Origin of the sequence: Hyphomicrobium sp. DY-1 (assembly GCF_047497105.1) — a bacterium.
In the GTDB taxonomy this organism is placed as follows: Bacteria; Pseudomonadota; Alphaproteobacteria; order Rhizobiales; family Hyphomicrobiaceae; genus Hyphomicrobium_B.
In genome coordinates this window covers 2232912-2289710 of record NZ_CP134870.1, presented here as the reverse complement: position 1 = coordinate 2289710, position 56799 = coordinate 2232912, and the positions used below count along the sequence as shown (strand labels likewise).

The window sequence follows — 56799 nt, the reverse complement described above, 5'->3', positions numbered from 1 at the left end:
GATCGAAACGCCTGAAGGCGCCGTCGTCGAACCGCTCGCCGTCGCCAAGCTGTTGAAAGCGCTGGTCGAAGCCGAAAAGCCCGATCTCGTCATCCTGGGCAAGCAGGCGATTGACGACGACAGCAATCAGACGGGCCAGATGCTCGCAAGCTTGCTCGACTGGCCGCAAGGCACGTTTGCCTCGAAAGTCGTGCCGGAAGCAGGCTCCATCACTGTCACGCGCGAAGTCGATGGCGGCTTGGAAACGATCAAGCTCAACCTGCCGGCGATCGTCACGACTGATCTGCGGCTCAACGAGCCGCGTTATCCGTCGCTGCCGAATATCATGAAGGCCAAGAAGAAGCCGCTCGATGTCAAGAAGCCGGAAGACTTCGGCGTCGACATCGCACCGCGGCTCAAAGTTTTGAAGACTGCCGAACCGGCGACGCGCAAAGCAGGCGTCAAGGTCGGCAGCGTTGCAGAGCTGGTCGAGAAGCTGAAAAGCGAAGCGGGAGTTCTCTAATCATGACGACACTTCTCCTCGCCGAACTTTCCGGCAAGACACTCGCACCTGCCACTGCCAAAGCGCTTTCCGCGGCGAAGGACCTTGGCGGAGACGTCCACATCCTGGTTGCTGGCTCCGACGTTGGTAGCGCCGCCGAGACCGCAACCAAGCTCGCAGGCGTTTCGAAGGTTCTCGTCGCGGACGCCCCTCAGCTCGCCAATGGATTGGCGGAAGAGGTGGCCGCGGTCATCCTGTCGATTGCGAAGGATTATTCCGCCATCGTCGCCGCCGCGACGGCGTTCGGCAAAAACGTTTTGCCGCGCGTCGCAGCCAAACTCGACGTGATGCAGATCTCCGACATCACCAAGGTCGTCTCGCCCGACACGTTCGAGCGTCCGATCTATGCCGGCAACGCCATCCAGACCGTGCAGTCGGCCGAACCGGTGAAAGTCATCACCGTCCGCACCGCTGCGTTCGCGGCCGCGCCCGAAAGTGGCTCTGCCGCCGTCGAGACGATTTCGGCCCCGGCTGCCGTGGGCATCTCGACCTTCGAGAAGGCCGAGTTGTCGAAGTCGGATCGCCCGGAGTTGACGTCCGCCAAGATCATTATTTCCGGCGGCCGCGGCATGGGCAACGGCGAGAACTTCACGAAGTATATCGAGCCGATTGCCGATAAGCTCGGCGCCGCGATGGGTGCTTCGCGTGCTGCCGTCGATGCCGGTTTCGTGCCGAACGATTGGCAGGTCGGCCAGACCGGCAAGGTTGTCGCTCCCGATCTCTATATTGCGGTCGGCATCTCCGGCGCCATCCAGCATCTCGCCGGCATGAAAGACTCCAAAGTCATCGTTGCGATCAACAAGGACGGCGATGCGCCGATCTTCCAGGTCGCCGACTACGGGCTCGTCGCGGACCTGTTCCAGGCGCTGCCCGAGCTTGATGCCGAACTGCAGAAAGCCAAGGCCTGAGATAAACGCGCTAGACAACATCGAAACCCGCGAGGACCCGACTTCATGTCGCAAGCTCAGAAGCTGATGGAAAAAGGCAAGGTCAGCGTCCAGCCTGCCCGGACGATCAGCAAGGTCGGCGTCATCGGCGCCGGCCAGATGGGCAGCGGCATCGCCCACGTCGTGGCCCTCTCGGGGTATTCGGTCGCGATCAACGACCTCAAGAAAGAGTCCTACGACAAGGGCATTGAGGTCGTCACAAAGAACATGGCGCGCCAGGTCTCCAAGGGCCTTATCAGCGAGGAAGCCCGCGATCAGGCGCTTGAACGCATCTCGTTTGCGCCGACGCTCGAAGCCTTCGGCGACTGCGATCTCGTCATCGAAGCGGCCACCGAAGACGAAAGCCTGAAACACAAGATCTTCGCCGCGCTCTGTCCGCACCTGAAGCCGACGGCGATGCTGGCGTCCAACACGTCGTCGATTTCGATTACGCGTCTGGCGTCCGGCACCGACCGCCCGGAAGACTTCATCGGCATGCACTTCATGAACCCAGTGCCGCTGATGGAACTCGTCGAATTGATCCGCGGCATCGCGACGGAAGACGAGACGTTTGCTACAGCCAAGACCTTCGTCGAAAGCCTCGGCAAGAAGACGGCCGTATCGGAAGATTTTCCGGCCTTCATCGTCAACCGCATTCTGCTGCCGATGATCAACGAGGCCGTCTACACGCTATATGAAGGCGTGGGCACCGTCGAAGCCATCGACAAGGCGATGAAGCTTGGCGCCCACCATCCAATGGGCCCGCTCGAACTCGCCGACTTTATCGGCCTCGACACCTGCCTGAGCGTCATGCAGGTGCTTTATGAAGGCCTGTCGGATTCGAAATACCGCCCCTGCCCGCTTCTCGTGAAATACGTTGAAGCCGGCTGGCTCGGTCGCAAGACCAAGCGCGGCTTCTACGATTACCGCGGCGAGAAGCCCGTCCCGACGCGCTAAAACATCAACTTCCGAAAAGCCCGCTGACTGCGCCAGCAACGCCGCCGCGTTCGATCAGCGCCCCCAGCCCCGGATAGACGACCAGCCACGACAGCGCCGCGATCGAAATCGTAACGGCAATCGCGATCGGCCATGCCATCCCCCAGAACCGCCGATGGCTTTCGGTGACGAACACCAGGATGGCAATCAGCGTCAGCACCGCCAACCCTTGCCATAGCGTTCCGAGATCGACGGCAGTTCCATTTTTCAGCAAGCCGACCGCGAGCAAAAAGAAAAAGATCGCGACAAAGCTCGACAGCAGCGCGCCATAGCTGACGCTCAAAACGCAAAGCTTCACATATGACATCGGCGACCGTTTCCGCGTCCCGAGCCACCGGCAAACGTAATATTGGATCGGCGTCAGGATCGCCATGCCGACGTATTGCACGATCTCGTTCGTGATGACCGCCGAACTGTTCGCCGTGTTGGGCACATGAAACAGCGCCGCAAAGGCGCGCGGCAGCAACACATAGATGAGGGTCATCTGCGCACCGACCGTGGCCGTCAGAAAACCCCACTGCGAGCGATAGGTCGGATCGTCCGTCAACCGGATGATGGTATCGACAGGATGGCGCAGAAACGACAGCGCGACGGAGAGAATACCGTTGCGACCATGCGAGCTGAAAAATTCCGATGACAGGCTGCCCCAGCCTTCGGAGCTTGGCGCCGGCGCTGACGCCGCGGCCGCTTGCGTCCCGCAGGAAGTGCAGAATTTTCCCTGCAGAGCCGTCCCGCAATTGGCGCAAAAACGCACGCTTGCCATTCCCGCCTCGGTCATGATCGTGCCCCCACGCACCGCTCAGGTCCGGCGCACCTTTAGCATGGCCGCCCGACGCCAGAAACTGGCGCCCGTGAACATTCCACGCTATGCAGCGCCAACGCCGTCGGGATGGAATGAAAACATGGTTCATACGAAGCGCGTCGCTTTGGTGACGGGGGCCGGCTCCGGCATTGGCCGCGCGGTGGCCCTGAAACTTCAGGCCAACGGCTTCGACGTCGCGCTGCTTGGCCGTCGCGTCGATGAGCTGCAAAAAACTGCAGACCTCGCAACGCCCGCTGGTGCCGAATGCCTCATCGCGCCTGCTGACGTCGCGGATGAAACGGCGGTTGCAAAAGCCTTCAACGCAACCCGCGAAACGTTCGGCCGCCTCGATCTTCTCTTCAACAACGCCGGCACCTTCACCCAAGGCGTCCCGATCGACGAACTGCAGCTCAGCGAATGGAAACGCGTCGTCGATGTGAATTTGACGGGATGTTTCCTCTGCGCGCGCGAAGCCGTTCGCATTATGAAGGCGCAAGATCCCAAAGGCGGCCGCATCATCAACAACGGCTCGATTTCGGCTCAAGTCCCGCGTCCGTTATCGCTCGCGTACACGGCAACCAAGCATGCCATCACTGGGCTGACGAAATCGCTGTCTCTCGATGGCCGCGCCGACAACATCGCCTGCTCGCAGATCGATATCGGCAACGCCGCAACTGACCTGACCTCAAAGATGGGCAGCGGCATTTTGCAAGCAACCGGCGCAACCATGGTCGAGCCGCGCATGGACGTTTCGCATGTGGCGGATGCCGTGCTCTACATCGCCAATCTGCCCCTCGACGCCAACGTTCAGTCCATGACGCTGATGGCGACCAACATGCCCTTCATCGGCCGCGGTTGAGTAACCATTGCCGCTTCAGCGAGAGAGCTTCGGCTTCGCTTCCGTCGTCAAAAACCCCGTCAAATCCCGCGTCAGGTAATGCACGTGCTCGGGAAGCTCTCGCCACTCGCGCACTTTCAATTGCGCCGGATGGTCGATGTAGTCGGAATGGACGAGCACCGTCGTCATGCCGAGACTCGACGCCGGTTCCAGATTGTGCGGCATGTCTTCAAACATCGCAGCACGCGCGCCGGAAACGGCGTGAAGCTTCAGCATTCTGTCGAACGCTTCGCGCTCCGGCTTCGGAACATAATCCAGCGCCGCGATATCGCAGATATCCTCAAACAGATGCAGCACGCCGAGCTTCTGCGCCACGTTCTCGGCATGCCGCCGTGAGCCGTTGGTGAAAATCAACCGCCGCCCCGGCAGCGCAGCGATCGCCGCGGCAAGATCAGGCAACTCCGGCACCACCGACAAATCGATGTCGTGCACATATTCGAGAAACGGGCCCGGCTGTAGTTTATGCACCTTCATCAGCCCGGCGAGTGTCGTGCCGAACTGCCGGTAATACGCCTTCTGCAAATGCCGTGCATGCTCGCGCGGAACGCCGAGTGTCTTTGCGATAAACGCGCTCATGCGCTGATCGACTTGCGCGAACAGATCGCACGACGCCGGATAGAGCGTGTTGTCGAGATCGAAGATCCACGTCTCGACGTGATCGAAACCAGGTCGCGTCATGGCTGCAGCCGGCAAGCCTGCCTGTCCTGCCGGAGCTGCCATTAGCTGCGGCCCTTCTTGCGCTCGGCCCGTTTGACGAGTGTGCCGACGCCATGCTCGGTGAAGAGTTCGAGCAGCACGCAATGCGGCACCCGCCCGTCGATCACGACGACGCCCTCGACGCCCGCTTCGACGACTTCGATGCAGCCTTCGATCTTCGGGATCATGCCGCCGGAGATCGCGCCTTTCTTGATCATCGCTTTCGCTTCGTCGATCGTCAGGCTCGGAATGAGCTGCTTGTTCTCGTCGAGGACACCCGTGACGTCGGTCAGCAGCAAGAGGCGCTTGGCTTGCATGCGCGCCGCAAGCGCCGAAGCGAACGTATCGGCGTTGACGTTCAGCGTCTCGCCTTCGCGGCTGATCGCAACCGGCGCGATGACCGGAATGAGATCGGACTTCGAAATCACTTCAACGATATGCGGATTAACTTCCAGCGGATCACCGACGTACCCGATATCGACATGCTTCATGATGTTCGACTGCGGATCGGGCATCTCCGTGATCTTTTTCGCGATCATCAGATTGGCATCTTTGCCCGAGATGCCGACGGCCTTGCCGCCCTGCCGGTTGATCGCCGACACGATCTCTTTGTTGATCTTGCCCGCGAGCACCATCTCGACGACTTCGACGGTCGGCTTGTCGGTCACCCGTAGCCCGTGGACGAAATCGGATTTGATCGCGAGCTTCTGCAGCATATTGCCGATCTGCGGCCCGCCGCCGTGCACGACGATCGGGTTGATGCCCGATTGCTTCAGATAGACGATATCCTGCGCGAACGCCTTGAACAGCGCCTCATCGCCCATGGCGTTACCGCCGAATTTGATGACGACGTTCTTTTCGTCGTAATCAATGAGATGCGGAATCGCTTCCGCGAGAATGCGCGCCTGCTGATGCGCTGTCAGCGGACTTTCGGCCGACGACGCGGCTTGAGTTGCGGCAACTTTTTCCGAGAGAGGTTTCGCTGACGTCACGAGTTTCCCCCTATGGCCAAAATGCACCGCCTGGCGGGGAGCCGGGCGCGTTGTCGCGGTCTTATAGCGGCTCGGTGGCGGGTCTCAATGGATTTCCAGGCGTTGCTGCCCTGCGGGCGGTCCTGACGCAGGTAAACGCCCGCCATCTGGGGACGAAAACCATTCTCGGCCTGCCAACGCGCGTGCCATTGCTATAACCTTGCCATCAGCGTGTGTTTTCGACACGCTATCGCAACGAGTCTTGGCCAGTCTGCCCGTCTTGGCCTTCGTTTCAGGAGATGTCGTGGGCGTGACGGCACCAGATATTACCCAAATCCCGATGTCGTCTGAACTGGCGGCAACGCTGGCGCGCGGCGCCGAGTTTGCCGGCGCGACGGGGGCGTCAGAGGTGTCGCTTGAGCATTTGCTCGCGGCCCTTTGTGACGATCCCGATGCCGTTGCGGTGCTCGACGCGAGCCATATCAGCGGTGAACGGATCAAAGGCGACGTCATTTCCCGCGTGCTCGAAGGCACTCCGAGCGGCGCTCCGCCGCAGGATTCGCTCGGCGTCTCGGCCGAGGTTCGCCGCATTCTCGAAGCCGCGGCGGCCGCCGCGCGTGGCAGCCGCAGGCGTGACATCAACGGCGCCATCGTGCTTGCAGCCATCGTCGGCGATGCCCGAAGCGTCGCCGCTGAAATCCTCGAAGCGCACGGTTTGACCTTCGAAAACGCCATTCGTGCGCTTCAAGCTGCGCTCAATCCGCCGCGTGAAGCACCGGCGCCGCCACAACCGCCCCAGCCGCCCGTCGCCGACGACGTCCTGGCCCGCGCCCGCGAACGCGTGCAGTCGCGCTCCGCGCCGTCTCTGCGCGACATCATGAAGGACATGCCGCGGCATCCGTTATCCGAGCGCTCCGATCCGCTGCCCGCCGCTCCGCCGTCGGCGCACGATCCCTCTCCGCAAGCGGCGTTTCCGGAGCAGTCCCAACACCCAGATCCCATCCCAGCGCCGCCATTTCCTCAGACCCCCGCATTCGACGGGCCATTTGGCCGGGAAGCGTCCAGCGGGGAGCAGGACGAGCCGATCGGTCCGCCGGCACCGCATTCGTTCGACGCCGGCCCCGGTGCAGAGCCGCACCAAGCCGAACCTTTGAGGCCGTCTCCGGCTGCAGCCGAGCCTGCGCCCATGCCGTCGCGGCCGTTTTCCGCACCGTCACCCGCCTCTCAGGAACCGCGTCTGCCGACCGGCATCAGCGAGCCGAGGCCAGAACCGCGGCATGAACCATCGTTCGGGGGGCCCACTCCTGCCTCGGATCATGGCCCCGGCCAGGGTGCGGGACCACGCCCGGGTCCCGGCATGACGCCGTCCGGGCCAGGCCAAATTACTGCCCCGGCGCCGTATCCGCGCGAGCCATCCCTACCGCTGCCCTCACGGCAACAACCTGGTTCCGGTGCGCCGCCGCAGGGCCCACAAGCTTTTCCGTCGCCCTATCAGCCGGCCGGAGGCCAGCAATCGGCAACTCCTGGACCGACTGGAAATCCAGGCGCCGCCCCTCCACACCAGCGCGGCATGTTCGATCTGCCGCCGCGCCCACAGCCCTCGTCCGTCCAGCCGCCGCCCATTCCAGCGCCGGGCTTAGGTGGTCCGGCATCGGGCCGGACGCGTCCGGAAGGACCAGCCCCAATGCAAGGCGGATCGCCGCAATTCGGGCCGCCCGGACCGAGCCTGTCGCCAACAGGCCCGATGGGCGCGCATCCAATGAGCGCTCCGGGCGCCGCGCCTGCACCCATCCAGGGTCAGCGACCGAATCTCGGGCAGGACACAGTCTTTCGTCCCGGCGCACCGATCGGCGCGCCTACAGCGCCGCAGTCGCCGGCACCGCCGCAAGCCCAGCGCCGCGCTCCCGCACCGAAGCGTGGCAAAGGCGCGAACGTCGAAACCGGTCAGCTTGCTGAAAACATTCCGCGCTCGATGCGCGTCGGCAAAACCGTTCGCGCCGAGATCCGCATCGCGAAATCGTCCGTGAAGGCGCTCACGGAAGGTCTCGACGGCGGCGGTCAGGTCTGGCAGCACACCGTCGCCGTGACGAAGGCGATGTCGGTCCGCATCCGCGCGCCCGATGGCGGCTTCTATATCGAATCGACCTCGCCTGAGACGCAGTGGATCGAGAGCAATCTCGGCTATTCGAGCGATGATTTCGCGAGTTGGCGCTTCAACATCACGCCGCAGTATCGCGGCTGGTCGGATCTCCAGATCATCGTCTCGGCACGCTCGATCGGCGCTGACGGCGTTGCCGCTGAAACGGCGCTTCCCGATCAGATCGTCGAAGTGAAAGTTCGCGCCAACATCGGCCGCACCGTCGTTCGCATTTTCAGCTGGACGGTCGCAGCCGTGATCGGCGGCGCGCTCGCGACGTTCGGCGAGTCAGGCATGGCGATCGTGACGACGTTAATGAAGAAGTTCGGCCACTGAGCCTTAGCTGCCGTGGGATGCAAGCAGCTGCGCGATCGTTCCGCGCAGCTCTTCGAAGCCGAGAGCTTTTTCCGACGACGTCAGAATGAGCTGAGGAAACGCCGCCGGGTGTTTCGCGAGCGCCTTCTGCGTCCGCTCGGCGACTTTTTCGAGATCGGTCTTGCTGATCTTGTCGACCTTCGTCAGCACCACCTGATAGGACACCGCGGCGCCATCAAGCAGCGCCATGATCTCATCATCGACCGGCTTCAGCCCGTGCCGCGCATCGACCAGCAGGAACACGCGCAGAAGCGTCCGCCGCCCAGCGAGATAGGCGCGCAGCACCTTATTCCACGCCGCAACCTTGTCCTTTGGCGCTTCCGCGAAGCCATAGCCCGGCATATCGACGAGATAGAGCTCGTCATTGGGCTCGGTGAAAAAGTTGAGGTCCTGCGTGCGGCCCGGGGTGTTCGAGGCGCGCGCCAATCGAAGCTGTCCGACAAGCGCATTAATCAAGCTCGACTTGCCGACATTCGACCGGCCTGCGAACGCGATTTCCGGCCGGTCGTCGGGCGGGAGATGATCGAGATCGGGCGTGCCGCGCGAGAACGTCCACGCGCGCGTGAAAAGCCGCCGTCCATTCTCGATCTCATCTGCCGATAGGGTATCTGTTTCAGCCATGACCAGGCTCCAATTGCAAAGGCCCGGAACGAGCCGGGCCTTTGAGAAAAGCTACTTGCCGGAGCCGCCGGTACCACTGCCGCTCGCCCCGAATAGTCGTAACAATGGTGCGAACGCGCGCTTAAGATTCCCGAACAAATGAATCTCCGCGCCGCTCCTCTTGTTGATCAGGAGCTGCTGGCAGATCGACAGCGTGTTGCTCCACGCCCAGTAAATCACCAGACCGGCCGGGAAACTTGCCAGCAGGAAGGTGAACATCACCGGCATGAACTGGAAGATCTGCTGCTGGATCGGATCGGGCTGCGGCGGGTTGAGCTGCATCTGAACCCACATCGTGATGCCCATGACGAGCGGCCACGCACCAATGTGCAGGAACGTCGGCACATCATATGGCAGCAGACCGAAGAGGTTGAACACGGTCGTCGGATCCGGCGCCGACAGATCGTGAATCCACCCGAAGAACGGCGCGTGACGCATGTCGATGGTGACGAACAGCACCTTATAGAGCGCGAAGAACACCGGGATCTGCAAGAGGATCGGCCAGCATCCCGCCAGCGGATTGATCTTCTGCGTGCGGTAGAGATCGAAGATCTCTTTCTGCTGACGCTGCGTATCGTCTTTATACTGCTCTTTGATCCGCTGCATTTCCGGCTGCATCTTCTTCATGCGCGCCATGCTCTCGTACTGCTTGCTCGCGAGCGGATAGAACGCCGCCTTCACGATCACGGTCAGCACGAGAATGGTGATGCCGAAGTTGTGCACCACACCGTTGATCATCTCCATCAGGCTGAAGAGCGGCCGCGTGATGAAATAGAACCAGCCCCAGTCGATCAGCCGGTCGAAGCGCAGAATGTTGAGCGCCTTTTCGTACCCGTCGATCAGCGACACTTGTTTGGCGCCGGCAAAAAGATGGCCTTCGACGCCCTTGCGCTCGCCGGGCGGAACCGTTACCGCGCCGAGCAGATAGTCGGTCTGGAAAGCATCGCGGCCTGCCGGATCGCGCGCCGGAAGCGCTGAATACATGGCGCGATAGGGCGCCGTTTGATTGGGAACGAGCGCCGTCGCCCAATACTTGTCGGTGATGCCGAGCCAACCACCGACGACGTTTTCGAACGTGCGCGGCACGCCTTCCTTGACGGCGTTGGCGTAGGTGTCCTCGATCAGGCCGTGATCGCCCGAAACGCCGACAAGACCTTCGTGCAGAACATAATAAGCGTGATCGGGCGGATGGCCGCTACGATGCACGCGCGCATACGGCAGCAGAGAAATATCGCTGCTCGTCTTGTTCTCGACCTCGTCGACGATCTTGAACATGTAGTCTTTGTCGATCGAAATCGTGCGATGGAAGATGACGCCCTGGCCGTTGTCCCATTCGAGGGTAACGGGCGTCTCCGGCGTCAGCTTCGCGCCGCTTTCGACTTTCCAGACGGTATCGCGATCCGGCACCCTGATCGTCGAACCGACCTGCGGCACCCAGCCGAACTCCGCAAAATAGGGATCGAACGACCCCGCAGGCGACAGCAGCGTTACCATCGGGCTGTTGGGATCGACCGTCTCGTGATATTTCCGGAGCACGAGGTCATCGATGCGGCCGGTCTTGAGATCGATCGAGCCTTCAAGCGACGGCGTCGAGATCGGTACGCGCGGCGTTTCCTTCAAAATTTCTTCGCGTGATTTAACCGGCAGACCAGTCGTCGGCTGGCCGTTCGCCGGTACGCTCGCAGACGGTCCCGCGATCGGAGCGTTCGCAACGTTCGGCGGGCTTTCCGATGTCGCCGTGCCTTTGTTCTGCGCGTCGAGCTGCTTGTTATAGGCCTGCTTCGCCTGCTCGTGCTTGATCTGCGGAGCTGCAAAAAAATACTGCCAACCGATCAACACAAGGATCGACAGCACTACGGCGATGATCAGGTTGTTCTGGTCTTTTGGATCGCTAGGCGTGCTCATCAAATCCTCGAACTGGAGCGGGCTTCTTCAGGCCTTTTGTTGCCCGGAAGCGATGGAGGAAACTGGTCATAAAGGGAAGAAGACACCCAGTCACGCTGACCCTTTTTTGTCAGTTCGGTCGGCGTGGCGCGACTTAACACTGTGCAATGCGGCGAGCGCCCGATTGACGTCGCCGAGCAGTAGATCGAACGGCCGGTCAAGCGCGGCATGCCGAGCGACCACGACATAATCGCAGGCGCCCAGGCTCTTCGCCTTGGTTTCAGCGGCGAATGCCGCTTTGAGACGCCTGCGGATACGGTTCCGCGTAACGGCATTACCGATTTTCTTGGTGATCGTGAAACCGAAGCGCGGCCCCGCAGAATCGCCAAAGCCGCCGCCACGCGTGGTGGCAGCGGAGCGTTCGCGCATTTCGATCAGGAATGCCGGCGTAGACTGACGCCGACCGCCGCGGACAGCGAGAAATTCGGATCGCGCCTTGAGCGTTGGCAAAATAGGAATGACAGCCTCCAGAGCCGCAAGACGCGGGCAGCGGGGCCTAGGCGTTAGACCCGATTAGGCCGAAAGACGCTTGCGGCCTTTCGCGCGACGGCGTGCCAGAACCTTCTGACCGCCTGCCGTCAGCATGCGTTTGCGAAATCCGTGGCGGCGCTTGCGGACAAGGCGGCTCGGTTGATATGTGCGCTTCACGGAAGTCTCCGTCCAAGTCTCTCAAAGCCACCGGTCCAGGCGCTTACCGCGCCGGCCCAAGCAGCATAATTGCTATTATTTTTCCGATGTTTACAAAAACGCGTCGCCTGGGCAAAAACCCCAGCCGATTGCGCATGTCTCCGGAATTCGGGCTCTTATAGTGGGGCTGCGCGGGCAAGTCAACGCAGGCCGTGCGCGCGCAAACGATAGAAAACGCCGCCCGCTTGCATTTGCACATCGTCGAAATTGGCCGACATCTGCTCGTATCCCCCATTTCCGGCAGGGGATAGGCCCGATCTCCAGCGTGAAAAGTCGCGCCGCCGTATTAATCTAATCGCTATGACCCCGCGATGACCGGATACCTCTCTCCATGCCCAAGGATACTGTCGAACCCAATCCCGAGATGCACACCGTCAATGCTGACTTCTGCGTCATCGGCGCGGGCGCGGGTGGCGTCGCCGTCGCGACGACGGCAGCTGCGTTCGGACAGCGTGTCGTGCTCATTGAAAAACACAAGATGGGCGGAGATGGCCTCAACTACGGCAGCATTCCCGCCAACGCTCTTTTGGCCGCCGCCAAGCGCGCCCAAGATATGCGGACCGCATCGCCCTTCGGTATTCGCGGTGTCGAACCGCTGATCGATCATGCGGCAGTCAACCGCTACGTCACCGACGTCATCGCCCGCATTGCGCCGAACACGACGGTCGAGCGCTTCGGCGGCATGGGCATCCAGGTGATTTCCGCCGCCGCCAAATTCCTGAACCCGACCACAGTTGCCGCCGGTGAATATCGCATCTCCGCGCGCCGCTTCGTCATCGCAACGGGGTCTTCGCCAATCATCCCGCTAATTCCGGGCTTGGCCGACGTTCCCTATTTCACCAACGAGACGATCTTCGATAACAACGCGCCCATTCCGCATCTCATCGTCATAGGCGCCGGGACGACAGGCATCGAACTGGCGCAGGCCCATCGGCGCCTCGGCTCCCGCGTCACCGTCATCGACGCTGCCCACGCGCTTGGCGATGAAGATTCTGAATTGGCCGTCGTGTTGCTGACGCAGCTTGCCGCGGAAGGCATCGTATTCCTCGAAGGCGTCCGCATCACGCGCGTCTCCGGCACGGTCGGCAATGTCGCCGTCGAGATCGCAGGCAACGAAAGCGAAACGGAACGGATCGAAGGCTCAGCCATTCTCGTCGCCGCAGGCCGCAAAGCCAACGTCGCCGACCTCGGCCTCGACAACGCCCGCATCAAAGTCGCCGGCAACGCGATCAAAGTTAACGAAAGCTTGATGACCACAAACAAGCGCGTCTATGCCATAGGCGATGCCGCAGGCGGCCTTCGCTTCGCACACGTTGCCGCCGAGCAGGCCGACGTCGTGCTTCGCCGCTCCCTGTTTCGTCAGTCGGCAAAAACGGTTGGCCGTTCCGCGCCGCGCGTCGTCTTCACCGAACCGCAATTCGCGTGCGTCGGCTTGAGCGAGGAGGAGGCCAGCACTAAATACGGCCGCGTCAATGTTCTGCGCTGGCCCTATCACGAAAATGACCGCGCTCAGATCGAGCGTAAGACAGAGGGCCACATTAAAGTCATCACGACGAAGCGCGGCCAAATTCTCGGCGCGGCCGTCGTCGGCGCCGAAGCCGGAGAAATCATTCAGATGTGGTCGCTCGCCATTTCCCAGCGCCTCAACATCAAAGCGATGACGCAATGGATCTCGCCCTATCCGACGTTTTCCGAGATCAGCAAAAAAGCGGCGATCCGTTACTTTGCAACAGTGCCGAGTAACCCCTTTTTGCGTAAAGTCATCGCGTTGCTCGCGAAGCTCGGTTAATGATCTCCGCGTAGGAGATGCTCGGTCCAGTGCAGCGCGCAATTTTCAACGGCGACGATAAAAACAACAAGGACGCCAAGGGAGCGGCTTCCGTCTTCATGGCGCCGTGGCGTGCCGTGGCGCGCTTCTGGGAAAGCCGTGGCCTCCCGACCAAACTCATTCTGCTGACGGCCATCTTCGTTTTGGTCGCCGAAGCCCTGATCTTCTTGCCATCGATATCGAGCTATCGCGTGACCTGGCTGCAGGAACGCCTGACGGCCGCCCAGCTTGCAGCACTGGCATCGGATGCGTTCCCAGGAGGTCAAATCCCTTCGGCTCTGCGCGCCGACCTTCTCCGAACTGCACAAGTGAAGGCGATCGCCTCGCGCACCGTCAACGAACGCCGTCTTGTCTATCCGCCCGACGGCGACCTTTCGATCGACTACGTTTATTACCTGCCGCCCGAATCCAATTCCTTCTGGCAAAGCCTGTCGACGCACATCGAGCAGGCGCGCGACGCCGTGACGACCCTGCTATCGAACGATCGCACCATCCGCGTCATCGGCCACAGCGGCCCCGACAACAATAGCCTGATCGAGATCGTCATTCCCGAAGCGCCGCTGAAAGCCGCGATGATCCGCTACGGCATGAACATCCTGTGGCTCTCGATTATCCTTTCGCTGCTGACGGCCGTCGTCGTCTATTTCGCGCTGAGCCGCCTGTTCGTGAAGCCGCTGACGCAGATCACGACCAACATGCTGCACTTTTCGGAGAACCCCGAAGACCAAAGCCGCATCATGCCCGACACCGGCCGCCGCGATGAAATCGGGGTTGCCGAGCGCGAACTCGCAAGCATGCAGCGCCAGCTTTCGAGCTTGCTCGTACAAAAGAACCGCCTCGCGCAACTCGGCATGGCCGTCTCGAAGATCAACCACGATCTCCGCAATATGCTGGCAAACGCGCAGCTGATCTCCGATCGCCTCGTCGCCATTCCCGATCCGACCGTGCAGCGCTTCGTGCCGAAGCTGATCGCCTCGCTCGACCGCGCCATTCAGTTCTGCAATTCGTCGCTCAAGTTCGGCGGCGTATCGGAGGCCGCGCCCCGGCGCGAACTGATGCCGCTGAAACCGCTCATCGACGAGGTAGCCGACAGCCAGGGTCTGCCGCGGGAAGGCACCGTCGCTTTCACGACCGATATCGACCCTGCACTCCTGATTGATGCGGACCACGAGCACCTGTTCCGCGTCCTCTCGAACCTCATCCGCAACGCTGTGCAGGCCATCGAGAGCATCGATGGCAAAACGGACGGCGAGGTGCGCGTCATCGCCCACCGCGAGAGCCGCAAGGTCATTATCGATGTGATGGATAACGGCGCAGGCGTGCCGCAGAAGGCACGCGAGAACCTTTTCAAGGCCTTTCAGGCTTCGACGAAGAAGGGCGGCACCGGCCTCGGGCTCGCCATCGCGGCGGAGCTTGTACAGGCCCACGGCGGCAGCCTGACGCTCGTCGACAGCGAAATCGGCGCCCGCTTTCGCATCGAGTTGCCGGACCGACCTGTCGACTGAGCAAGCCGGAGATCAGCCCTTCACGCGCAAGCGCGGCGAGACGTCACGATGCTTGTGAAAGAGGGGTCTTGCGCTCGCCGCCGTGAGCCACTAGAGAGGGTTCCTTCGTCGCCCGGCCTTACGGCCGGATGGGCATCCGGCCCCAATCGCAACGAAAAAAGCGCCCGTAGCTCAGCTGGATAGAGCACCAGACTACGAATCTGGGGGTCAGAGGTTCGAATCCTTTCGGGCGCGCCATTTCAAAAACAAAAAAGATCCGTGCCTTCCATCGTGCCCGGCTGCGGCCAACAATGAAGCGGCTAGCCCCTATAGCGAGCGCGCATTTGTGAACGACACGACAGCCATGAACAATCGATCTTACCTGACGAATTTAAAACCGATATAGCTGTTCCCGTCCCCCCGGTGACGAGGGAGCAAATTTATAGCGCACCGTCACGCCAGCCGGGATGATCTTCCCCTTGAAGTTAACCGCGAGCGGACGAAATTCGTGCAACAACCTCCTGATCATAAAGACGCAGCCTCCCAAGATCATTTGAGCGTCGTTTTAGGCTTTACGGGAATGCTCTCTGGCGGAGGCAGCGCCGACGAAGTGGCACGCTTTGCGACCGATCATGGCTGGCTCGACGCGAACGGCCAGCTCACCGGCGCCGGAGAACAGCTTGCCCACGCGCTCCTGCAACAGAGCGGAACGCGAACGGTATTTCGTATTTAGTGAGCGGATCTCAGGATCCAGGTTCGCGTTCAAGATAGCCGGATCGCTCACTCAGCCCCGAGCCGCCCCTAGGCGTTACAGCGGAGCAGACCACCACTGACATCCGAAATCTCTGCTTAAAATTCCATTGCGCGCGCCAGCCAAGACCCCGCACGCACTTTGGCCATGCTTAGCAGCTTTATCGATGCCGGACTCAAAAATCCGAACGCAGAAGCGCGCGCTACGAGCGACGATCTTGCGCGCGCAACAGATGAACGTCTTGCGTCAACGGGAGTGCCGGAAAGCGTGATCGTCACACGCGCGCGGATCGTCGTGGCCGCCAGCGAGAGCCAAGCTGCCTGCGATCGCGGAAAAGACGACCGATAGGAAAAGGCATCTGAGAAAAGTCGACTTACGGAACCTCCCTGACTGAAATACAGTCTCATGAGCGGCTGCAGGTTTTGCAAACACTCAGAGCCAAACTTCGGAAGGTTCACGCGGGATGTTTCACGCCCGACATAAAATTTCGAGATGACACCAAGCCCTCCCCCACGAGGCAAGCATATCGAAGCCAATCACTCCGCCGGCTTCGGCAGTGTCCTACGGATTTTTTGCTTCGCTCGGTTGCCGCAAGCACTCATGCTGCACCACCGTCTCTTGCCGCCATGTTTCCGATCGAGAAAAAGCAGCGTGCATTCTTTTGCCTCGCACACCTTAACTTTTGCCAAGTCATCTTTACACAGCATGTTGTCGCGCCCACTGCTGATCAGCGTTTCGGCCAGGAGTGACGAGTTCCGCGCGATCATTCGGATCACAATGCGCCAGCTCGCCTCTTGCACGCATCCTATGCGATGGGAAATTCGGCCTGCTTCCAATTAGGCTTAGGCACATAACTGTGCCCGGCCGGTAACTCGTCGGCGGCTATCGCCTCGACAAGGAGTTGAGCCAAACACGCCTGCCAGTTAGGCTAGACGGCGCTGCGAACCAAAGCGGCGATTACTCCTCGCTCAGCAAGGCTGCAAATGAACATCCGAGGGGATGTTAGACGATCGGACACGATGCGCCAATGGCTTAGCCACTTGGTGCTTTTTGTGTTTGTTCTTCGCTCGCTCATCCCCGTCGGCTTCATGCCGGACTTCAGCGGCACTTCGATCGGCGCCTTCCGCATTGTTATTTGCACAGGCTTCGGACAACAAACCGTCGACCTTGACGCCAATGGCCATAAGCTTCCCGCCAAGCCAGGCAGCTCAAAGCATCAGCCTTGTGCATTTTCCATTTCTGCAGTCCCGGACCTGCCGCTGACGGCGATCGCAATTATTCAAAGCGCCCTCGCGACTATCATTTCGCGGGGTCAAATATTCGAGGCCTTGCCGCCCGCGCGGGCAGGACCGGCCCTGGGCTCGCGCGCACCGCCTCAAAGCTCCTGAACCTGTTTGCGACAGCACGCCGTTGATGCCGTGCGCGTCGTAGTCAGCAGGATCAGTCATGCCCATCGCGCCGACATTCGATGTCACCGTGCCTCTGAGACGCCACAATACGTCTCCTCCAACCAAATTCAATGTAACGAAAGTTCATCCCCCATGACTTCGCGCTGGTATAATGCTGTTTGGCGCTGGCACTTTTATGCCGGTCTCTTTTGCATGCCGTTCGTCATCTGGCTCTCCTGCACCGGCGCGCTTTACTTGTGGCGTCCACAGATCGAAGCGTGGCTCGACCGGCCCTACGACAACCTCTCAGTCAACGGCGCACCTGCTTCTCCCGACGCTCGAGTCTCCGCCGCACTTAACGCCGTCCCTGGATCACAGCTGCGAAAATACTATCTTCCGCAATCACCGACTGACGCGACGCGAATTCTCGTCGGCAAACACGGCGCAATGTCTCGCGTCTATGTCGATCCCTATACGCTCCACGTACTCCACGTCGCCGACGAGGAGAGCCGCCCATTCAGAGTGATCTTCCACCTTCACGGCGAACTGCTTGCCGGCGCATTGGGAAGCTATCTGGTCGAGATCGCGGCCTGCTGGACAATCGTGATGCTGATAACCGGCATGTACCTCTGGTGGCCGCGCGGACGCGGGCTGGCCGGCGTCCTCTATCCGCGCCTGTCGCGCGGCGGCCGCGGCTTATGGCGCGATCTGCACGCGACCGCAGGCTTCTGGATTTCGTTCTTCGCTCTCTTCCTGATCGTAACGGGGTTGCCCTGGGCGAAAGGCTGGGGAACCTACCTGACCGAGATTCGCGAACTCACCGGCACCGCGCGTGGTCCGGTCGATTGGACCATTGGCGGCAAGCCCCCCAAAGCCGCCGCAATGACACCCGAGCACCATGGGCACATGTCGGCTGGAAACATGGCATCCGTCGTTCGTCCCGGCGAACTCGAACGGGTCATTGCCACGGTCCGGCCATTGAACCTCGCACAACCCGTATCAATCAAACCGCCTGCGGCGGCGGGAGCACCGTGGCTCGCTGCATCCGAAGCCGCCAATCGGCCGCTGCGAAGTAACTTGACCATCGACGGCGCGACAGGCCGCGTTATCGAGCGAACTGACTTCGCCGAGCGGCACTGGATCGATCAGACGATCGGCTACGGCGTTGCCGCGCACGAAGGCCAGTTGTTCGGTATCGCAAACCAGATCCTCGGAACGCTAACCGCGCTTTTCCTCGTCGGCCTGTCTGTGTCAGGCGTCGTCATGTGGTGGAAGCGGCGTCCGGCTGGAACTTTGGGTGCGCCGATCGCGCTTGCGCGGCCGAAAGTCGGCGCCGCTCTCATCGTGTCGATCCTGCTGCTCGCAGTCTATATGCCGATGTTTGGCCTGACGCTTGCGCTCGTGCTTCTTATCGACGCTCTCGTATTGAGACGATTGGAATCCATCCGAAAATGGCTTGGTTTACGAGGTGACGCGCATCAGTCGGCGTGATTGCAATCGCTCGGCGCGGTTTTGCCCGCGAAGCGGTCTGCCATCCAATCGACTGACGGCTTTGCAGCGTCGCGGCTGATCATTCCATGGCCGACGCCGGGATAGGACAACATCGCGACGCGGCTTCCCGCGGAGCAGAGCGACTTCGCATATGCAGCCGTCACCGGTGGATCGACGACGACATCAGCCGCCCCTTGCGCGATCAGAACAGGGACGCTCGGCGGCAGCGTGCCGATCGTATTTTCAGCCAACAGACGCTTCCAAGGCTCCATGGCGGTCGGATCTTTGACCTTTAAAAACTGTTGCGTCAGCTCCTTGCCGACTATCTGTCGCGGCCGAATATCGATGATGGATTCGAGACAGATGTTCGCCAATCTGTCGACGTCCGGGACTGCTTCCGGAACGACGATCTCGCTTATTGGCGCGCCAAAGACTCTGTCCCACGACCATAATGTCATCGCGAGTAGGTTCTTGCCCCCCGCCGTCGCGATGTCGTCGCGCATCAGTGCGCTGAGTTCCGTTGCCGGTGCCGCCGCGACCACACCTAGAACCGTCAGATCGGGAGAATAGAGAGCCGCCAATTTTGCCGCGAAAAGCACGGCTTGCCCACCTTGCGAATGCCCCCATAGAACAGATCGCATGCTGATATTCGCGCCCGGAACCTCATGCGCCGCCCGGATCGAATCCAGAACCGCGCGCCCCTCGCTGTCTCCAACCAGATAAGGATGCGGACCCGGCGCTCCCAACCCCGGATAATCCGTCGCCGCGATGGCAAAGCCATGCTCCAGCATCATGCGGAGACCTGGAATCTGCTGAAAGAAAAAGATCGCGAGCGTCGGTGCGCAACGCGGAACGATCCCCGTCGTCGGATGTGCCCAACCGACCACAGGCCAACCGCCCGGCGGCGGCGTTCCTCCAGGAACGATCACCGCGCCCGATACGGCGATCGGCTCGCCTTTGAGACCTGTCGAACGATAAAGCACGCGCAGGGTTCGCGCGCCGAACCAGCTGTCGCCCATCGGCTCCGTTCGGATGATCGAACCGGGCTGACCGGCGATCTCAGCCGGCGACGCTTGATAGAAAGCAGACTGAGCCGCCGCCGGATGAGCGCCGCCCACCCTAATGAGCATCGCACCCGTGACAAAGGAAACCAAAATAAGGCTTATGGAACGCATGCTAAAAATTCCGATTGGTCCGCAATATCACACGCGTGCGCACAATCGGACTTACTTTGAAATTGCGCTAGAGCAAAAAAAAAAAAGCGCCGCGTTCCTTCGGACATAAAAAAAGTCCGGGCACAGCAAGCTGTGTCCGGACCAGTCTTGGGGGTCTAGTGATTACTGTGCCGCGTTACCGGTGTCCTTATCGATGTTCGCGCGGTGAATGACGTAGGCTCGAATCGCAGCCGCATCGTCATGATTGAGGACCTTGGCGAATGACGCCATACCCGCATTCTGCAAACCACCCTTGAGCAGGATGTCGAACCAGGCATCATCCTTCAGGAAGCGCGAGGCACGCAGATCGGGATTGACGCGGCCGCTGACCACACCGCCGCCATGGCAAACCGCACAGAACTGATCGAACAGCCCCTCGCCCTTGGCAACCGTTTCCGCGCTTGCGGTTTCCGGCGGCGGGTTAAGGACGAACTTCGATTCCGGTGGAAGCGGAGGCAGTTTCGCCGTGCCACCGACCTTGAACACCATCAGCCGACTGATGTTGCGGAGATTGCCGGACGCATTGGAGTTCACGCCTTCCATCAGCGGATAGGCGCCGCCCCAGCCAACGAGAACCGCAACGTACTGCACTCCATCAACCGCATAAGTCATCGGCGGCGCGATTACGGCCGACTGCGAATCGAACAGCCAGAGCTGCTGCCCGTTGTCGGCGCGATAGGCGTTGATGTCACCCGCCGCGGTGCCTTGGAACACGAGGTTACCCGCGGTCGCCAGAGTGCCGCCATTCCACGGCCCCCTATGCGGAACGCGCCAGGCTTCCTTCTGCTTCACCGGATCCCACGCTTGGAGATAACCCTTCACCGGCTGGTCGGGAGAAGCGCCGGAGGCCGTCGCCAAGTTCCAGCCCTGGACTTGTGTCTTGTAGTTCTTATCCGGACCGTAGAACCAAGGAATTTCCTGCGTCGGGATGTAAACGAAGCCCGTCTTCGGACTGTACGACATCGCCTGCCAGCTATGGCCGCCGAGCGGTCCCGGCAGGATCGTCACCTGCTTGCCGGTTTGATCGTAGCGAACTTCCGGGTTCTCGATCGGACGGCCGGTCCGCATGTCGATCCCCTTCGCCCAAGTCTGGGGAATGAAGTTGTTTGCGGAAATCAGCTTACCGGTCTTGCGGTCCAGAACGTAGAAGAAGCCGTTCTTGTTAGCCTGCATCAGAACCTTGCGAGTCCGGCCATGAATCTTGAGGTCGGCTTGCATCAGCTGCTGGACGGCGTCGTAATCCCATTCCTCGCCGGGCGTCACCTGATAATGCCAAACGTATTCACCCGTGTCGGCTTTCAGAGCGATGATCGAAGACACGAACAGATTGTCGCCTTCGCCGCGACTACGAACGGCATGGTTCCATTCGAGACCATTGCCGGTGCCGAAATAAACATAATTGAGTTCCGGATCGTAAGAGATCGCGTCCCAAACCGAGCCGCCGCCGCCGACTTTCCACCACTCGCCGTCCCAGGTCTTCGCCGCCATTTCCATGGCTTTGTTTTCGAACGGCTTCGAGGGATCGCCGGGGATCGTGTAGAAGCGCCAATCGAGCTTGCCCGTCTCGGCGTCATAAGCCGAGATGTAACCACGGATGTGATATTCCGCGCCGCTCACGCCGAGGAACACGCGACCATTCGCGACGCGCGGAGCCTGTGTCAGCGTCATAGGCGCTTTGGGATCGACCGTCAGCACGCTCCAGACCGGCTTGCCGGTTTTTTCGTCGAGCGCAATCAGACGGCCATCGAAGGTCGCGATATAGATCTTTCCGTTCCAGGCAGCGACACCACGGTTAACGAAATCGCAGCACCCATCGACACCCTTCGCTCGCGGCACCAGTGGATCGTATGACCAGAGCAGTGCACCTGTCTTGCCGTCATAGGCTTTGACGATGCTCCACGCCGTCGAAACGAAAAGCTTGCCGTCGATTGCGAGCGGCGTCCCTTCCTGGCCACGATTGGTCTCAAGGTTCGCGTACCAGGCAAGACCGAGGTCTTTGGCGTTTTTGTCGTTGATGCCCTTGAGCGGGCTGAAGCGCTGCTCACTGTAGGTACGACCATAAGTCAGCCAGTCGCCCGGAGTTTTGTCGGCGTGGACGATGCGCGTCGTATTGACTTCTCCAGCCTGGACGTGTGCCGTCCATGGCAAAACCAGCGCTGACGCGCCGCATGCGGCCAAGACGGCGAGTGAGTGAAGGTTCTTGCGTGGCATCTGAAGCGCAACAGAAGCCGAGGATTGTTTCTCTGGCATTTAAGATCTCTCCTGCGCAGGCGTGAATACCGGCGCGGTAAGTCCCGAATTCTGGGACGATGTGAAATTCCGACTGGGTGTGAAGGATCGGCGTTTACGCGCGATCAAGGCTGGTTCGTGCCCAGATACGCTGCGATGGCGCGAAAATCCTCCGGCGTCATGGAGCCGACGATGCCGCGCATCTGCCCATCGAGATCGTTGTGCCTCATACCGGAGGCGAACTCGACGAGCTGCTGCTGGATGTAGGGGGCCTGCTGGCCTGCGAGCTGCGGAGCGCCCGTCGATTGTCCATCCGGACCGTGACACGACGCGCACGCCGGGATCCCTTTGTCCGCATTGCCCTGATTGTAGAGCTTGGCGCCTGGACTGTTCGCGTCGCCTGATGGCGGCGTACCCAAACCCGGCTGCGCCGACCAATAGAAGGCAAGGTCCGCCATGTCCTGCGTGGAAAGCAGACGCGATATCTGGATCATGTCCCGCCAAGGCCGATCGTCGTTCTTGAAATCCTGAAGCTGCTTGTAGATGGTCAGCGGATTCATGCCGGCAAGCGTCGGCATCAATCCAGCGTTGCTCAGTCCGGCGTGGCCGTGACACGCCTTGCATTGAACCGCGAGAACAGCACCGCGCGTTGCATCCCCGCTCTTGATAATGGCCAGCGTCTTGTCATCGAATGTAACAGTCGATGCCGGTTTATCGGCGGCATACGCCACACTGAAAACGACCGGCGTCGACACCGTAATGACGATCGCCGCCAACGCGGCCAGCCGCCTGAACTTGTGCCGGCCGGCATTGCCGTTCACAGGTTCCTGTTCGCACGTCATGATTGCTCCTACCTGCTCAATATTCGCGGCGCAGATGGATTTCGCTCTTCGAACGCTCCGATTTCGATGCAGCAAACTTTGGGATGACGGCGGCACGAGCAAGCGACCTCAAATGCCAAAATCCCTTCATGGTCAGCTGAACAGAAAACTCGGCACAACTCGCCGCACGAAAGCCCGAAATGCTTCCCTGAGATCCACCAGCGGGCCGAACGGTGCGAAGGTTCTGCCGAAGAACTTTAGAAGGCGGTCTCACAGCCTGGGAGCTTCCGGAATGTCCGCTCCGTGGCCACGAGCTTAAGGTTCACTAGAGCACTGGACACGGATCAATCCGACTAAAGTCCATGACCCACATCCGGTATCGCGAGGGCGTGAACTTGCGGTGCTTAATATCGCCTACACTGTGAGACCCCACATTCCCTGCTGCCTGATTTTCGGCTTCCCGGCCTGTCGTTTCATCAGAACAAGTCGCACAGAAGCACGAGATAGACGACAAAGCTCATCGCTCCGACACGGGGCGAACGATTGCGACGCGCGATCGGATTGCGTTTATCCCAGCGCGATCCGTCTCACAGATAAACTGCGATAGAATATCGATGCAGCATTTCGATCCGGAACTCGAAAGACGCCTCCGGACCTTTGAAACCACGCCCGACAACGACGCGACTTCCAAACCGCGCGATTGGTTTCTGCTCATCGCTCTTGGTATTGTATTTCCCGCAGCACTGCGCATCTGGGGATGGCAGCGGTAACGGCGCCCGCAATTTCACTCTCCTGCCGAGACAGAAATGCGAACTCACTTGAAGAGGCGCATGGCCTCATTCGCCAGCACACCGCCCGCAATATCGATCGGTGCGAACGGCGCTTTCGACGCCACGTATTCTGACGAAATGTCGATCTGTTCGAGCTTGCTCGCAATCTGTTCGACGGATGCCGCGTAGACGAGGCGCCCGATCCCGCACCAGATGATCGCCCCCATGCACATGCAGCACGGTTCGCCCGATGTATAAAGGGTACTGCCCTTCAATTCCTCCGGTCCATGCGTCGTAAGAAAGGTCCGAATGGTAACCATTTCCCCATGCGCCGTCGGATCATGATCGATGCCTGTTCGGTTGTGACCGCGGGCCAGGACCTCTCCATTTTTGACGATGACAGCGCCGAACGGGAAGGCAGCCTCGGCAGCTTCCTGCAGCGCAATCTTCATGAATGTCTCATCCTGCGGCAGGACGGGGGCCATGCGCGCGCCCGCCTCACGCGAGAGCGCGATCGTCGAAGCGACGAGCGTTACCCCGCCTTTGAGAACCGTTCGCCGATGCATCGGACCACCTTCGAGATTTGAAATAGGGATATCGTACCCATTCTGCCCATTGAAGCTTGCGCGTCGATGACCTTCGCAGCGTAGAGCAAACGGAACGTGAACTTCTTACGCCGGAAGAATTCAAGGCTATCTCGGAAATCGGACATATCGAAGCGAACACCAAATTGGTTTTGGCTTCCCGTCTCGATCTCGCTATGCGTCGGCTCCAGACATGGACGAGCACATGGATCGCTAGCGACGATGCTGACCAATCTCAAAATCAACGCACGACGGTTGTGGGACAGCTTGATGGACACCGCCACGTTCGGCGGCACGGAAAAAGGCGGCCTCAAGCGGCTAACGCTCACCGACGAGGACAAGCTTGTCCGTGACTGGTTCAAGACCCAGTGCGAAGCGATAGGTTGTACGGTCAGCATCGACGAGGTCGGCAACATGTTTGCGACCCGCAGCGGACGCGACGACAGCCTTCCCCCGATCGCTATGGGATCGCACCTAGACACCCAACCGACCGGCGGCAAATTCGATGGCATTCTCGGCGTTCTCGCCGCACTCGAAGTCATGCGCACGCTGCACGAGCAGGATTACGAAACGAACGCCCCAATCGAGATCGTCAACTGGACGAACGAGGAAGGCTCGCGCTTTCCGCCAGCCATGCTCGCATCAGGTGTTTTTGCCGGCGTGTTCCCCACCGCGTACGCTTACGAACAAGTCGATCGCAATGGCGTGACGTTCCTGGAAGAGTTGGAGCGGATCGGCTACCGCGGCTCGATGAAAGCCGGCGACCACAAGCTGTCGGCTATGTTCGAGCTTCATATCGAACAGGGCCCGATCCTCGAAGCCGAAAGGAAAATGATCGGCATCGTCACCGGCGTGCAGGGCATGCGCTGGTACGAAGTCAACGTACACGGCCAGGATGCGCACACGGGCGCCACGCCGATGTATCTTCGAAAGAACGCACTGCTCGGGGCCGCCCGTATCGTCGAAGCCGTCGACGCCATCGGCCAGAAGCATCAGCCTGGCGTTGCGACCGTCGGATTGATCGAGAACAAGCCCAACAGTCGCAACGTCGTACCCGGCGAAGTCTTCCTGACAGTCGACATGCGCCACCCCGATGAAAATGCACTCGATGCGATGGAAGCGGATTTTAGAGCCGCACTTGAAACGGCCATTCCGGCGCTCGGACTAACCTACGAAGAAAAGAAGATCTGGTCGTCATCCGCCGTGAAGTTTGCACCTGAGCTGATCGACTGTGTCCGTAGCGCGGCTGCGAAATCGAACTTTGGTATGCGCGACATGGTCTCCGGCGCCGGCCACGACGCCGCCTACATCGCCCGCATCGCGCCAACCACGATGATTTTTGTGCCCTGCGAGGGCGGCATCAGTCACAATGAAGCTGAAGCAACAAGCCCGGAAGAATGCGCGGCAGGCGCCCAGGTTCTACTCGACGCCGTGCTCGCATACGACCAGACGCTCGCAAAATGATCGGACCCTATTTGCCGGCCGAGGGATGGTTGCTCAGATAATCGACGATGGGTGCAACGTCCGCATCAGGGACAGGCGCCTTATACACGTTGATCATCTTCTTCACGATTCCTTCCCACGTCGCCTTCGATAGACGCGGCTGGACCGTGACCATCCCGGCCGAATGACAGGTTAAACAGTTATTGTTGACGGGGTCCGCACCGGGACCTGTAAACATCCGCTCTCCCGTCGGCAAATCGAAGCTCTCTGACTTGAAGTCGAAGCTGTCTTTGGCCTGTGCTGTCGCGCCAAGCATCATGACCGCACAGAGAACACCAAAAGTCTGCGCAAAGCGTTGCATGTCATTCTCCTCAAGCCGCAACGAGATCGACGGTCTCGATGACGTTGCGCATAAAGCCCGACGGATTCCAGTTGGGCTTGTCCGGCTGTACCTCTCCATCGGTGTTGGTGCAGCGAACCATGACGCTCAGCCGCTTACCGGCATCGATTGACGCGATATTGGCGTTCCACTTTCGGAAGCCGTACTTGCCTTCGTCCGCGCCAAGTTGAGCCGCTTGCCAGCTGTGGCCGCCATCGACGGACGTTTCGACTTTGGCAACACCACAATCTCCTCCAAAGGCGATGCCGCGAACAGCATTCGGCGCAGATGCTTTGACGTTGGCGACCGGCGCGACATTGGTGAAAAACGATCGCGGCACCATGCGATTGATCGGAATCATCTTCACGTCCTTCTCACCCGGCTTGATGTTCGCACCGGGCGTATCAGGGATGAGATAGGCTTTCTTCGTCCAAAAATTCTCGTCGGGCGTGTCGAGAATTTCGATGTCCGCCAGCATCTTCATCCAATAGGTCGCATACCATCCGGGCACGATGAGCCTCAGCGGAAATCCGTTGAGGAACGGCAGCGGTTCTCCATTCATGGCATAGGCCACCATGACATCGTCATCACGCGCATGATCGACCGATAGCGACTTCTTGAAATGCGGGCCGCCATCGATAACCGGGGTCTCAAGTCCGGCAAAGCGCACCTGTACGCTCCCAGCCTTCACCCCCGCCGAGTCGAGGAGATCCTTGAGACGGAAACCCGTCCATTTCGCATTGCCCATCGCGCCATTCGCCCATTGGGCGCCCGGCACACGCGGATCGAAGAGGCCGCGGGAGTTTCCGGAACACTGATTGACGGCGGCAAGCTCGACGCGAGGCAGTTTGCGAACGAGTTCGGATAGCGAAAGCGATAACTCGCGCTCGACGTTGCCATGCACTTTAAGACGGAACGTATCGACATCGACGCTTTCGGGGATGCCCGCCCAATGCCAGCGCACATAGAACTGATCGTTGGGAGTGAAGACGCCCTTATCGAATGTTTCCCACGGCGTCTCCAAAAGTGTCGGCCGCGTCCGCTGCAAGATCATCTTTCCCTTCTGCGGAAACGCAGTCGTCATCTCGCGCTCGCCGCCGCCACCGTAAAGCGGCAGATCAATCGCACCGGCCCACGCAGGCGCCGCCATCAAAGCGGCACCTGCCGTGCCAGCGCCGCGCAAAAGCGCCCGCCGCGTCAGCGCGTGTTGATCAAAATCGAAGGACGACATGGACGATCTCCAACAAGAAAAACCGATTGCATTTCTCGTTGCTTGATGAAGACGAGATCGATCGTTTTCGTCCAACAGATCTCTTTGATCGGTTCAATCGCGGTGGCTTTTTGAAGCCGCAAAAGACGGCGCCGATGCCCCCTCTTTGCACGGCACAAAAAGGCCAATTCTGCGCCACATCAGCTCTATTGCGGCCATAGGCTGAAGCTATTGAAGTTGCGACATTTATCCAAATTTTCTATCGCCGGAAGATGCTTATATTGCATCGCGAAAGTTTCGCTTTCGCTGCAACCCACGACCAGGACAACAGATGTCTCTTATCAACACTGCGATCAAACCGTTCAAAGCCCAAGCGTACAAACAGGGCAAATTCATCGAAGTCTCCGATGCCGACACCAAAGGCAAATGGGCTGTCTTCTTCTTCTATCCAGCCGACTTCACCTTCGTTTGCCCAACCGAACTCGGCGACCTCGCCGACCACTACGCCGAGTTGCAGAAGCTGGGCGTCGAAGTCTTCTCGGTTTCGACCGACACGCACTTCACGCATAAGGCTTGGCACGACAGCTCCGACACGATCGGCAAGATCAAGTACGCGATGATCGGCGACCCGACGGGTGCGATCACCCGCAACTTCGAAGTCATGCGCGAAGGCCAAGGCCTCGCCGACCGCGGCACCTTTATCGTCGATCCGAAGGGCATCATCCAGGCGATGGAAGTGACGGCCGAAGGTATCGGCCGCAACGCCGCCGACCTGCTCCGCAAGGTCAAGGCCGCTCAGTACGTCGCTGCGCATCCAGGCGAGGTTTGCCCCGCGAAGTGGGAAGAGGGCCAGAAGACGCTGGCGCCTTCGCTCGAACTCGTCGGCAAGATTTAAGACGACCACGCCTGATGGCCTTCCCACTCCGGGAAGGCCATCGCGGCAGCTCTATGCGCGCACGAACTCAGTTCCGGACGACGAACAGGATAACGCCATGCTCGACGACGCACTCAAATCCCAGCTCAAAGGCTATTTGGAAAAGGTCGTTCGACCGATCGAGATTCGCGCCGCAGTCGACGCCAGCGCCAAATCCGTCGAGATGGTCAGCCTGTTGACCGACATCACCAACCTCTCCGACAAGATCACGCTGGTCGAAGAGCAGAACAGTCCCGATAGAACGCCATCGTTCGCGCTAACGACTCCTGGCCAGGAGATCAGCCTTCGTTTCGCAGGCATTCCGCTCGGACACGAATTCACATCGCTCGTATTGGCGCTGCTCCAGGTCGGCGGCCACCCGCCCCGCGTCGAGCAGGCCGTCATCGACCAAATCCGTGCGCTCGACGGCGACTTCAGTTTCGAGACCTACTTCTCGCTCTCGTGCCAGAACTGTCCCGATGTCGTTCAGGCACTGAACCTGATGGCCGTCCTCAATCCGCGCATCAAGCATGTCGCGATCGACGGCGGCATCTTTCCTGAAGAAGTCGAAGCCCGCCAGATCATGTCGGTCCCAACCGTCTATCTGAACGGCGATGTATTCGGCCAGGGCCGCATGGACGCCGAACAGATCCTCGCCAAGCTCGACACTGGCGCAGCCGCGCGCAATGCCGAGAAGATCAAGGCACAGGAGCCGTTCGAGGTTCTGGTCGTCGGTGGCGGCCCGGCTGGCGCGGCCGCCGCTATTTACGCTGCCCGCAAGGGCATTCGCACCGGCATCGCCACCGAACGCTTTGGCGGTCAGGTTCTCGACACCGCTACCATCGAGAACTTTATTTCCGTCCGTCACACCGAAGGCCCGCACCTTGCCGCCGCGCTCGAAGAGCACGTCAAGGAATACGACGTCGAGATCATGAATCTTCAGCGCGCTGAAAAGATTGTCCGCAAAGGCGAGTATCTTGAGGTCGAACTGGCGAACGGCGCAGCGCTGAAATCGAAATCCGTCATCCTCGCGACCGGCGCGCGTTGGCGGCAACTCGGCGTTCCGGGCGAAATGGAATACCGCAACAAGGGCGTCACCTACTGCCCGCACTGCGACGGTCCGCTGTTCAAAGGCAAGCGCGTCGCCGTGATCGGCGGCGGCAACTCGGGTGTCGAGGCGGCAATCGACCTCGCAGGCATCGTCGACCACGTCACGCTGCTCGAACTGGACTTTAAGCTTCGCGCCGACGAGGTCCTGCAGCGCAAGCTCCGCAGCCTGCCGAACGTCGACATCATCACCGGAGCCAAGACGGCAAAAGTCGAAGGAGATGGCCAGAAGGTCGTCGGCATCGCCTACGAAAGCCGTTCGACGTCCGACAAGCGCGTACTGCCGGTCGACGGCATCTTCATTCAGATCGGCCTGTTGCCGAACACGGAATGGCTGAAAGGCGCACTCGAACTGACGCCGCACGGCGAAATCGTCGTCGACTCGCACAATCGCACCTCGATGCCCGGCGTATTCGCCGCCGGCGACTGCACCACGACACCCTACAAGCAGATCGTCATCGCCCTCGGCGAAGGTGCCAAAGCCTCGCTTGCGGCCTTTGACCACCTTATCCGCATTTCGGCGCCGGACGAAAAAGAGGTCAAAGCCGCTTAAGCTGATCAAGGCCCTGAACAGAGTATGACACTTCGCGAGCTCGAATATCTGGTCGCACTCGCGAAGTATCGTCATTTCGGGCGTGCCGCCGAGGCGTGCCAGGTCAGCCAGCCGACGCTCTCAGCACAAATCAAAAAGCTCGAGGATGAACTGGGCGTCGCTCTCGTCGAGCGCGATTCCCGCGGCGTCATCCTGACGTCCTATGGCCATGAAACCGCAACGAGGGCGCGGCAGATTTTAGTTGAAATCCAGCAGCTTAAGGAAAGCGTTCGGCAGAATCAGAACCCCGAGGCTGGCACCGTCCGCCTCGGCATCTTTCCCACGCTCGGCCCCTACCTGCTCCCTTATCTGGTGCCGCCCACTCGCAGGCGCTTCCCCGATCTGGAACTGCTCCTGATCGAGGAAAAAAGCTCTAACCTGCTCTCGCGCCTGCGTGACGGTGAAATCGATGCCGCCATTCTCGCTTTGCCGATCAACGACAGCCAGCTGCGCACCGAGTTTCTGTTCGAGGAGCGTTTTCTGCTCGCGGTCTCAACCAGTCATCCGTTGGCGCGGCGAACCTCAATCGGTATCGAGGAACTCGTCGATCACGACCTGATGCTGCTGGAGGACGGCCATTGCCTCCGCGATCACGCCCTTGAGGTTTGCCAATTTTCGGGCGCCAACGAGCGATCGTCGTTTCAAGCAACGAGCCTTGAGACACTCCGACAAATGGTGAGCGCCGACGTCGGCATCACGCTCCTGCCGGAACTGGCGACTCTGAACCAGAGTACACTCTCAAACAGTATCCATCTGTTGACGTTCAGTGATTCCGAGCCGAGCCGCCAGATCGCCATGTGCTGGCGCAAAAGCTCAGCACGCGAACCACTCTTCCTGAGCCTCGCCGAGCTGTTCAAGACCTGCGCCAATCAAGTATTGCAGCGACCGGCCGCCTCACAGACACGCAGCCAATCGCGCCCCGCAGCCCGTCGGAAAATCGCATCCTGACTTCGGCAGCGCTGCCGTGCTTCGCTGCAACAGTCCCACACTTTTCACGGATCCAACCTATCCCGGCGATTCCGGCAGCGGCGAATTCGCACTAGTGTTGTCATCGACAACTCAGTCTGGGGGAGATCTGCTGATGATAGATTGGGCCAACAGAGAATTGTCCACCCTTGAAGGTCAGCTTGCGTTCTGGAAAGGCGGCGTGGCGCGCGTTTTCAACGGTCCGGCTTCCGATGACGAGATCACCGAAGCCGTTATCGCAACGCTCGAAAAACACGTCGCCGATTGGCGCGCCCTGATGAGCGAGCATAACATTCCCGTCCAGAAGCTGATCGATACGAACGCTTGACGCGGCGCCATCCCCTTCACGGGAAAACACCACCGCGTCTGCTTCATTTTGTGCTGGGCGCTTAGACTTGCCGCCAGGTCGGCTTGGTCGGGTCTGCAAGTTGGATCTTGACCGGCCCCGTGCCGAAAACCGCGACGACGACGGGCTCTTTGATGCCTGCAGGAACGCCGTCGTAATGCATGGTTCTGGCTGTCCGCTTGACGAAACCGCCAGCCGGAACCTGGACGCAGTCCTCTGGTGCAAAATCCGAACCGCTGTTCACCCACCATGTCCCTGATAGAACCATCTGAATGCGGTCCGTTGCGTAGCTATGCGGTGCGCTGAACCAGCCCGGGTTCCACTTCATCAGAACAAGATACGGCCCCGCTTCGTTGAAGTCGCCGTAGAGCTTGGCCATTTCACCGCTTCCCGGCGGCAGCCCGGTCCAAGGTTCGAATTTGATGTCGCCGTGCTGCAAGACGAACGTCTGCTTCGGATCGATCGGCGCGGCATTCGCAGCTCCCGACGCAAGAGCCAAAGCCGATGACAGAAGAAAAGTGCGGCGTTCCAAAATCATGTCTCCGAATTTCACGTGCATCCCAGCCGCGATGAAGACCGGCATATGTGAAATATAAATTGCGCACCGCGATATCCCAGTCCGGACGGCGATCGGGCCCCGCGCAAAAGGCTTATTTCACTGACGCCGCAAACGGATACGGGGCCCGGCTTGGGGGGTAAGCCGAGCCCCGACTATTGAAGCGGCGCTTGTGGGTGGGGTGAGGGACGGCGCACGCCTCTTGACAAAGCGGACCTGCCTAACGTGAGAGACCATGCCGATAGAGCCACCGATCCGCTTGGCAAATGTATGTGTGCGCCTCTTGAATTGGCGAGGCCACTCAGCCCGCCGAACTAAGTCAATGCAACGAAATAGGCCGAATAGCCTATTCTATTGCGTAAAACCTATGCCGTCCGCTGTGCGGTAACACGTCCCTGTCCAGACTTTAAGAAATCCGGCCTTGATATCCTTCTGGATTAAGTTTGAGGGTACTTTCCGCTGTCGCGGAACGAGCGAGATCCGATGCGCCGTGTATCGTTGAAAGTATTGATTGCAGCCGCGATTTCGGTCGTTTCGCTTTTGCTGACGATTGCCGTGTCCTATGTCATCGGCCACGACGCAGTGAGCCGCCTGGAGCAGGAAATCGGCCAATCTCTGGCGCTGCTCGCCGACGAAATGCAGGACAAGCTCGACCGTGCGATGTTCGAGCGTTTGCAATCTCTCGACAACATGGCGGCGCTCGGCCGTATCCTGCAAAAAACCGACTCACCGGATTCGCTGCGCACGTCTCTCGAAAGATTTCAAAGCGCCTATTCTGATTATTCCTGGATCGGCTTTGCCGATCCCAACGGTAAAATCCTGAGCGCGACGGGCGGCGAATACGAGGGTCATAACGTCAAGAAGCAGCTTTGGTTCAGGCGCGGACTAAAAGATGCCTACGTCGGCGACGTCAAACTGCCCAACGCCGCCACCACACAGCGCATTCCCCACGAAGGACGCGGTGCATCCGATTTTATCGACCTTGCAGTTCCGGTTTCAGACGACAAGAAAATTATCGGCGTGCTCGGCGCAACGTTAAGCGCAGACTGGGCCGAGGAAGTCCGCGACACGCTTCTTGGCAGCATGAAAGATGCAATCCCCGCAGATGTGATCGTTCTGAACGAAGAGCGCCAAGTTCTGTTCGGGCCCGACGACATCACCGGAAAAACACTCGATTTGCCGAGCATTCGCGCCGCCCGTCCAGGTCATGCCGGCTTTGCCGTCGAACGCTGGCCGGACAACCGTGCTTACGTCACCGGTTTTTCGAAAAGCGACGGCTATCGCTCGTATACGGGTTTGAACTGGATCGTCCTGGTACGCGAGAACCAGCGGCAGGCCTTTGCCCCCGTCCGCAGCCTCCAGCGCACGATTGCCATCTCCGGAACGATCTTTGCGCTTCTTGCAGCGGCGCTCGCCTGGGTCCTGGCCAGCAAACTATCACAACCATTGCTGCAGTTGGCCGACGTTGCCGAACGCCTGAGACGCGGCCAGAAACTCGAATTCCCGCAGGTCTCAGGCTATCAGGAAGCCCGCGTCCTCTCGCAATCGCTGCGATCCCTCGTGAAGGAATTGGACGCCCAGAGATCATCTCTCGCGGCCGCCAACCAATCGCTGGAAAGTCAGGTACGAGAACGCACACAGCGGCTCGCTGAGCAGAACATAGGTCTTGAACGAGCGAAGGCCGCCGCCGAAAGCGCGACCGAAGCCAAATCCCGCTTCCTCGCCGCTGCCAGCCATGACTTGCGCCAGCCCCTCCACGCCCTGACATTGTTCGCACGCGCCCTTTCTCGCCGTGTCAGCGGCAACGAGGCGACGACACTCGTGGCGCAAATGGAAGAAGGCCTGCGCGGGCTAAAAGGCATGTTCGATGCGCTGCTGAACGTATCCCGCCTTGACGCGAAACTCATCGAGCCTACGAAAACGCCAGTTTCCATGAGCGAGCTCATCGAACGCATCTCCGTCGGATCGCGCGTCGAAGCTGAGCAAAACGGCTTGAAATTCCTGAGCCGTGGTCGCGATTGGGTAATCGAGACCGACGCTGCCCTGCTCGAAACGATTATCCGCAATCTCGTCTCGAATGCGCTGAAATTTACCAAACACGGCGGCGTCATTCTGGCTGCCCGCTGCCGAGACGGACAGCGCGTCATCGATGTCTACGATACCGGCCCCGGCCTGTCGGATGATCGCCGAGAACAGATCTTCGAAGAATTCTCGCGTGCGGCCCATCGCGCTTACGGCGCAAACGACGGTCTTGGCCTGGGACTGTCCATCGCGCGCCGCTACGCTGAGCTGCTCGATATGCGAATCGCCGTCACTTCAAGACCCGGATACGGCTCGCGTTTCTCCATTGTTTTACCAAAAAACGCCGTCGAACATGTGCAGCGCCCGCCGGCCCTCACAGCGCTCGAGCCCAGCATCAGCGGCATGCGGATTTTGATATTGGACGACGACCCCCTGATCGTCGCTGCACTGACGAAAGACTTGGAAGACCGCGGCAACGTTGCTTTCGGCTACCAACGCAACACCGACGCCGAGGCCGCGCTCGACAACGGCCTCGTCATTGACGCTGCCGTGCTTGACTTTGATTTGCGCGGCGCTGAAACCGGACTTGAATTCATCAGACGAATGGCAAAAAAAACGGGCGAAGAGATTCCAAGCATCCTGTTATCGGGAGGCACCGATTCTGCGACGCTGGCGATCCTTGCCAAAGCTGGGCTTCCGTGGCTAACGAAACCAGCCGATCCTGAGCTTATCGCAGCGACCCTCGGCGCTATCTTGAAAGCTCAAACGAATTCAAAGAACGGCTTTGATTCTGAGTTCGGAGCGGAAATGAATGTCGGTTAATCCAGAGAAACTCATGACAAACAATCAGCATGATACGGTTTTGGTCGCCGACGATCACGGACTCTACCGTTCGGGTTTCGGCTTCCTGCTTCGCGATCGCATGGGCTTTCGCTCGGTTATCGAAGCAGCAACCTTCGATGCCGCTTTGGATCGCCTGGCGGAAACACCGAACGTCGAGCTTGCTCTTTTCGATCTCGCGATGCCGGGAATTTCCGGCCCTGAGGGCTTGAGCGTCGTCAAAGAGACCTATCCCGGCATTCGCGTCGCCATCGTCTCGGGATCGGAAGAACGCAACGACGTCGTCAAAGCCGTCGCTATGGGCTTGAACGGCTACGTGCCAAAGTCGCTCGCCGATGACGAAATCGTCGGTGCACTGCAGGATATCCTGGACGGTCGCGTGTTCGTGCCGCGCTTCATGACATCGGGCGCCGCAGCGGCCGCGATTTCGTCCGCAAAACAGCAGATGCGCTCTGAATCGGCCGGAACCGGAAAGGTGGGGGACCCCGGCGGTGGAGCCACCTACAAATCCATCTCACCGCGCCAACGCGATGTGCTGGACTGCGTCCGCCGGGGCCTTTCGAACAAAGAGATCGCACGCGAGTTGGACATTGCCGAAGGTACGGTGAAGATCCATCTCGCGGCTCTCTTCTCGCATTACGGTGCCCGCAATCGCACCGAACTCGCGACGCGCAGCTAACCGCGCCGCGAAACACATCAGCATCGCCCACGCTCAACTCATTGCAGAGCCGACGCGATGCATCAGCCACCGATGCAGAATATCAGGATCGAATGGCTTCCGGATGACCGGAAAGGGCGAGGCGACGGCGGCGTAATCGGCATGCCCGGTCGTGATGATCGTCGGAACGGCATGGCCAATCGTAGCTGCGATCGCCTGCGCGTCACGAATGCCGCGCATCTGTCCGTCTATCTCGATATCCGTGATGATTGCCGCCACTTTGCCCAGCCGATGGCCGAGTGTCCGCACAGCCTCGCGCGAAGATCGTGCAGCTACGCAAGAATACCCCCAATCGTCGATCAGCATCGTCAGTGCCATGGACGACCGGTAATCGTCTTCTATGACGACGACCAACGGCCGCGCGCAAACATCAGATGTCAGCGAAGCACAATCGACTGCCATCTCCCGCATGGGGGTGGTCATCGAAGAGCCTCCTCGTTTTTTGCCTATCCTACAGTGTAATGTGAGGCTCTTTGCCAAGGCGTCGCCATTCAGCGTGAGGCTATAGGCCGCTCGACATAGCCGAGCAGGAGGGAAATTTTCAATGCGTAGAAAACGTTGGTAGTTCCCAGTCAGCTCCATGGTGGCCGTCGCAAAACATGTTTAAATCGCGCCTCCAGAGTAAGACCTGAACGACATATGAGCGTGAGCGCGAGACATGGCTAACACATTAAAAGCCGGCCCACTGCCGAAGCCGACACGTCGCACTCGCTGGTACAATCCACGTTCGATCGGCCGCTCGATCGTTTTACGACCGCGCGTCGTGATCGGCGCCCTCGTAACAGTTACAGCGCTGCTTCTACTGCCGTCGTCTTTCCGTGGCTCGGTGCGCGAAGCGCTCGCCTGGTGTGCTGGCGGCAGCGCCTATCTCGCCATGGCTTTCTATGTCATGCAGGGGTGTCACTCTGACAAAATCCGCACACGGGCCGCGCGTCAGGACGACAGCGGCGTCGTTATCTTGGTCGTCGTACTGATGGCCATGTTCTCAAGCTTCGCGGCGATCTTCGGATTGCTCGTCGAGGCCAAAGCAGCATCCAACGAAGGTAAGCTATTCTTTGCAGCCCTCGCCGCGGCGACCATCGTCATCTCATGGCTCGTGACGCAGGTCTCCTTCACGATGCATTATGCGCATGAGTATTATGCGCCGGACCACTTCATCGATAAGTCAGACGCCGAGAACTCCCTGACGTTTCCGGGGGACACAAGACCTGACTATTGGGACTTCTTCTATTTTGCGACCTCATTCGGCGCCGCATCGCAGACGTCGGATGTCGTCATCAACAGCAAGTCCATGCGCCGCCTGACGACGCTGCACGCCATCGTCTCGTTCTTTTTCAATACGATGGTTCTCGCCCTGACAATCAATCTCGCCGCGAGTCTGGCTTGATCGAAAGCGCCGCACTTACCGCTTGCGAACGAACACGGTCCCTGCGGAATAACCGGCGCCGAACGAGCAGATCAACCCCGTCTCGCCCACCGCGAAGTCACCGTTCGCTTTATGGAAGGCGATGATGGAGCCAGCCGAGCTGGTATTCGCAAACTCATCCAGAATGATGACGTTCTCTTGCGGTGTGGGCACGCGATCCAGAACTTTCCGGCCGATCATATCGTTCATATTGATGTTGGCCTGATGCAGCCATAGCCGCTTCAGTCCTTTCGGATCGACACCCAGATCCGCAGCATGCGCGATGATCATATCGATCACCATCGGCACGACTTCGCGAAAAACTTTGCGACCTTCCTGCACGAACAATTTGTCGGCGGCGCCGATGCCTTCCGGCGCACAGCGATTGAGAAAGCCGAAATTGTTTCGGATATTATTCGAAAACTGCGTCTTGAGACGCGTGCCGAGAATGGACCAGCCGCCGTCTGCCAGCGTTTCGTCGGTTACAACGATGGCTGTAGCCACGTCGCCGAAGATGAAATGGCTGTCTCGGTCGCAAAAATTGAGATGCCCCGAGCAGATTTCCGGATTGACGACGAGCACAGCCTTTGCCGAACCGCTGGATATAAAGTCAGCTGCCGTCTTGATGCCGAACGTCGCCGACGAGCACGCGACATTCATGTCGAAGGCAAAGCCCGACACGCCAAGCGCACTCTGCACTTCGATCGCGATGGCCGGATATGGCCTCTGCATATTCGAAGCCGCACAAATGACCGCCCCGATATCGCGGACATCGCCGCCCCAGCGAGCCAACGCATCCCGGGCGGCCAGGACGGCCATCTCGGCAAGCACGGAAAGCTCGTCATTCGAGCGCTCAGGAATCGCCGGGCGCATCACCTTAGGATCGAGAATACCAATCTTGTCGACGACGTGTCTCGATTTAATGCCAGAGGCTTTCTCGATAAAATCAGCCGACGACGGAAGCAGCGGCGTGAGCTTGCCAGCCGCGATGTCGGCCGCATGGTCCGCGTTGAAAGCTGCGACATAATCATTGAAGGCGGCCACGAGTTCATTGTTCGAAATGCTGTCCGGCGGCACATGAAGGCCCGTCGCAGCGATGACTGGTTGGCTCACGTTCGTTTCCAATGGCACTCCAGGACGCACGTTGATCCGCACGCCTCTTATAAGTTATGGCGCGCTCGGTGCTGGCAACCGAGCGTCAGCTTGCGAGCGCTTCCCATAGCGCAGCTTGATGCGCTCGCCAATCTCGGCCACGAACTCCCCTCGGCCCGAATGTTCCGCAGGGAACTCAGCGAACAAAATCAAGGCTTAGCACCCATGCGCCTGTTGCAGACGGAACAGCCGTCTGGCATCAGCGAACCTAAAGCTCGTCTCCAGTCCAACGGGAGACGACGCCATGTCCGCAGCCATCTCACCACTTACGACGACGCCACTCCACGAAACAACCCCGACAAAAACCACGTTTCGGATCGCAGGCGGCCGCACGGGCGTACTGCTGATTCACGGCCTCTGTGGTACCCCCGCTGAAATGCGCTTCGTCGCCCTTGGTCTTGCCCGCGCCGGCTACACCGTACACTGCCCGACACTCGCCGGACACGGCGGCACGCGCGCCGATATCGTCGCAACGACGTGGCGCGATTGGCTTCGCAGCGCCGAATCCGCCCTCGAAGAGCTGCGCCGGGAATGCGAGACTGTCATCGTTGGAGGGCTCTGCCTTGGCAGCATCATTGCGCTACATCTGGCGGCAGACCATCCGGAAAAAGTGCAAGGCGTCGCGCTTTTCTCGCCGACGTTTCGGGTGAACGGGTGGGCAATGCCCTGGTACAGCCGATTGTTCTCGCTCGTGCGCAGCCGCCGCATCGCCAGCATGATGCAATTTCCCGACGCAGAGTCTCTCGGCATCAAATGCCCCCGCGTTCGCGATTTCGTCCGCGCAGCTCTTGCAGCGTCCGACGGCTCAGCCCTCGGCACCATTGGAACGCCGGGAGCCGCGCTCTACGAACACCGCCGCCTCGTATCGGCTGTGAAAAAACGAATTGGAAAAATTTGTCAGCCTGCGTTGATCGTGCATTCCCGCGAAGACGACTACGCCGATCTCAAAAATGCGACGTACCTTCAGGCGGCTCTGCATGGCGCCCCCGAACTTCTCGTCCTCGACGATAGCTACCACATGGTCACGCTCGACCGGCAGCGTCATATCGTGGTGGAAAAGACACGCGCCTTCATCGCACGCATCATTGCCGATCAAGCAGCCGTCGCAGGTGAAAGCAACTCAGTTCCTCTGCCCACCAAAGCCGCATAGTAAAATGACGCAAGACGCCAGCAAAACGCGAAACTATCGCTGCGCTGACATCACGACAAATACATCGCGGCCACGCACCGGACATATCGAACTCGAAGGAGCCCGTGCCATCCGCTCAGCGTAGCCGCGTGGGAAACTCCGAATACGCGAAACCTCATTCCGGAGCCCTTATCACCGTAGACGGAAATGGTTGCCATAATGCAAACATCGACAATTATCGTAAAAACGCGCTCCGATCTTAACGCCCGTTTAAGGTATCGGGACGGCGCAACAGACAATACATCATCGGCACGGTGAGCATGTGAGGCAGAAGCCTCAACGCCACGTAGAAAAACAGATTGGGAATTCCCGGCACGATGACGCGGTTGCCCCACATGAAACCGCGATACGCACTGCGCGCCACGCCTTCAGGTGACATCGGTGGCAGGACATATCGATAAAGCGATCTCTCGGCACCCATCTCTTCATGAAACGCCGTATTCACCGGCCCCGGCAGCAGCGCGCTCATACGCACGCCCTGCCCGGCGATTTCACTCGCGATCGCTTCCGTCAGCGAAACGACATAGGCTTTGCTGGCATAATAAGCAGCTTGGTTGGGACCTGGAATGCTCGCCCCGAGCGAAGCGATATTCAGCACGCCTCCTTGCCCCCGCGCCAGCATGTCGGGAAGCGCCGAGCGCGTCAGTCGCGTCACGGTCTCAACATTGAGAGCGACGAGCTTCGATAGTTCTGCTTCCGACTGATCGACGAATGGCCCCGCGAGGCCTAAGCCTGCATTGTTCACCAAAACATCGAGATAGAAACCGGAACGAGCGAGCGTGGACGAAATCACGTTCATCGCGCTGGCTTCGCTGACGTCGCACAAGATCGCCACGACATCCGCACCCGTCGCGGCTTTAAGCGCGGCGGAGGCTTCCTCCAGGCCAACTGCATTCCGCGCCACAATCGCTGTGTTGTGTCCGGCCTCGAGAAACCGCTGCGCGAGAGCAAGACCGATGCCGCGCGATCCCCCCGTAACGACGACAGCGGGCTCAAGGCCCGCCACCTCTTCTCGTGATTTGAGCATCTCCGCCCGTCTGCGCGAATGACGCCACGGCAACAGCCGCGTGTACCAGGGGGGCGACGTGTTGTGCATAGTCTGGATACGCTCCGCTGACGGCTCTCCCGACGCCAGCGAAACTACGGAATGGCCCGGCGCCTCGCAAGACCGCGAGCCGCAGGACGCCTTCAGGTTGTTCGCACCGACGGCGACAGCACGTCGCGATCGTCCTTCGGTTGTAGCCTCTGCAAGAGATAGTCGAGAGAGATCGGTCCCGGCCCCGCAACGGCAAGCCAGCCGAACAGAGCCATGTAAGACATCTCTTCAAACCCGGCGAGCGTTTCGAAGGAATCGACCTGATCCAATTTGGCGCTGATGATCGCGACGATCATGACGACCACGAGCGGCACGGCAGCGATCCGCGTAAAGAGCCCGAGCAGAAGAAAGAGGCCGCCGAAAAATTCCACGCCCGAAACGAATGGCGTCATGATCTCCGGAAACGGAATTCCCCATGACGCAAAATTTGCCGTTATTTGCGGCAGCGCATGCAGCTTCTCCCAGCCGCTCCACATGAAGACCCATCCCACCACGATGCGCGCAAAGAGCGGCGGCAACCATAAGAAGACCCGAGAGAGCTTCTCGGGAACGTCTATCAACCAGTGCGTGAGAAATTTCATCGGTTTTGCCTTCAGTTGGAGGACGAGGCGGGATTTCCCGCGCAACTGAAAGGCACTTACGAGCCACCTCGCTTGCTGGTTACAGCCAATCCGGAATAATTTGGCGCGTCGCTAGTCCACCCATTGTCATGCGCAAGGACGGGGGCCTCAATTTTTTTTCCAAATCCGGAAACATCCCTAGCAGGGCAGCCGTAACCACCCTCGTGACCAGGTTTCGGCCCGGCACGAACGACAGCGTGGAAACACAATACCTTCCAAAGGGAAAACACCATGAAGATCAGTGCAAAGTCTGGTTCGGCGCTCGCAGCCGCAGCAGCATCTCTCATGCTCGCGAATGCCGTTGTCTCGACGGTTGCGTACGCCGATGAAGCGATGGGCCACTGCGTCGGCGCCAACGCCTGCAAGGGTCAGAGCGCCTGCAAGAGCGCAACGAACGCTTGCAAAGGCCAGAACGCCTGCAAGGGTCAGGGCTTCACCGAGACGACCAAGGAAGGCTGCACGACCGGCCATTTCGAACCGGCGAAGTAAGCACGCGAAGGTAAAAAACGCCGCCTCCAGCGCGGCGTTTTTTATCCCGCCGAGACGATCCTCCAAACCACATGACTATGAGAACGAGGCCGATAGATGTCGCTCAGATATATTGCGCAGGCTGCCTTGGCGCTGGCTATGATGACGCTGACCGCAGCCGGCGCGGCAGCAGCCGAGCGCAAGACGTTCGATGAAAAAGATTTCGCCGCCGCACAGGCACTGGGCAAGCCGATCCTCATCGATATCTCGGCGACATGGTGCCCGACATGTCAGGCGCAAAAGCCCATCATCCAAAAGCTGTCCGCCGAGCCGCAATACGAGAACCTCACAATTTTCGATGTCGATTTCGACACCCGCAAGGACGTTTTGCGAAAGTTCGGCGCCCAGGTTCAAAGCACGCTGATCGTTTTCAAGGGTAACAAGGAAACGGGCCGCTCCGTCGGCGCCACCAGTGAAAGCGCGATTGACGGCTTGATGCGCAAGGCTCTCTGAGGACCGTTCCAATGCTGGTATCCTTCGCCTTGGCCTTCGTCGCCGGAATTCTATCCGTCCTGTCGCCGTGCGTTCTGCCCCTCGTCCCGATCGTGATGGCGACAGCGGCCTCGGCCCATCGCCATGGGCCGTTCGCATTGGCAGCAGGCGTTGCGATTTCCTTCGTCGCGATCAGCCTGTTCGTCGCGACGGTCGGTTTTGCGATCGGCCTGGACGGCACCTTCTTCCGTTTCATCGCCGCTTCGCTTCTGATCGTGATCGGCGCCGTTCTGGTGATCCCCGTCCTGCAGCAACGGTTCGCCGTTGCCGCCGGACCGATCTCAAACTGGGCCGACCAGACACTTGGCGGCTACGCCGGTCCCGGCATTCTTGGTCAGTTCGGCGTGGGTCTCGTTCTCGGCGCCGTCTGGAGCCCATGCGTCGGCCCGACGCTCGGCGCCGCCTCGCTGCTCGCGGCTCAGGGCAAGGATCTTGGCCAGGTCACCATCACGATGCTCGCATTCGGCTTTGGCGCGGTCGTCCCGCTACTCGTCTTGGGCGCGTTGTCGCGTGAGATCCTCAACCGCTGGCGGGACACGCTGGCCTCCGCGGGCTCAGGCGGGAAATATGTTCTGGGCGGCGTCCTCATTCTAACTGGCCTCGCCATTCTGACGGGCTTTGATAAGACACTCGAAGCCCAGATCGTCGCTGCGTCCCCGGCCTGGCTGACGGCGCTGACCACCAAGTTCTAGGACAAAAGGATTTTTGTCATGCTCGGTGCAACGAAAGCAAAAGCCGCTGCCGATCTAAGGCCCGCGCCCGAGGGAAAGCCACGATACCTTGGCTACGGTCTTGGGCTGCGGTCCCAGCACTATGCCGACATCCTGAACGGCGACCCCGACCTCGACTGGTTCGAGGTAATTTCGGAAAACTACATGGTGCCGGGCGGCCAACCGCTAAAAATTCTCGATCAAATCCGCGCTCGCTATCCGATCGTCATGCACGGCGTTTCGCTGTCGATCGCATCCACTGCGTTGTTCGACCCCAACTACCTGAAGCAGCTCAAAGCCCTCGCCGATCGTACCGAGCCGGTATTCGTCTCCGATCATCTCTGCTGGACGGGCGTACACGGCGTGAACCTGCATGACCTGCTACCGTTTCCGTATACGCGCGAAGCCCTCGACCACGTCGTCGCACGCATTCAGCACGTGCAGGACTATCTCAAACGGCCGCTGGCGCTTGAGAACGTCTCGTCCTACGTCCAGTTTCGAAACTCCGAGATGCCTGAATGGGAATTCATCGCCGAGATGACGAAACGGACCGGCTGCTGGCTCGTCTTCGACGTCAACAACGTCTACGTCAGCGCTTTTAATCACGAATACGATCCGTATGAGTTCATGGCCGGAATTCCCGCCGATCGCGTCGTGCAGTTTCATCTGGCGGGTCATGAGCACAACATGACCCACATTATCGACACCCACGATGCGCTCGTGTGCGACGAGGTTTGGACACTCTATAAGGCGGCACTCGAGCGTTTCGGCCCCGTCTCGACGATCATCGAACGCGATGACGACATTCCCCCACTCGACGTAATGCTGGAAGAACTCGGCAAGGCGCGCCTTCTTGCCGAAGACGTATTCTCTGCATAGCGGGAGCGATCGACATCCTCATGCCGCCAACCATTGCTCCAGAGAAACAAACCGAACCTGTTGAGCACGCACCTGCGCCGACGCTCAGCGAAATGCAGGCCGCATTCCAGCGCGCGGTCATGCACGGCGACGACACGGTGCTCAACGAGCTCCTGGATAATTCGCGCACGAACCGCAACGTCCTGTTCGGCGTCTATCGCCACGCTTACGCTGCACGTCTTATTGAAGTGCTCCGCAACGATCATCCGCTATTGCACGCCTATCTGGGCGATGAGGCCTTCATCGAGGTCGCAAAGGCCTACGTGGCGGCCTGCCCCTCACAAAACCAGAATGCGCGCTGGTTTTCTCATCGCCTGCCAGAGTTTCTTTCGGAAGCGCACCCTGATGCTCCCCAGCTCGGAGAACTCGCGGCTCTCGAACGTGCGCTGAACGATGCGTTCGATGCTCTCGACACTGAGCCTCTCGCGCTATCGGATCTCGCCGCAGTCCCGCCCGAACAGTGGTCGGACCTCGTCTTCAGCGCCCACCCTTCCGCCTGTCGCCTCGCCTTGTTCAGCAATGCGCACGCTCTGTGGATAGCGCTGAAAAATGACGAGACACCACCTCCGGTTGAGCTTCGCATGCGGCCAGAAAGCGTCATCGTCTGGCGTCACGAGACGACGCCCAAAGTCCGCCGCTTGCCCGACGAAGAAGCCATGATGTGGACGGAAGCGATGAATGGCGTTCCGTTCGGCGGCTTGTGCGAACTCGTCGCCGTCTACGACGACCCTGACACCGCGCCCTTGCGGGCCGCCCAGCATCTTCAGGGCTGGATCCTATCCGGGCTTCTCGCGAAATCTCCGCGCGAAGATTAATTTCACCGGAATACGGCAAACAACCCTGAAGCCGCCTAATCCAAACCAAATTCTTTCGTTCTCTGGCCGGGACTTATAAAGGTCTCACGGGCACGAAACGTTTGAAATGCAGGGAGCCGGACGTCCGGAAGATATCCGGATGTTCCGATCTTATAAAATTGGGGTGGGCGACGTGACATTTGCGGGGTTGGGACTTTACGTGCGCGCATTGGGGCAGCGGCCACTGCAGCGCCTGGCTGGCATCATCGCACTATTGCTTGTTCTGTGCGTCGGTCCCAGCACCGCGCCGGCAGCAGTGCAGGCCATCGATGACGCCGACGCCGCCCAGCGACCGCCGGTTGCCGTGCCGATTTTCTTTTCATCGAACACTGACGATTGCTACAGCAGCGGCATCGTCACCGCGATCAAACGCATAGCAACGCTCGCGCAGAACTATATCAACCGTACCGGCGGCATCGCCGGACGAAAGCTCATCGTCTCCCTTTACGACGACAAAGGCGACACGCAGCGCGCCACCGCAAATCTTGCCGAAGCCATCTCTGATCCTCAAACCGTCGGCATGGTTGGCATGACGAACGCAACGCGCGCCAAGGCAGCGCTCGGCGCCGACGGAAAGGCTCTGAGCGCCAGCGGCATTCCGTTTTTGTCGGACATCTCGGTCACAAGCCTTATCGCCAATTACCCCTCCGTCTTCACGACCCGTCCGTCGGAAGACGAAGAGCGGATGCCGATCATCACTGCCTTCATTAAGGAGATGAAATACACGAAGGTCGCGTTCGTCGGTCTCGACGGGAACGTCTTCAGTGCCAACCTCGGGGATTCGGTGAAGAAGTTTCTTGGCGATGATGCTGTCGTTTCGGATCGCCGCCTCAAGCTCACCGATGACAAGCTCAACCCAGCCGATATCGCCGCAACAGTCGAAGAGCTGAAGGCCAAAGGCCCGGAGCTGGTTTTCCTTTCGGTCGGCGGCAAACGCCTGAAAGATGTTTTCAGCCAACTCAAGGCCGCCGGTTACACGCCGCCCCTCTTCGTCACCGGACGCGCCGACATGCTGACAGCCAAAGGCAACGGCAGCTATCCCAACGACATCTATTTGATGGCGTTCGATGGATTTCCCGACGTCTATAGTGAACGCCTCCGCGACCTGCTGTTGACGTCGATCCATCCTGAGTATTGGGTCTTCGAAGGCGCAAAGAACGACGCTGCGCCCGGTTGGAAGGACGGCACCTGCAAAGTTCGCGACGACGACCTCCCGCCCAATCCGCTTGAAGATGACAACATACGCGCCCTGCAAACAGCGATGCGCTACGCCGACATGATCCGGCTCATCGCCGAGGCTGCGCGCTCAGCGCCTGCGGCGGCCAACGTCTCCGATCTCCGCGAATTTATCGTCAATGAACTCGGCACGACGTATGCTGCCGGTAAGGGCGTTTTCAAAGGCAGGTTTGGCAACTGGTCGTTTAGGCCGGCATCGCGGGCTGCAGCGCGCGCGCCTCTCATCGTCATGTTGCCGCGCGGTCTTGGGCATGCCCAACTGGCCCCGTTCCAATTTCTGCGTCTGCGGAACAACACGATGAAGCGGATCGACACGCTGTACGCCGACATCGACCTTATTCACGCGGACCAGATCGACGACAACAATCAGACGTTCCTCGCCGATTTCTATATTTCGATGAATGACCGCAACGGCGCTTCGATCGACCAGATCGAATTTTCGAACGCCTATCTCGATCCGGGCTCGAACAATCGTGAGATCACGATTCAGCCCATTCATGACGGCGGCAAAAGCGACGCCTACCCGGACCACATGAAAATCTATCAGGTGACGGGCAAGTTCCTCTACTCGCCAAACTTGCGCAACTACCCGTTCGACACCCAGCGCTTTTCAATCGATATTCAGCCCAAGCACGGAAACGCCGCGTTCATCGTCCAGCCGCCACCAGCGAGCCTGCGTGACAAGTCGGTTACCGTCGACGGCTGGGACCCGAAAGATAACTATGTCGGCTATGACGAGGACTTTGTCCGCACCGTCGACGCGCAGACGTTGGAACCGAGCGTCGTGCCTTTCTACAAGGCGAGCTTCGTCTGGCTGATGAAACGGCAAACGACCGACTATGTTCTCCGCGTCGTCGTTCCGCTGGGCTTCATTCTGTTCATCGCCTATCTGTCGATCTTCATTTCGACGCACCACTTCGAGGCGATCGTGACAATCCAGGTGACAGCACTTCTTTCGGCCGTCGCGCTTTATCTGGCGTTGCCGAAACTTGACGCCAATATAGAAACCCTCTCCGACCGTTTGTTCCTATTCACGTACCTCGTGTTAAGCGTCATCATCGCCATCACCATCGCGCGGGTGAACAGACGCATCGAACCAATCGGCTGGCTCAAGAAAGGCTTAGCATTCCTGCACATCACCCTTATCCCGGTGATGACGGCAGCCATGGCCTACTATGTGTATCAGGCGAGCATCGCCTGATGCTCAGGCCGCGATGGCGTCTGAGCGAATTTTTTCGACGAGCTTTGTAAAAGCGGCGACGGCCGGGTTGCGCGTCTGCGCAGCCCCTGCCCGCCCGCTGCATGCCGCGACGAGATCCCAGGCTATATGGGGCTTTTTCAAAGTCGCGACGCCAAGCTTCGGCGACTTCGCCGCCGCGATGCGCGCACAAGCAAACGTCTTGGGAACCAAGGCGATCCCAAAACCATACGCGACAAGATCGAGCAGCACCTGGATATCGCCGACTTCAAGCACCGACCTGCGTGAAACGTTGGTGCTCGCAAACGCCCGATCGACGATCTTGCGCGTCCCCTTGTCCGGCTGAAAATCGACGAATGTTTCCTCCGCCAGACTTTCGAGCGGCACGTTCTCACGCCCCGCGATCGGGTGCCCCATCGGGTGAACAACAACCAGATGATCCGACGCAATCGGGATGGTGACGATCTCGCGACTCTTCTCGTAGAGCGGAAAAAATCCGATATCGACGCTGCCGTCCTTGACCGACTCCATCAGCTTGGTCGCCGTGCCGTGGCAAAGCTTGATTTCGACGCTCGGATGCAGGGCATGAAATTCGCCGAGGAGCTGCGGCAGATCGAAGAAGGCATGAAGACTGCCGCACGTCCCGACGCTGAGCGTTCCCCGCTCCAGGCCATTGATCGCGGCAACGGCCCGCCGCGCCTCCTTGATCCCGGCAATGATCTCCTGCGCCTTCGCGTAAAGCACGCGGCCCGCGACGGTCAGCTCAACCTTGCGGGTGGTCCGCACAAACAACGGCGCCCCCATCTCCTGTTCCAGCGCGCGGATCGACGCAGACAAACCAGATTGAACAATGTTCACTTTACGTGCAGCGCGCGTAAAATGCTGTTCGTCCGCGGCTGCCACGAAATGTTCGAGCTGTCTGAGGTCCATGGTTCAGCACCATTCACGATTAATCGCTATCAAGAAATAATAGCATCCCAACATACTATTGGACAGATTGCTGGCAATCCCCCAAATCTTAAACTCGGCGTTTGATCGGGCGTCGCCGTGGGGGAGTGGAGTGGCGTCCCGAAGAAAGCGATCCAACCGCGTGACGTGCGGTTTCGTCGCGAGCAGATTTTGCGATCTTACAGACGGAAGCCGTCCAGTCCGACAGTTAAAAGCCGGGGCGACAGCTGGGCTCCACCGGTCAGAGCCAGCGATGTGGAGAATTCGGAACTATGGCTGCACTCGTACGAATCGCGTTGCGGTTGCCGTACACGTTCGTGGTGCTCGCACTGCTCATTCTTCTGACGGGCGGGCTGGCCGCGCTCCGCACGCCGATCGACATCTTTCCGGATATTCGCATCCCGGTCATTGCCACGGTGTGGCAGTATACGGGTCTGCCGCCGGATCAATTGTCCGGACGCATGGTGACGCCCTTCCAGCGCGCGCTCACGACGACCGTCAACGACATCGATCACATCGAGGCGAATTCCTATAACGGCATCGGCGTCGTCAAAATCTTCTTCCACCCATCGGTCGATATCAGCGTCGCGAATGCGCAGGTGACGGCGATCTCGCAGACGATGCTGCGCCAGATGCCGCCGGGCACCAACCCGCCGCTCATCCTGAACTACAGCGCTTCGACAGTGCCGATCGTGCAGCTTGCGCTTGGCGGCGACGGCCTGACCGAGCAGCGCCTTTTCGATCTCGGCATGAACCAGGTCCGCATCCGTCTGGTGACGGTGCCGGGCGCCGCCATCCCGTTTCCCTACGGCGGCAAGACGCGCCAGATTCAAATCGACCTCGATAACGCGCTACTGCATGCGAAGGGCCTATCGGCGCAAGACGTGCAAGCTGCTCTGGCCGCGCAAAACCTGATCAATCCGGCCGGCACTCAGAAAATCGGCGCAACCGAATACGTGATGCAGCTCAATAACGCGCCGTCCGCACTTAAAGATTTGGGCGACCTACCGATCAAAACCGTCAACGGCGCGATGGTCTACATCCGTGATGTCGCCCACATCCGCGACGGCAACCCGCCGCAACAAAATATCGTGCACGTCGACGGCAATCGCTCAGTGTTGCTGACCGTTTTGAAGAACGGCGCGATTTCCACGCTCGATATTATCCAGGGCATCAAGGACAAGGTGAATGAAATCAAGCCGGGCCTGCCCGATGCTCTGACCTTTTCCTACCTTGGTGATCAATCGGTGTTCGTGCGCGGCGCCGTCACAAACGTTATCCACGAAGGCGTTCTTGCCGCCGTTTTGACGAGCATCATGATCCTGCTGTTTCTCGGCAGTATCCGATCCACGATCATCATCGCGACGTCCATTCCGCTCGCTGTCCTTTCGTCCATCGCCATGCTGTCCGCGCTTGGCGAAACGTTGAACATCATGACGCTCGGCGGCCTCGCACTCGCCGTCGGCATTCTGGTCGACGAAGCGACCGTGACGATCGAAAACATCAACTATCATCTGGAACAGGGAAAAGACGTCGAAACGGCCATTCTCGACGGCGCCGATCAGATCGCTACACCCGCTTTCGTGTCGATGCTTTGTATCTGTATCGTCTTCGTGCCGATGTTCTTCCTCGAAGGCATCGCGCGATTCCTGTTCGTCCCGATGGCCGAAGCGGTCATGTTCGCAATGGTCTCGTCTTTCATTCTATCGCGAACACTTGTGCCGACGATGGCCAAGTACCTCCTCAAACCGCATGATCACAACGCGCACGAAAGGCCGACGCGCAATCCATTCGTCCTCATTCAGCGCGGCTTCGAACATGGCTTCGAGAAATTCCGCGGGGCCTATCACGGCCTTTTGGAGGGCGCGCTCGCACATCGCGTGATCGTTCTGATCTTTTCGTTCGGCTTCATTGGGTCGTCATTCTTGCTGGCCCCGTATTTGGGCAGGAATTTCTTCCCGGCGGTCGATGCCGGCCAGATCCTGATGCATGTGCGCCTCCCGATCGGAACGCGTGTCGAGGAAAGCGCCCATGAATTCGCAAAAATCCAGGACGCCATTCGCGACATCATCCCCCAAGATCAGATCGAGGTGATGGTCGACAACATCGGCATGCCCATCAGCGGCATCAATACGACCTATAACAACACCGGCATGATCGGCGCTCAGGACGGTGACATCCAGATCGCGCTGAAGGAGGGCCACGAGCCGACGGCCGAATACGTGAAACAGCTCCGCAGCCAGCTGCCGAAAGAGTTTCCCGGCGCCACGTTCTCATTCCTGCCGGCTGACATCGTTAGCCAAATTCTGAACTTCGGTGCGCCCACGCCGATCGATCTTCAGATCCGAGGCAAGGATCTCGACGGCGCGTTTGACTATGCGCAAAAAATCTTAAGGCAAATTAAGATGATCCCAGGCGTCGCCGACGCCCGAATTCAGCAGTCGCGCCGCAATCCGGGCTTCGACATCGACGTCGATCGCTCCCGCGCGCAATATGTCGGTGTGACCGAGCGCGACGTGACTGAGAGCCTCGGCGCGAGCCTTGCCGGAACGGGACAGGAAAATCCCGCCTACTGGCTCAACCCGAAAAATGGCGTCCAGTATCCGATCGTCATTCAGACCCCGCAGTACAAGCTTGATACGCTGACGTCGCTGCAAAATCTGCCGATCACCTCATCAAATGACAACGCCGCGCCCCAGATCCTGGGCGCCGTGGCAAATTTCAAACGCTCTGTCATGAATGCGGTCGTATCGCAGTACGACATCCAGCCCATGGTTCAGATTTTAACGACAACGGAGGGCCGTGACCTGGGAGCCGTCGCGAGCGACATCCAGAAAGTTCTCGACGCCACCAAGAGCGAGCTGCCCAAGGGCGCAAGCGCGGTCATGCTGGGGCAGGTTAAGACGATGAATAGCGCCTATGCCGGAATGTTGTTCGGCCTACTGGGCGCCATCGTGCTTATATACCTGTTGATCGTGGTCAACTTCCAATCGTGGGGCGACCCGTTGGTGATCATTATGGCGCTTCCCGCTGCTCTGGTCGGCATCATCTGGATGTTGTTCCTCACTGGAACGACTCTGTCGGTGCCTGCCCTCACCGGCGCGATCATGTGTATGGGCGTCGCGACCGCGAACGCCGTGCTTGTCGTGAGCTTTGCCCGAGAACGGTTGGCCGACCATGGCGATCCGATCCTCGCCGCCCTCGAATCCGGCTTCGTCCGTATCCGTCCCGTCTTGATGACCGCGCTCGCGATGGTCATCGGCATGGCGCCGATGGCGCTCGGACTGGGCGAAGGCGGCGAACAGAATGCGCCGCTCGGCCGCGCCGTCATCGGCGGCCTGATCTTCGCGACGGCCGCGACCCTCTTCATCGTACCGATCATATTTAGCCTGATGCACAAACGCCGGACGTCAAACGCGTCATCGCCGCAAGGCGCCATCCCTGGAGAATTCCATGCTGCCTGAAACGCCCGCGGAGCCGCGCCAGCGCTCACGCTGGAAGATGCCCTTGGCGGCGGTCATCTTCATTGGGGGCGCGGCGTTTCTCGCCTTCACAGGAATTGAGAGTCGCGAACAAAGCGTCGCGCAGCTGACAACCAAAGCCGCCGAACGCGCCGTACCGACGGTCGCTGCCGCCACGCCCGCGGTCGAGCAGAGTGTTGGCGTCCTCGATCTTCCGGGCCGTCTCGACGCCTATTACCAAGCTGCCCTCTTCGCACGCGTCAACGGCTACGTCGCCAGCCGCAACGCCGATATCGGCACGCGCGTGAAGACTGGCGACGTCCTTGCGACGATCGATGCTCCCGATCTCGATCAACAGCTGTCGCAGGCTGAATCCGATCTGGTCAACGCCAAAGCCAACGCCGCGCTGGCTAAAGTCACGAATGGGCGATACCAGGCGCTTCTGCCGAGCAACTACGTCACGCATCAGGCGGCGGACGAAAAGAAGGCCGACCTCGACGCCAAGAACGCGCTCGTGAAGTCGGAGCAGGCAAACGTCGATCGGCTCAAGGCCCTAACGGAATATAAGCGCATCGTCGCTCCGTTTGACGGTATCGTGACGGTGCGCAACACCGATGTCGGCAACCTCATCAACACCGGCAGCGCCACGGGCTCAGAGATGTTCGTCGTCGCCGATGTGCACAAGCTGCGCCTCTACGTCAACGTACCCCAGGCTTACGTCCCGATGATCCCAACCGGGACCGTCGGCAGCCTGAGCGTGCCCGAGCGCCCCGGCAAAACGTACGAGGCCAAGGTCGAAGCCTCGTCCGGCGCCGTCGATGCGGCTTCCGGCACGACCCGCATGCAGCTCATCGTCGATAACGCGGCGGGAGAATTGATGCCGGGCGCCTACGCAAACGTCCGCCTGAAGGTCGGCAGCAAGCACAACGTCCTGGTCGTTCCATCAAGCGCCATCATCTTCGACAAGGAGGGTCTGCGCGTCGCAACAATCGGAACCGACGACAAGGTGAACCTGAAGTCCATCACCATCGGTCGCGACCGCGGCGCCACCGTCGAGATTGCGTCCGGCCTCGCGCCTGAAGACCGTGTGATCGAAAGTCCGCCGGACGGCATCGACGACGGCGATAAAGTCAACGTCAAGGAAAAGCCCAATCCGGCGAACGCGCCCTCGACGTCGAACACCTCCGCACCATCGAACAAAAAAGGCTGACGCTTAAAGCTCCGACGATCCTTGGGAACACCTTCGTTGCGCCATGCGTTTGACGCGCATGGAACAGCGGAAGGAAAATATATCCATGAGCACGAAACTTCTCATGGCCGCCGCGATCGCGGCGGCCGCACTCGGAAGTTCGCTGCCGGCCTTCGCAGATGCAGCCAGCAATAGCGCACCGAACGCCGCAAAAGCGATCGAGCCCGGCAAAGTCGGCCCCGGCAGCGAAAATAACGCCGTCGTATCGCCCACCTCTCCCGACGTGCCGATCAACAAACAGCCCCCGCCAGAGATCAGCTTGCCAGCTAATTCAGGCTCGGGCAGCAGCACGGGTGAAAAAGGCAGCGGACCGGAAGCGACGACACCGCCCCACAATCCAACGGCACCGGGGCTGCAATAGCCCCGGCTCCTATTCGCCGATCAGCTTGCAGCTTATCTCGACCTGTCCGGCTTGCGCCGCTGCACCTTGATAGATGCCGCAATCGAGCAGGTTGTCGGGAAACACCTTGCGGCTGGTGTAGACGTTGATCAGCAGCATCGGTTGGCCTTCGGATGCCTTGCGAACGTCTGCTTCGGCAATGGAAATCCCGCCGAGGTTGACCGCCGTCGTTCCGCTCGGCAGATCGACAGCTTCGTTCGCGAGCGCGATTTCGCCGTCGTTATCAGCGGAATGTTTCATCGCACTGCCATAGTAGAAAGCTGCAACCCGCACCGTTTCGCCGGATTGCGCGAGTTTGTTTTGGGCCGCTCGCGATAGCGTCAGTTGGACGACGTATTTCGGAACGACTCGGACACCACCGGGCGCGGGTCCCATGGCTGCGCCCATGATCCCGGACGGTATTGCGGCGCACCGCTGATGCGCCTCAACATCCTTGATCCGCTGAACATCGGCTTCTTCCGCGCGCGTAAGCTTGCCGTACGGCGGAAAGCAACCCTTTCCAAATGCAGCTTGTCCTTCGGGACTTTCGAAGCAATAGCCCTTATTGGCGAAAATGGCATTGCGCGCCCGCCAGAGCGCCTCGCAGACGTCGGCGGCTTTCGCGGCGCCGATCCGTGCGAACGCCGTAAGCGAAACGGCCATCGCCGTAGCAAACGCTCCTCGCCCGCCAAGGATATAGCGCATCTCAGGACCTCGGAAAAACGCCTCTGCTCGTGACTCAAAAAAGGACACTGCCCCCTGTTTGTCAGGGAAATTTCACGATGTGATTAAAAACGTTCGCATTCACCGACACGGAATTTGCCAAAGCGGCAGTTCCCGATTGCGTTCCCGCGGCAGACGCGCGACTGAACGGCAGGCAACAAATCGAGAGGCTGCAAATGTTGAAGTTTGTAGGCGTCGCAGGCATCGCCTTGGGGCTCACGGCGCTGGCGCCCGCCGCCGAGGCACACCACTGGCATCATCGCCATGACGGATACTTCCGGCTCGGCTACCATCGCGCCGGTCCGCCCCACGGCTACCGCTTCGGCTTCTGGACGTATGCCGGCGACCCATTCGCCCGCGACGACTATTTCGACGGACGCCGCTGCTACTACCTACACCGCCGCGACTTCTGTCGTGGACCGCGGGCGTGGGGTTGGATCCGCTAAGCGATAAAAAGAGACAAGGGGCCGAGATGGATCGGCCCCTTAATCGTTTCAAGGTGATGCGTAGTCGGCGGCTGCCGCTCACCACGCCGGAGCCGGAGTGCAAACCGTACGCGGGCGCATGTCGTAACCGTTGTCGTAATAGCAGTATGACGACGGATATGCCGGGTAAGCCGGATAAATGGGCGGGGGCACCGCATAGACGGGATAGGCTGGCGGCGGCAGCGCATAATAGCTGCCTGCCGGATAGAACCCGTAAGCCGGATAAAAACCCCAGCCTTGGCGATAGGCGCGGCGGGCCGCACGCCGGACCGCCTTCGGACATCCACGCCAGCTCGGCGGATGATAGCCGTAGGGGTCGTAGCCGCAGCCACGATAAAATGTTGCATCAGCCTCTGACGAGAGTGCAACGAAACTCAATGCTGCGGCCAGAGCGCCGACAACGACCTTCAAACCCGACATGGGACGTCTCCCAAATGCATTCCCTGCCCTCGCGGGCAGGGTCACACTAGGGGACAAATCTTAAATTCGAGCATACCGCGCGAAGTTAGGGTTATCAAAGATTTGCTGGAGCCACTGGCTCCAACCCGTTATTTCGGCAGCTTCGGCGTCAGATTGATTTTTGTTGCAAGCGCCTGCATCTGAGCCAGCGCTTGTTCGTCGATCTCGATGAGCTTTGGCAGCCGCTTCGACATTTTATCCTTGAGGTCGGCCGGACATCCCGCCGGCAAGCTCGCCAGAGTTTTGTCGACCTCCGCTTTGGCCTTCGTCTCGACGTCGACGCGGTCCACCGTGGTGTCGACGCACTCGTAGAGGCTGATGACGTAAGGCGTCGTCTGGCTATAGAATTTTTCGAGCTTATCGGCCTCGGCATTGAACCCGCAGCGCCGCGCCAGCGCGATCTGCTGGAATTGGTCAGCGACCTGCTCTTTCATCAGCAACGACGTACAGCCGAAGCCGGTGGCTATGCCCGGCTGCTGACGACAGACGCCGATGCGGGTGTTCGGCTTTTCAATCTCGTTCATCGTGCACTCGGCATTTGCCTCCGAGGCGGCGACGGTGAGACCCACGGCCAACAGAAATGAGATCAGTCGCGCATTCACGGCGTTTGGCTCCCCCAAATAACGATTGGTGCTCGGACCGTAGCAAAGAGAATGTGGCAGACCGAGTTCTGGAATAGCCAATGTGACTTTATGCGCGCTGAATCGGCGCCCCGAAGCCGCCACGAGCATTTTTTTGTGCGAAGTGTTACGCTGCAGTCACGTTTACTTTCCGCGCCCAATGCTAGCCTCAATCCGAGTCTGTGGTTGGCGCGTAACGCGAGGAAACCGCACAAGAAAAACAGGCGGCATTGCGCACCGCCTTTCCCCGCGATTCAGCACATTGGGATGTGCGCAAACGGGAGCAACGCTTGAGGGCTTTTCTCATGGGGAGAAGCCAACATGGCGAAATTCAAAGTCGTTGTTTGGTGTGATCATTGCCGAAACGATGCCGAAGGCTGCTTCGGCGGCGGCGTGGAAACCATCGGCAGTTCCTACGAGACGTGGGAAGATGCCCAGAAGGCCGCCGAGGAATATTGCGGCCACTTGCCTTACGGCTATCGCGTCGAAGAAGAAGACGACTACTAGACAACGCAGCGAAAACAACGCGAAGGCGTTTTTGTTACGCGCTGTGACACGCTTTGTGAATTGTTCATGACAGCAGCATTAGCTATCGCTGCTGATCTCAGCGGGAAGTGCATCGCTGCCAATCAGGTCGGACGAGCGGGACCGAAACCGGTGGGCGCGAGGGCGGTGCGAATCCTGTAGGCCCTGCCAGTCACATGGCGGGGCCTTCCTGTTTTTCACTCACGCATTCATTCCAACACTCGCCGCTCCAAAGGTTGACTTCAGTTTATTTTCTATACGCAATCATACTAAAACGTATGCTGACCGACGTCGAAGCGAATGGCAGTGTGCAAACTGTTCGCTGGCCAAATAACGACGTGGTTTCGTGCAGAAATTTCAAACCCGCATTGCGTTTGTCGAGGCATTACGCTGGTCGCCGAACGCCGATTTTCACCACTTGAACTTGGCCCAGAACATCATCGTGCAACGAGACACCCGCACGTTCGTCATGACTCCGGAAGGTCAGCGGGAAATTCGTACGGGCGACTGGTTGATCAAGGATTCGGCTGGTGCGTTCAGGCCCATGAGCAATGAAATGTTCAGGCAAAAATACGAGCCAATGAAACTGCCCTCCCCCGCAGTATGACAGCCCCAACGCCCAGTCAGTCTTTTCGAGCGCGTTTTCCAAACGTCGCCTGTGGCCGCACGGGATGACCGAAACGCGTCGATTGTCCGTCGATGTATTCAACCCCTACCCGATTGGGCGCGGTCCAGGCTTTGCGCACTTCACGCCGCGCATCGGAGGCCATGTCAACGACATGAAAAATATTCGGCAGCGCATCGCCGTCCGGAAAAATCAGCAGCGCACCGCCCTGTGAGAGATTGGCGATCCGCGCCGAAAAGATATTCCCGTCCTCAAGCTCAATCCGCGCCGGATGGCTGACGGCCTGTCGCTCGGATTGTCTGCGCTCTTTTCCCATGCGCGGACCCTGAGGCTGCAGAATCTAACAGCAGGTTACTTCCGCTCATGCAATTGCGGCCTTTGCAAACTCGGCCGCAGCCCTCATCAAAACGCGTTCGACGCCGACAACCGCGCGCTGGTCAGCGAAGCTCCGTTGACCAAGCAGCCAGCAACAAAAAAACACCGTGCAACCGCGCGCGCGGCATCTATTGATGGATCAAGCCGAAAGAGCTGAATACGAAAGACAAGCCCAAATATGGCCTGACAAAGACAGAATATAAATTAGGGGTGTTTTTTTGCAGTCCCGGCGATACCCCCATATCTGACAGTGTATCTAGTGTAGGG

56 protein-coding genes and 1 tRNA gene (1 of these 57 cut by a window edge) are annotated in these 56799 nt (G+C 59.6%); 33 read left to right on the top strand and 24 right to left on the bottom strand.

Translation table 11 applies throughout. The features are described 5' to 3' along the window. The 3 genes in view from RLW41_RS10880 to RLW41_RS10870 are tightly spaced (at most 45 nt apart) and all read left to right on the top strand, a layout consistent with a single transcriptional unit that may run on beyond the window. Positions 1-502, top strand: the 3' portion of a protein-coding gene (locus RLW41_RS10880) for an electron transfer flavoprotein subunit beta/FixA family protein (protein WP_409561768.1). It extends 254 nt beyond the left edge of the window; 502 of the gene's 756 nt are visible here — the last part of the coding sequence; its start codon lies beyond the left edge, outside the window; it ends in the stop codon at positions 500-502. A gap of 2 nt (positions 503-504) precedes the next feature. Continuing rightward, a complete protein-coding gene (locus tag RLW41_RS10875) occupies positions 505-1449 on the top strand; it encodes an electron transfer flavoprotein subunit alpha/FixB family protein (RefSeq protein WP_409561767.1) in 945 nt (314 codons plus the stop codon). A 45-nt stretch (positions 1450-1494) separates the two neighbouring features. After that, positions 1495-2424 (top strand): 3-hydroxybutyryl-CoA dehydrogenase, encoded by a 930-nt coding sequence (locus RLW41_RS10870; RefSeq protein ID WP_409561766.1) that lies wholly within the window; start codon positions 1495-1497, stop codon positions 2422-2424. 4 nt (positions 2425-2428) lie between these two features. Here RLW41_RS10870 and RLW41_RS10865 read toward each other — a convergent pair whose 3' ends face one another. Continuing rightward, the gene (locus RLW41_RS10865) at positions 2429-3241 is read right to left on the bottom strand and encodes a hypothetical protein (protein WP_414464530.1); all 813 of its coding nucleotides are present in this window, start codon (positions 3239-3241) and stop codon (positions 2429-2431) included. A 124-nt stretch (positions 3242-3365) separates the two neighbouring features. Between RLW41_RS10865 and RLW41_RS10860 the strand changes: the two genes are divergently transcribed. Further along, positions 3366-4124: an SDR family oxidoreductase gene (locus tag RLW41_RS10860; protein ID WP_414464529.1), complete on the top strand. Its 759-nt coding sequence runs from the start codon at positions 3366-3368 to the stop codon at positions 4122-4124. A gap of 15 nt (positions 4125-4139) precedes the next feature. On the opposite strand, the gene RLW41_RS10855 is transcribed toward RLW41_RS10860, so the two are convergent. Continuing rightward, complete coding sequence (locus RLW41_RS10855; RefSeq protein ID WP_414464528.1) at positions 4140-4883, bottom strand: pyrimidine 5'-nucleotidase; 744 nt, start codon at positions 4881-4883, stop codon at positions 4140-4142. Further along, positions 4883-5851, bottom strand: a complete 969-nt coding sequence (argB, locus tag RLW41_RS10850) for an acetylglutamate kinase (protein WP_409561762.1) — start codon at positions 5849-5851, stop codon at positions 4883-4885. The genes RLW41_RS10855 and argB overlap by 1 nt, the downstream gene beginning before the upstream one ends. Before the next feature lie 289 nt (positions 5852-6140). Between argB and RLW41_RS10845 the strand changes: the two genes are divergently transcribed. Then, positions 6141-8303, top strand: coding sequence for a Clp protease N-terminal domain-containing protein (locus RLW41_RS10845; protein ID WP_414464527.1), 2163 nt, complete (start codon positions 6141-6143; stop codon positions 8301-8303). Positions 8304-8306: 3 nt separating this feature from the next. On the opposite strand, the gene yihA is transcribed toward RLW41_RS10845, so the two are convergent. From yihA to rpmH, 4 genes are all read right to left on the bottom strand, one after another. Then, a complete protein-coding gene (yihA, locus tag RLW41_RS10840; RefSeq protein WP_409561760.1) occupies positions 8307-8963 on the bottom strand; it encodes a ribosome biogenesis GTP-binding protein YihA/YsxC in 657 nt (218 codons plus the stop codon). Between the two features lie 51 nt (positions 8964-9014). Continuing rightward, on the bottom strand, positions 9015-10907 hold the full coding sequence (yidC, locus tag RLW41_RS10835) for a membrane protein insertase YidC (protein WP_414464526.1): 1893 nt from the start codon (positions 10905-10907) through the stop codon (positions 9015-9017). Between the two features lie 90 nt (positions 10908-10997). After that, positions 10998-11396, bottom strand: coding sequence for a ribonuclease P protein component (gene rnpA / locus RLW41_RS10830; RefSeq protein ID WP_414464525.1), 399 nt, complete (start codon positions 11394-11396; stop codon positions 10998-11000). Positions 11397-11459: 63 nt separating this feature from the next. Next, positions 11460-11594 carry a 50S ribosomal protein L34 gene (gene rpmH / locus RLW41_RS10825; RefSeq protein ID WP_024275086.1) on the bottom strand — a complete coding sequence of 45 codons (135 nt, stop codon included), beginning with the start codon at positions 11592-11594 and terminating at the stop codon, positions 11460-11462. Positions 11595-11964: 370 nt separating this feature from the next. Here rpmH and RLW41_RS10820 point away from each other — a divergent pair, with 370 nt between their 5' ends. The 5 genes from RLW41_RS10820 to RLW41_RS10800 all read left to right on the top strand — a co-directional run bounded on the left by RLW41_RS10820 (position 11965) and on the right by RLW41_RS10800 (position 16044). Next, positions 11965-13422 (top strand): dihydrolipoyl dehydrogenase family protein, encoded by a 1458-nt coding sequence (locus tag RLW41_RS10820; protein ID WP_414464524.1) that lies wholly within the window; start codon positions 11965-11967, stop codon positions 13420-13422. Positions 13423-13451: 29 nt separating this feature from the next. Next, positions 13452-14966 carry a sensor histidine kinase gene (locus tag RLW41_RS10815; protein WP_409561756.1) on the top strand — a complete coding sequence of 505 codons (1515 nt, stop codon included), beginning with the start codon at positions 13452-13454 and terminating at the stop codon, positions 14964-14966. Positions 14967-15126: 160 nt separating this feature from the next. Further along, positions 15127-15203, top strand: a tRNA-Arg gene (locus RLW41_RS10810). Between the two features lie 250 nt (positions 15204-15453). Further along, entirely contained in the window at positions 15454-15678 is a 225-nt protein-coding gene (locus RLW41_RS10805) for a hypothetical protein (RefSeq protein WP_409561738.1), read from the top strand. A gap of 165 nt (positions 15679-15843) precedes the next feature. Further along, positions 15844-16044 carry a hypothetical protein gene (locus tag RLW41_RS10800; protein ID WP_414464523.1) on the top strand — a complete coding sequence of 67 codons (201 nt, stop codon included), beginning with the start codon at positions 15844-15846 and terminating at the stop codon, positions 16042-16044. A 188-nt stretch (positions 16045-16232) separates the two neighbouring features. Here RLW41_RS10800 and RLW41_RS10795 read toward each other — a convergent pair whose 3' ends face one another. Beyond that, the gene (locus tag RLW41_RS10795; protein ID WP_409563324.1) at positions 16233-16403 is read right to left on the bottom strand and encodes a CGNR zinc finger domain-containing protein; all 171 of its coding nucleotides are present in this window, start codon (positions 16401-16403) and stop codon (positions 16233-16235) included. Between the two features lie 834 nt (positions 16404-17237). Here RLW41_RS10795 and RLW41_RS10790 point away from each other — a divergent pair. Next, positions 17238-18575 (top strand): PepSY-associated TM helix domain-containing protein, encoded by a 1338-nt coding sequence (locus RLW41_RS10790; RefSeq protein ID WP_414464522.1) that lies wholly within the window; start codon positions 17238-17240, stop codon positions 18573-18575. Here the strand turns inward: RLW41_RS10790 and RLW41_RS10785 are convergent. The 3 genes from RLW41_RS10785 to RLW41_RS10775 form a co-directional block, all read right to left on the bottom strand. After that, positions 18563-19705: a lipase family protein gene (locus RLW41_RS10785; protein ID WP_414464521.1), complete on the bottom strand. Its 1143-nt coding sequence runs from the start codon at positions 19703-19705 to the stop codon at positions 18563-18565. The two genes, RLW41_RS10790 and RLW41_RS10785, sit on opposite strands and share 13 nt — an antisense overlap. Before the next feature lie 207 nt (positions 19706-19912). Then, a complete protein-coding gene (locus tag RLW41_RS10780) occupies positions 19913-22039 on the bottom strand; it encodes a PQQ-dependent dehydrogenase, methanol/ethanol family (RefSeq protein WP_414464520.1) in 2127 nt (708 codons plus the stop codon). Positions 22040-22143: 104 nt separating this feature from the next. Then, positions 22144-22860: a c-type cytochrome gene (locus RLW41_RS10775; RefSeq protein WP_414464519.1), complete on the bottom strand. Its 717-nt coding sequence runs from the start codon at positions 22858-22860 to the stop codon at positions 22144-22146. A 593-nt stretch (positions 22861-23453) separates the two neighbouring features. Here RLW41_RS10775 and RLW41_RS10770 point away from each other — a divergent pair. Next, on the top strand, positions 23454-23609 hold the full coding sequence (locus RLW41_RS10770) for a hypothetical protein (RefSeq protein WP_409561733.1): 156 nt from the start codon (positions 23454-23456) through the stop codon (positions 23607-23609). A gap of 44 nt (positions 23610-23653) precedes the next feature. Here the strand turns inward: RLW41_RS10770 and RLW41_RS10765 are convergent, their stop codons facing one another. Next, positions 23654-24175 (bottom strand): nucleoside deaminase, encoded by a 522-nt coding sequence (locus RLW41_RS10765; protein WP_409561732.1) that lies wholly within the window; start codon positions 24173-24175, stop codon positions 23654-23656. Between the two features lie 240 nt (positions 24176-24415). On the opposite strand from RLW41_RS10765, the gene RLW41_RS10760 reads away from it, so the two are divergent. After that, positions 24416-25657: a Zn-dependent hydrolase gene (locus RLW41_RS10760; protein ID WP_414464518.1), complete on the top strand. Its 1242-nt coding sequence runs from the start codon at positions 24416-24418 to the stop codon at positions 25655-25657. Positions 25658-25664: 7 nt separating this feature from the next. On the opposite strand, the gene RLW41_RS10755 is transcribed toward RLW41_RS10760, so the two are convergent. Together RLW41_RS10755 and RLW41_RS10750 are read right to left on the bottom strand one after the other, a co-directional pair. Beyond that, positions 25665-25997, bottom strand: a complete 333-nt coding sequence (locus RLW41_RS10755) for a cytochrome c (protein ID WP_409561730.1) — start codon at positions 25995-25997, stop codon at positions 25665-25667. Between the two features lie 10 nt (positions 25998-26007). Next, positions 26008-27246, bottom strand: coding sequence for a molybdopterin-dependent oxidoreductase (locus RLW41_RS10750; protein ID WP_414464517.1), 1239 nt, complete (start codon positions 27244-27246; stop codon positions 26008-26010). A 310-nt stretch (positions 27247-27556) separates the two neighbouring features. Here RLW41_RS10750 and ahpC point away from each other — a divergent pair, with 310 nt between their 5' ends. From ahpC to RLW41_RS10730, 4 genes are all read left to right on the top strand, one after another. After that, positions 27557-28120, top strand: a complete 564-nt coding sequence (ahpC, locus tag RLW41_RS10745; protein WP_409561728.1) for an alkyl hydroperoxide reductase subunit C — start codon at positions 27557-27559, stop codon at positions 28118-28120. Between the two features lie 97 nt (positions 28121-28217). Further along, positions 28218-29798, top strand: coding sequence for an alkyl hydroperoxide reductase subunit F (gene ahpF / locus RLW41_RS10740; RefSeq protein WP_414464516.1), 1581 nt, complete (start codon positions 28218-28220; stop codon positions 29796-29798). A gap of 24 nt (positions 29799-29822) precedes the next feature. Next, positions 29823-30785, top strand: a complete 963-nt coding sequence (locus RLW41_RS10735) for a LysR substrate-binding domain-containing protein (protein ID WP_414464515.1) — start codon at positions 29823-29825, stop codon at positions 30783-30785. A 133-nt stretch (positions 30786-30918) separates the two neighbouring features. After that, the gene (locus RLW41_RS10730) at positions 30919-31131 is read left to right on the top strand and encodes a hypothetical protein (RefSeq protein ID WP_013950449.1); all 213 of its coding nucleotides are present in this window, start codon (positions 30919-30921) and stop codon (positions 31129-31131) included. A gap of 61 nt (positions 31132-31192) precedes the next feature. Here the strand turns inward: RLW41_RS10730 and RLW41_RS10725 are convergent, their stop codons facing one another. Next, on the bottom strand, positions 31193-31687 hold the full coding sequence (locus RLW41_RS10725) for a tat pathway signal sequence (RefSeq protein WP_414464514.1): 495 nt from the start codon (positions 31685-31687) through the stop codon (positions 31193-31195). 501 nt (positions 31688-32188) lie between these two features. On the opposite strand from RLW41_RS10725, the gene RLW41_RS10720 reads away from it, so the two are divergent. Further along, positions 32189-34549, top strand: coding sequence for an ATP-binding protein (locus tag RLW41_RS10720; protein ID WP_414464513.1), 2361 nt, complete (start codon positions 32189-32191; stop codon positions 34547-34549). Next, positions 34539-35246, top strand: coding sequence for a response regulator (locus RLW41_RS10715; RefSeq protein ID WP_414464512.1), 708 nt, complete (start codon positions 34539-34541; stop codon positions 35244-35246). The genes RLW41_RS10720 and RLW41_RS10715 overlap by 11 nt, the downstream gene beginning before the upstream one ends. 33 nt (positions 35247-35279) lie before the next feature. On the opposite strand, the gene RLW41_RS10710 is transcribed toward RLW41_RS10715, so the two are convergent. Next, positions 35280-35708: a response regulator gene (locus RLW41_RS10710; protein WP_409561722.1), complete on the bottom strand. Its 429-nt coding sequence runs from the start codon at positions 35706-35708 to the stop codon at positions 35280-35282. Between the two features lie 235 nt (positions 35709-35943). Here RLW41_RS10710 and RLW41_RS10705 point away from each other — a divergent pair, with 235 nt between their 5' ends. Next, complete coding sequence (locus RLW41_RS10705; RefSeq protein WP_414464511.1) at positions 35944-36672, top strand: DUF1345 domain-containing protein; 729 nt, start codon at positions 35944-35946, stop codon at positions 36670-36672. A 15-nt stretch (positions 36673-36687) separates the two neighbouring features. On the opposite strand, the gene RLW41_RS10700 is transcribed toward RLW41_RS10705, so the two are convergent. Next, on the bottom strand, positions 36688-37803 hold the full coding sequence (locus RLW41_RS10700) for a beta-ketoacyl-ACP synthase III (RefSeq protein WP_414464510.1): 1116 nt from the start codon (positions 37801-37803) through the stop codon (positions 36688-36690). A 283-nt stretch (positions 37804-38086) separates the two neighbouring features. Here RLW41_RS10700 and RLW41_RS10695 point away from each other — a divergent pair, with 283 nt between their 5' ends. Next, positions 38087-38992 (top strand): alpha/beta hydrolase, encoded by a 906-nt coding sequence (locus RLW41_RS10695; protein ID WP_414464509.1) that lies wholly within the window; start codon positions 38087-38089, stop codon positions 38990-38992. A gap of 238 nt (positions 38993-39230) precedes the next feature. Here RLW41_RS10695 and RLW41_RS10690 read toward each other — a convergent pair whose 3' ends face one another. After that, positions 39231-40058, bottom strand: a complete 828-nt coding sequence (locus tag RLW41_RS10690; protein ID WP_414464508.1) for an SDR family NAD(P)-dependent oxidoreductase — start codon at positions 40056-40058, stop codon at positions 39231-39233. Positions 40059-40219: 161 nt separating this feature from the next. Continuing rightward, entirely contained in the window at positions 40220-40708 is a 489-nt protein-coding gene (locus RLW41_RS10685; protein WP_414464507.1) for a DoxX family protein, read from the bottom strand. Between the two features lie 270 nt (positions 40709-40978). On the opposite strand from RLW41_RS10685, the gene RLW41_RS10680 reads away from it, so the two are divergent. The 6 genes from RLW41_RS10680 (at position 40979) to RLW41_RS10655 (ending at position 46686) form a co-directional block, all read left to right on the top strand. Further along, positions 40979-41236, top strand: a complete 258-nt coding sequence (locus RLW41_RS10680; RefSeq protein WP_409561716.1) for a hypothetical protein — start codon at positions 40979-40981, stop codon at positions 41234-41236. Between the two features lie 96 nt (positions 41237-41332). Next, a complete protein-coding gene (locus RLW41_RS10675) occupies positions 41333-41728 on the top strand; it encodes a thioredoxin family protein (protein WP_414464506.1) in 396 nt (131 codons plus the stop codon). Positions 41729-41739: 11 nt separating this feature from the next. Continuing rightward, on the top strand, positions 41740-42459 hold the full coding sequence (locus RLW41_RS10670) for a cytochrome c biogenesis CcdA family protein (protein WP_414464505.1): 720 nt from the start codon (positions 41740-41742) through the stop codon (positions 42457-42459). A gap of 18 nt (positions 42460-42477) precedes the next feature. Beyond that, on the top strand, positions 42478-43356 hold the full coding sequence (locus RLW41_RS10665; protein WP_414464504.1) for a DUF692 domain-containing protein: 879 nt from the start codon (positions 42478-42480) through the stop codon (positions 43354-43356). 20 nt (positions 43357-43376) lie between these two features. Continuing rightward, positions 43377-44210, top strand: a complete 834-nt coding sequence (locus tag RLW41_RS10660) for a putative DNA-binding domain-containing protein (protein WP_414464503.1) — start codon at positions 43377-43379, stop codon at positions 44208-44210. A 172-nt stretch (positions 44211-44382) separates the two neighbouring features. After that, positions 44383-46686, top strand: a complete 2304-nt coding sequence (locus RLW41_RS10655; protein WP_414464502.1) for an ABC transporter substrate-binding protein — start codon at positions 44383-44385, stop codon at positions 46684-46686. 3 nt (positions 46687-46689) lie between these two features. Here RLW41_RS10655 and RLW41_RS10650 read toward each other — a convergent pair whose 3' ends face one another. Then, the gene (locus RLW41_RS10650) at positions 46690-47613 is read right to left on the bottom strand and encodes a LysR family transcriptional regulator (protein WP_409561710.1); all 924 of its coding nucleotides are present in this window, start codon (positions 47611-47613) and stop codon (positions 46690-46692) included. A 290-nt stretch (positions 47614-47903) separates the two neighbouring features. On the opposite strand from RLW41_RS10650, the gene RLW41_RS10645 reads away from it, so the two are divergent. The 3 genes from RLW41_RS10645 to RLW41_RS10635 all read left to right on the top strand — a co-directional run bounded on the left by RLW41_RS10645 (position 47904) and on the right by RLW41_RS10635 (position 52702). Further along, positions 47904-51095, top strand: a complete 3192-nt coding sequence (locus tag RLW41_RS10645; RefSeq protein ID WP_414464501.1) for an efflux RND transporter permease subunit — start codon at positions 47904-47906, stop codon at positions 51093-51095. Then, on the top strand, positions 51085-52302 hold the full coding sequence (locus RLW41_RS10640; protein ID WP_414464500.1) for an efflux RND transporter periplasmic adaptor subunit: 1218 nt from the start codon (positions 51085-51087) through the stop codon (positions 52300-52302). The genes RLW41_RS10645 and RLW41_RS10640 overlap by 11 nt, the downstream gene beginning before the upstream one ends. Before the next feature lie 85 nt (positions 52303-52387). Further along, the gene (locus RLW41_RS10635) at positions 52388-52702 is read left to right on the top strand and encodes a hypothetical protein (protein ID WP_414464499.1); all 315 of its coding nucleotides are present in this window, start codon (positions 52388-52390) and stop codon (positions 52700-52702) included. A 9-nt stretch (positions 52703-52711) separates the two neighbouring features. Here the strand turns inward: RLW41_RS10635 and RLW41_RS10630 are convergent, their stop codons facing one another. Then, complete coding sequence (locus tag RLW41_RS10630) at positions 52712-53425, bottom strand: YARHG domain-containing protein (protein ID WP_414464498.1); 714 nt, start codon at positions 53423-53425, stop codon at positions 52712-52714. Between the two features lie 194 nt (positions 53426-53619). On the opposite strand from RLW41_RS10630, the gene RLW41_RS10625 reads away from it, so the two are divergent. After that, positions 53620-53889, top strand: a complete 270-nt coding sequence (locus RLW41_RS10625; RefSeq protein ID WP_409561705.1) for a hypothetical protein — start codon at positions 53620-53622, stop codon at positions 53887-53889. 78 nt (positions 53890-53967) lie between these two features. On the opposite strand, the gene RLW41_RS10620 is transcribed toward RLW41_RS10625, so the two are convergent. After that, a complete protein-coding gene (locus RLW41_RS10620; protein WP_414464497.1) occupies positions 53968-54348 on the bottom strand; it encodes a hypothetical protein in 381 nt (126 codons plus the stop codon). 128 nt (positions 54349-54476) lie between these two features. Beyond that, on the bottom strand, positions 54477-54989 hold the full coding sequence (locus RLW41_RS10615; protein ID WP_409561704.1) for a hypothetical protein: 513 nt from the start codon (positions 54987-54989) through the stop codon (positions 54477-54479). A gap of 339 nt (positions 54990-55328) precedes the next feature. Between RLW41_RS10615 and RLW41_RS10610 the strand changes: the two genes are divergently transcribed. Further along, the gene (locus RLW41_RS10610; RefSeq protein ID WP_414464496.1) at positions 55329-55514 is read left to right on the top strand and encodes a hypothetical protein; all 186 of its coding nucleotides are present in this window, start codon (positions 55329-55331) and stop codon (positions 55512-55514) included. Positions 55515-55878: 364 nt separating this feature from the next. Continuing rightward, the gene (locus RLW41_RS10605) at positions 55879-56139 is read left to right on the top strand and encodes a hypothetical protein (protein ID WP_414464495.1); all 261 of its coding nucleotides are present in this window, start codon (positions 55879-55881) and stop codon (positions 56137-56139) included. 16 nt (positions 56140-56155) lie between these two features. Here RLW41_RS10605 and RLW41_RS10600 read toward each other — a convergent pair whose 3' ends face one another. After that, positions 56156-56473, bottom strand: coding sequence for a PilZ domain-containing protein (locus RLW41_RS10600; protein WP_414464494.1), 318 nt, complete (start codon positions 56471-56473; stop codon positions 56156-56158). Between the last annotated feature and the right edge of the window lie 326 nt (positions 56474-56799).

Bases quoted from the DNA above. Each gene is read 5' to 3' on its own strand.
- RLW41_RS10875 (WP_409561767.1), top strand. From the start codon at position 505: ATGACGACACTTCTCCTCGCCGAACTTTCCGGCAAGACACTCGCACCT.
- RLW41_RS10870 (WP_409561766.1), top strand. From the start codon at position 1,495: ATGTCGCAAGCTCAGAAGCTGATGGAAAAAGGCAAGGTCAGCGTCCAG.
- RLW41_RS10865 (WP_414464530.1), bottom strand. From the start codon at position 3,241: ATGACCGAGGCGGGAATGGCAAGCGTGCGTTTTTGCGCCAATTGCGGG.
- RLW41_RS10860 (WP_414464529.1), top strand. From the start codon at position 3,366: ATGGTTCATACGAAGCGCGTCGCTTTGGTGACGGGGGCCGGCTCCGGC.
- RLW41_RS10855 (WP_414464528.1), bottom strand. From the start codon at position 4,883: ATGGCAGCTCCGGCAGGACAGGCAGGCTTGCCGGCTGCAGCCATGACG.
- yihA (WP_409561760.1), bottom strand. From the start codon at position 8,963: ATGGCTGAAACAGATACCCTATCGGCAGATGAGATCGAGAATGGACGG.
- yidC (WP_414464526.1), bottom strand. From the start codon at position 10,907: ATGAGCACGCCTAGCGATCCAAAAGACCAGAACAACCTGATCATCGCC.
- RLW41_RS10820 (WP_414464524.1), top strand. From the start codon at position 11,965: ATGCCCAAGGATACTGTCGAACCCAATCCCGAGATGCACACCGTCAAT.
- RLW41_RS10800 (WP_414464523.1), top strand. From the start codon at position 15,844: ATGCTTAGCAGCTTTATCGATGCCGGACTCAAAAATCCGAACGCAGAA.
- RLW41_RS10795 (WP_409563324.1), bottom strand. From the start codon at position 16,403: ATGCTGTGTAAAGATGACTTGGCAAAAGTTAAGGTGTGCGAGGCAAAA.
- RLW41_RS10790 (WP_414464522.1), top strand. From the start codon at position 17,238: ATGACTTCGCGCTGGTATAATGCTGTTTGGCGCTGGCACTTTTATGCC.
- RLW41_RS10785 (WP_414464521.1), bottom strand. From the start codon at position 19,705: ATGCTCATTAGGGTGGGCGGCGCTCATCCGGCGGCGGCTCAGTCTGCT.
- RLW41_RS10780 (WP_414464520.1), bottom strand. From the start codon at position 22,039: ATGCCAGAGAAACAATCCTCGGCTTCTGTTGCGCTTCAGATGCCACGC.
- RLW41_RS10775 (WP_414464519.1), bottom strand. From the start codon at position 22,860: ATGACGTGCGAACAGGAACCTGTGAACGGCAATGCCGGCCGGCACAAG.
- RLW41_RS10770 (WP_409561733.1), top strand. From the start codon at position 23,454: ATGCAGCATTTCGATCCGGAACTCGAAAGACGCCTCCGGACCTTTGAA.
- RLW41_RS10765 (WP_409561732.1), bottom strand. From the start codon at position 24,175: ATGCATCGGCGAACGGTTCTCAAAGGCGGGGTAACGCTCGTCGCTTCG.
- RLW41_RS10760 (WP_414464518.1), top strand. From the start codon at position 24,416: ATGCTGACCAATCTCAAAATCAACGCACGACGGTTGTGGGACAGCTTG.
- RLW41_RS10755 (WP_409561730.1), bottom strand. From the start codon at position 25,997: ATGCAACGCTTTGCGCAGACTTTTGGTGTTCTCTGTGCGGTCATGATG.
- RLW41_RS10750 (WP_414464517.1), bottom strand. From the start codon at position 27,246: ATGTCGTCCTTCGATTTTGATCAACACGCGCTGACGCGGCGGGCGCTT.
- ahpC (WP_409561728.1), top strand. From the start codon at position 27,557: ATGTCTCTTATCAACACTGCGATCAAACCGTTCAAAGCCCAAGCGTAC.
- ahpF (WP_414464516.1), top strand. From the start codon at position 28,218: ATGCTCGACGACGCACTCAAATCCCAGCTCAAAGGCTATTTGGAAAAG.
- RLW41_RS10735 (WP_414464515.1), top strand. From the start codon at position 29,823: ATGACACTTCGCGAGCTCGAATATCTGGTCGCACTCGCGAAGTATCGT.
- RLW41_RS10730 (WP_013950449.1), top strand. From the start codon at position 30,919: ATGATAGATTGGGCCAACAGAGAATTGTCCACCCTTGAAGGTCAGCTT.
- RLW41_RS10725 (WP_414464514.1), bottom strand. From the start codon at position 31,687: ATGATTTTGGAACGCCGCACTTTTCTTCTGTCATCGGCTTTGGCTCTT.
- RLW41_RS10720 (WP_414464513.1), top strand. From the start codon at position 32,189: ATGCGCCGTGTATCGTTGAAAGTATTGATTGCAGCCGCGATTTCGGTC.
- RLW41_RS10715 (WP_414464512.1), top strand. From the start codon at position 34,539: ATGTCGGTTAATCCAGAGAAACTCATGACAAACAATCAGCATGATACG.
- RLW41_RS10710 (WP_409561722.1), bottom strand. From the start codon at position 35,708: ATGACCACCCCCATGCGGGAGATGGCAGTCGATTGTGCTTCGCTGACA.
- RLW41_RS10705 (WP_414464511.1), top strand. From the start codon at position 35,944: ATGGCTAACACATTAAAAGCCGGCCCACTGCCGAAGCCGACACGTCGC.
- RLW41_RS10695 (WP_414464509.1), top strand. From the start codon at position 38,087: ATGTCCGCAGCCATCTCACCACTTACGACGACGCCACTCCACGAAACA.
- RLW41_RS10690 (WP_414464508.1), bottom strand. From the start codon at position 40,058: ATGCTCAAATCACGAGAAGAGGTGGCGGGCCTTGAGCCCGCTGTCGTC.
- RLW41_RS10685 (WP_414464507.1), bottom strand. From the start codon at position 40,708: ATGAAATTTCTCACGCACTGGTTGATAGACGTTCCCGAGAAGCTCTCT.
- RLW41_RS10680 (WP_409561716.1), top strand. From the start codon at position 40,979: ATGAAGATCAGTGCAAAGTCTGGTTCGGCGCTCGCAGCCGCAGCAGCA.
- RLW41_RS10675 (WP_414464506.1), top strand. From the start codon at position 41,333: ATGTCGCTCAGATATATTGCGCAGGCTGCCTTGGCGCTGGCTATGATG.
- RLW41_RS10670 (WP_414464505.1), top strand. From the start codon at position 41,740: ATGCTGGTATCCTTCGCCTTGGCCTTCGTCGCCGGAATTCTATCCGTC.
- RLW41_RS10665 (WP_414464504.1), top strand. From the start codon at position 42,478: ATGCTCGGTGCAACGAAAGCAAAAGCCGCTGCCGATCTAAGGCCCGCG.
- RLW41_RS10660 (WP_414464503.1), top strand. From the start codon at position 43,377: ATGCCGCCAACCATTGCTCCAGAGAAACAAACCGAACCTGTTGAGCAC.
- RLW41_RS10650 (WP_409561710.1), bottom strand. From the start codon at position 47,613: ATGGACCTCAGACAGCTCGAACATTTCGTGGCAGCCGCGGACGAACAG.
- RLW41_RS10645 (WP_414464501.1), top strand. From the start codon at position 47,904: ATGGCTGCACTCGTACGAATCGCGTTGCGGTTGCCGTACACGTTCGTG.
- RLW41_RS10640 (WP_414464500.1), top strand. From the start codon at position 51,085: ATGCTGCCTGAAACGCCCGCGGAGCCGCGCCAGCGCTCACGCTGGAAG.
- RLW41_RS10635 (WP_414464499.1), top strand. From the start codon at position 52,388: ATGAGCACGAAACTTCTCATGGCCGCCGCGATCGCGGCGGCCGCACTC.
- RLW41_RS10630 (WP_414464498.1), bottom strand. From the start codon at position 53,425: ATGCGCTATATCCTTGGCGGGCGAGGAGCGTTTGCTACGGCGATGGCC.
- RLW41_RS10625 (WP_409561705.1), top strand. From the start codon at position 53,620: ATGTTGAAGTTTGTAGGCGTCGCAGGCATCGCCTTGGGGCTCACGGCG.
- RLW41_RS10620 (WP_414464497.1), bottom strand. From the start codon at position 54,348: ATGTCGGGTTTGAAGGTCGTTGTCGGCGCTCTGGCCGCAGCATTGAGT.
- RLW41_RS10610 (WP_414464496.1), top strand. From the start codon at position 55,329: ATGGCGAAATTCAAAGTCGTTGTTTGGTGTGATCATTGCCGAAACGAT.
- RLW41_RS10600 (WP_414464494.1), bottom strand. From the start codon at position 56,473: ATGGGAAAAGAGCGCAGACAATCCGAGCGACAGGCCGTCAGCCATCCG.